The 57,671-nt window shown below is 31.3% G+C and carries 60 protein-coding genes (1 of these 60 running past the window's edge); 40 read left to right on the forward strand and 20 right to left on the reverse strand.

What is annotated here, in order from left to right; translation table 11 throughout:
- Positions 1–173 precede the first annotated feature (173 nt).
- From BFJ87_RS16335 to BFJ87_RS16450, 24 genes are all read left to right on the forward strand, one after another.
- Positions 174–974, forward strand: coding sequence for a helix-turn-helix domain-containing protein (locus BFJ87_RS16335; protein ID WP_077407168.1), 801 nt, complete (start codon positions 174–176; stop codon positions 972–974).
- A 73-nt stretch (positions 975–1,047) separates the two neighbouring features.
- Positions 1,048–2,736 carry a serine hydrolase domain-containing protein gene (locus BFJ87_RS16340; RefSeq protein WP_077407171.1) on the forward strand — a complete coding sequence of 563 codons (1,689 nt, stop codon included), beginning with the start codon at positions 1,048–1,050 and terminating at the stop codon, positions 2,734–2,736.
- Positions 2,737–2,847: 111 nt separating this feature from the next.
- The gene (locus tag BFJ87_RS16345; protein WP_077407174.1) at positions 2,848–3,399 is read left to right on the forward strand and encodes a hypothetical protein; all 552 of its coding nucleotides are present in this window, start codon (positions 2,848–2,850) and stop codon (positions 3,397–3,399) included.
- A gap of 111 nt (positions 3,400–3,510) precedes the next feature.
- The gene (locus BFJ87_RS16350) at positions 3,511–3,873 is read left to right on the forward strand and encodes a hypothetical protein (RefSeq protein ID WP_245799652.1); all 363 of its coding nucleotides are present in this window, start codon (positions 3,511–3,513) and stop codon (positions 3,871–3,873) included.
- A gap of 17 nt (positions 3,874–3,890) precedes the next feature.
- Positions 3,891–4,118 (forward strand): hypothetical protein, encoded by a 228-nt coding sequence (locus tag BFJ87_RS16355; protein ID WP_077407177.1) that lies wholly within the window; start codon positions 3,891–3,893, stop codon positions 4,116–4,118.
- A gap of 235 nt (positions 4,119–4,353) precedes the next feature.
- Complete coding sequence (locus BFJ87_RS16360; protein WP_077407180.1) at positions 4,354–5,610, forward strand: serine hydrolase domain-containing protein; 1,257 nt, start codon at positions 4,354–4,356, stop codon at positions 5,608–5,610.
- 163 nt (positions 5,611–5,773) lie between these two features.
- Positions 5,774–7,000: a S41 family peptidase gene (locus BFJ87_RS16365; protein WP_077407183.1), complete on the forward strand. Its 1,227-nt coding sequence runs from the start codon at positions 5,774–5,776 to the stop codon at positions 6,998–7,000.
- Positions 7,001–7,138: 138 nt separating this feature from the next.
- Complete coding sequence (locus BFJ87_RS16370) at positions 7,139–8,032, forward strand: carboxypeptidase-like regulatory domain-containing protein (RefSeq protein ID WP_077407186.1); 894 nt, start codon at positions 7,139–7,141, stop codon at positions 8,030–8,032.
- A 278-nt stretch (positions 8,033–8,310) separates the two neighbouring features.
- Positions 8,311–8,742, forward strand: coding sequence for a hypothetical protein (locus BFJ87_RS16375; RefSeq protein ID WP_077407188.1), 432 nt, complete (start codon positions 8,311–8,313; stop codon positions 8,740–8,742).
- Positions 8,743–8,967: 225 nt separating this feature from the next.
- Positions 8,968–10,176, forward strand: a complete 1,209-nt coding sequence (locus BFJ87_RS16380) for an NHL repeat-containing protein (protein WP_077407191.1) — start codon at positions 8,968–8,970, stop codon at positions 10,174–10,176.
- 194 nt (positions 10,177–10,370) lie between these two features.
- Positions 10,371–10,730, forward strand: a complete 360-nt coding sequence (locus BFJ87_RS16385) for a DUF7079 family protein (protein ID WP_077407194.1) — start codon at positions 10,371–10,373, stop codon at positions 10,728–10,730.
- A 168-nt stretch (positions 10,731–10,898) separates the two neighbouring features.
- Positions 10,899–11,609: a DUF3592 domain-containing protein gene (locus BFJ87_RS16390; protein WP_077407197.1), complete on the forward strand. Its 711-nt coding sequence runs from the start codon at positions 10,899–10,901 to the stop codon at positions 11,607–11,609.
- Between the two features lie 42 nt (positions 11,610–11,651).
- Positions 11,652–12,122 (forward strand): hypothetical protein, encoded by a 471-nt coding sequence (locus BFJ87_RS16395; protein WP_077407200.1) that lies wholly within the window; start codon positions 11,652–11,654, stop codon positions 12,120–12,122.
- A gap of 13 nt (positions 12,123–12,135) precedes the next feature.
- Positions 12,136–13,407, forward strand: a complete 1,272-nt coding sequence (locus BFJ87_RS16400) for a hypothetical protein (protein ID WP_077407203.1) — start codon at positions 12,136–12,138, stop codon at positions 13,405–13,407.
- On the forward strand, positions 13,407–15,146 hold the full coding sequence (locus BFJ87_RS16405; protein ID WP_077407206.1) for a WG repeat-containing protein: 1,740 nt from the start codon (positions 13,407–13,409) through the stop codon (positions 15,144–15,146). The genes BFJ87_RS16400 and BFJ87_RS16405 overlap by 1 nt, the downstream gene beginning before the upstream one ends.
- A 2-nt stretch (positions 15,147–15,148) precedes the next feature.
- A complete protein-coding gene (locus tag BFJ87_RS16410) occupies positions 15,149–15,997 on the forward strand; it encodes an SH3 domain-containing protein (protein ID WP_077407209.1) in 849 nt (282 codons plus the stop codon).
- Positions 15,998–16,045: 48 nt separating this feature from the next.
- Entirely contained in the window at positions 16,046–16,750 is a 705-nt protein-coding gene (locus BFJ87_RS16415) for a hypothetical protein (protein WP_077407212.1), read from the forward strand.
- 20 nt (positions 16,751–16,770) lie between these two features.
- Entirely contained in the window at positions 16,771–17,304 is a 534-nt protein-coding gene (locus BFJ87_RS16420) for a DUF6438 domain-containing protein (protein ID WP_077407215.1), read from the forward strand.
- Between the two features lie 22 nt (positions 17,305–17,326).
- Complete coding sequence (locus BFJ87_RS16425) at positions 17,327–17,689, forward strand: hypothetical protein (protein ID WP_077407218.1); 363 nt, start codon at positions 17,327–17,329, stop codon at positions 17,687–17,689.
- A gap of 18 nt (positions 17,690–17,707) precedes the next feature.
- On the forward strand, positions 17,708–18,319 hold the full coding sequence (locus BFJ87_RS16430) for a hypothetical protein (protein WP_077407221.1): 612 nt from the start codon (positions 17,708–17,710) through the stop codon (positions 18,317–18,319).
- A gap of 35 nt (positions 18,320–18,354) precedes the next feature.
- Positions 18,355–18,894, forward strand: a complete 540-nt coding sequence (locus tag BFJ87_RS16435; RefSeq protein WP_077407224.1) for a DinB family protein — start codon at positions 18,355–18,357, stop codon at positions 18,892–18,894.
- A gap of 133 nt (positions 18,895–19,027) precedes the next feature.
- Positions 19,028–19,591, forward strand: coding sequence for a TetR/AcrR family transcriptional regulator (locus tag BFJ87_RS16440; protein ID WP_077407227.1), 564 nt, complete (start codon positions 19,028–19,030; stop codon positions 19,589–19,591).
- A gap of 52 nt (positions 19,592–19,643) precedes the next feature.
- On the forward strand, positions 19,644–20,051 hold the full coding sequence (locus tag BFJ87_RS16445) for a nuclear transport factor 2 family protein (RefSeq protein ID WP_077407231.1): 408 nt from the start codon (positions 19,644–19,646) through the stop codon (positions 20,049–20,051).
- A gap of 115 nt (positions 20,052–20,166) precedes the next feature.
- On the forward strand, positions 20,167–21,030 hold the full coding sequence (locus tag BFJ87_RS16450) for an alpha/beta fold hydrolase (protein ID WP_171974525.1): 864 nt from the start codon (positions 20,167–20,169) through the stop codon (positions 21,028–21,030).
- A gap of 73 nt (positions 21,031–21,103) precedes the next feature.
- Here the strand turns inward: BFJ87_RS16450 and BFJ87_RS16455 are convergent, their stop codons facing one another.
- Together BFJ87_RS16455 and BFJ87_RS16460 are read right to left on the reverse strand one after the other, a co-directional pair.
- Complete coding sequence (locus tag BFJ87_RS16455; RefSeq protein WP_077407387.1) at positions 21,104–21,850, reverse strand: uroporphyrinogen-III synthase; 747 nt, start codon at positions 21,848–21,850, stop codon at positions 21,104–21,106.
- Between the two features lie 5 nt (positions 21,851–21,855).
- Complete coding sequence (locus BFJ87_RS16460) at positions 21,856–22,509, reverse strand: DUF4271 domain-containing protein (protein ID WP_077407237.1); 654 nt, start codon at positions 22,507–22,509, stop codon at positions 21,856–21,858.
- Positions 22,510–22,694: 185 nt separating this feature from the next.
- On the opposite strand from BFJ87_RS16460, the gene BFJ87_RS16465 reads away from it, so the two are divergent.
- Genes BFJ87_RS16465 through BFJ87_RS16475 form a run of 3 tightly spaced genes read left to right on the forward strand, consistent with a single transcriptional unit; the run spans position 22,695 to position 25,222 of the window.
- Entirely contained in the window at positions 22,695–23,423 is a 729-nt protein-coding gene (locus BFJ87_RS16465) for a polyprenol monophosphomannose synthase (protein WP_077407241.1), read from the forward strand.
- A gap of 1 nt (position 23,424) precedes the next feature.
- Positions 23,425–24,759: a dihydroorotase gene (locus tag BFJ87_RS16470; protein WP_077407244.1), complete on the forward strand. Its 1,335-nt coding sequence runs from the start codon at positions 23,425–23,427 to the stop codon at positions 24,757–24,759.
- 37 nt (positions 24,760–24,796) lie between these two features.
- Positions 24,797–25,222, forward strand: coding sequence for a DUF4296 domain-containing protein (locus tag BFJ87_RS16475; protein ID WP_077407247.1), 426 nt, complete (start codon positions 24,797–24,799; stop codon positions 25,220–25,222).
- Here the strand turns inward: BFJ87_RS16475 and BFJ87_RS16480 are convergent.
- Positions 25,188–26,195 carry an NAD-dependent epimerase/dehydratase family protein gene (locus BFJ87_RS16480; protein ID WP_077407250.1) on the reverse strand — a complete coding sequence of 336 codons (1,008 nt, stop codon included), beginning with the start codon at positions 26,193–26,195 and terminating at the stop codon, positions 25,188–25,190. The two genes, BFJ87_RS16475 and BFJ87_RS16480, sit on opposite strands and share 35 nt — an antisense overlap.
- A 94-nt stretch (positions 26,196–26,289) precedes the next feature.
- Between BFJ87_RS16480 and tyrS the strand changes: the two genes are divergently transcribed.
- The 4 genes from tyrS to BFJ87_RS16500 all read left to right on the forward strand — a co-directional run bounded on the left by tyrS (position 26,290) and on the right by BFJ87_RS16500 (position 32,306).
- Positions 26,290–27,585 (forward strand): tyrosine--tRNA ligase, encoded by a 1,296-nt coding sequence (gene tyrS, locus BFJ87_RS16485; protein ID WP_077407253.1) that lies wholly within the window; start codon positions 26,290–26,292, stop codon positions 27,583–27,585.
- Between the two features lie 255 nt (positions 27,586–27,840).
- A complete protein-coding gene (locus tag BFJ87_RS16490; protein ID WP_077407256.1) occupies positions 27,841–30,213 on the forward strand; it encodes a S9 family peptidase in 2,373 nt (790 codons plus the stop codon).
- 5 nt (positions 30,214–30,218) lie between these two features.
- The gene (locus BFJ87_RS16495; RefSeq protein WP_077407259.1) at positions 30,219–31,514 is read left to right on the forward strand and encodes a DUF885 domain-containing protein; all 1,296 of its coding nucleotides are present in this window, start codon (positions 30,219–30,221) and stop codon (positions 31,512–31,514) included.
- Between the two features lie 6 nt (positions 31,515–31,520).
- Positions 31,521–32,306 (forward strand): hypothetical protein, encoded by a 786-nt coding sequence (locus BFJ87_RS16500; protein ID WP_077407262.1) that lies wholly within the window; start codon positions 31,521–31,523, stop codon positions 32,304–32,306.
- Here the strand turns inward: BFJ87_RS16500 and aat are convergent.
- Genes aat through BFJ87_RS16515 form a run of 3 tightly spaced genes read right to left on the reverse strand, consistent with a single transcriptional unit; the run spans position 32,299 to position 34,268 of the window.
- The gene (gene aat / locus BFJ87_RS16505) at positions 32,299–32,943 is read right to left on the reverse strand and encodes a leucyl/phenylalanyl-tRNA--protein transferase (protein ID WP_077407265.1); all 645 of its coding nucleotides are present in this window, start codon (positions 32,941–32,943) and stop codon (positions 32,299–32,301) included. The two genes, BFJ87_RS16500 and aat, sit on opposite strands and share 8 nt — an antisense overlap.
- Positions 32,944–32,948: 5 nt before the next feature.
- On the reverse strand, positions 32,949–33,332 hold the full coding sequence (locus tag BFJ87_RS16510) for a DUF3127 domain-containing protein (protein WP_013620577.1): 384 nt from the start codon (positions 33,330–33,332) through the stop codon (positions 32,949–32,951).
- Between the two features lie 39 nt (positions 33,333–33,371).
- A complete protein-coding gene (locus BFJ87_RS16515) occupies positions 33,372–34,268 on the reverse strand; it encodes a flavin reductase family protein (protein ID WP_077407268.1) in 897 nt (298 codons plus the stop codon).
- Between the two features lie 106 nt (positions 34,269–34,374).
- On the opposite strand from BFJ87_RS16515, the gene BFJ87_RS16520 reads away from it, so the two are divergent.
- Together BFJ87_RS16520 and BFJ87_RS16525 are read left to right on the forward strand one after the other, a co-directional pair.
- Positions 34,375–35,523: a sensor histidine kinase gene (locus BFJ87_RS16520; protein ID WP_077407271.1), complete on the forward strand. Its 1,149-nt coding sequence runs from the start codon at positions 34,375–34,377 to the stop codon at positions 35,521–35,523.
- 2 nt (positions 35,524–35,525) lie between these two features.
- On the forward strand, positions 35,526–35,882 hold the full coding sequence (locus tag BFJ87_RS16525; protein WP_077407274.1) for a hypothetical protein: 357 nt from the start codon (positions 35,526–35,528) through the stop codon (positions 35,880–35,882).
- On the opposite strand, the gene BFJ87_RS16530 is transcribed toward BFJ87_RS16525, so the two are convergent.
- Both BFJ87_RS16530 and greA read right to left on the reverse strand, forming a co-directional pair.
- The gene (locus tag BFJ87_RS16530) at positions 35,869–36,261 is read right to left on the reverse strand and encodes an HIT family protein (protein WP_077407277.1); all 393 of its coding nucleotides are present in this window, start codon (positions 36,259–36,261) and stop codon (positions 35,869–35,871) included. The genes BFJ87_RS16525 and BFJ87_RS16530 overlap by 14 nt on opposite strands.
- Positions 36,261–36,737, reverse strand: coding sequence for a transcription elongation factor GreA (gene greA / locus BFJ87_RS16535; protein WP_013620582.1), 477 nt, complete (start codon positions 36,735–36,737; stop codon positions 36,261–36,263). The genes BFJ87_RS16530 and greA overlap by 1 nt, the downstream gene beginning before the upstream one ends.
- Positions 36,738–36,848: 111 nt before the next feature.
- Here greA and BFJ87_RS16540 point away from each other — a divergent pair, with 111 nt between their 5' ends.
- Positions 36,849–37,292 carry a Rieske (2Fe-2S) protein gene (locus BFJ87_RS16540; RefSeq protein ID WP_077407280.1) on the forward strand — a complete coding sequence of 148 codons (444 nt, stop codon included), beginning with the start codon at positions 36,849–36,851 and terminating at the stop codon, positions 37,290–37,292.
- Positions 37,293–37,350: 58 nt separating this feature from the next.
- Here the strand turns inward: BFJ87_RS16540 and BFJ87_RS16545 are convergent, their stop codons facing one another.
- Entirely contained in the window at positions 37,351–39,576 is a 2,226-nt protein-coding gene (locus BFJ87_RS16545) for a TonB-dependent receptor (RefSeq protein WP_077407283.1), read from the reverse strand.
- A gap of 286 nt (positions 39,577–39,862) precedes the next feature.
- Between BFJ87_RS16545 and BFJ87_RS16550 the strand changes: the two genes are divergently transcribed.
- Positions 39,863–40,234 carry a VOC family protein gene (locus BFJ87_RS16550; RefSeq protein ID WP_077407285.1) on the forward strand — a complete coding sequence of 124 codons (372 nt, stop codon included), beginning with the start codon at positions 39,863–39,865 and terminating at the stop codon, positions 40,232–40,234.
- On the opposite strand, the gene BFJ87_RS16555 is transcribed toward BFJ87_RS16550, so the two are convergent.
- From BFJ87_RS16555 to BFJ87_RS16575, 5 genes are read right to left on the reverse strand one after another with little or no spacing between them, the layout of a single operon-like run.
- Positions 40,235–41,773, reverse strand: coding sequence for a DUF4301 family protein (locus BFJ87_RS16555; protein WP_077407288.1), 1,539 nt, complete (start codon positions 41,771–41,773; stop codon positions 40,235–40,237).
- Entirely contained in the window at positions 41,770–42,336 is a 567-nt protein-coding gene (locus tag BFJ87_RS16560) for an AAA family ATPase (protein ID WP_077407292.1), read from the reverse strand. Before BFJ87_RS16560 ends, BFJ87_RS16555 begins: the two co-directional genes overlap by 4 nt.
- Positions 42,291–42,929 carry a nicotinamide riboside transporter PnuC gene (pnuC, locus tag BFJ87_RS16565; RefSeq protein WP_077407295.1) on the reverse strand — a complete coding sequence of 213 codons (639 nt, stop codon included), beginning with the start codon at positions 42,927–42,929 and terminating at the stop codon, positions 42,291–42,293. Before pnuC ends, BFJ87_RS16560 begins: the two co-directional genes overlap by 46 nt.
- A complete protein-coding gene (locus BFJ87_RS16570; protein WP_077407298.1) occupies positions 42,913–43,173 on the reverse strand; it encodes a thiamine-binding protein in 261 nt (86 codons plus the stop codon). Before BFJ87_RS16570 ends, pnuC begins: the two co-directional genes overlap by 17 nt.
- A gap of 29 nt (positions 43,174–43,202) precedes the next feature.
- The gene (locus BFJ87_RS16575) at positions 43,203–43,838 is read right to left on the reverse strand and encodes a 4'-phosphopantetheinyl transferase family protein (RefSeq protein WP_077407302.1); all 636 of its coding nucleotides are present in this window, start codon (positions 43,836–43,838) and stop codon (positions 43,203–43,205) included.
- A gap of 130 nt (positions 43,839–43,968) precedes the next feature.
- Between BFJ87_RS16575 and ahcY the strand changes: the two genes are divergently transcribed.
- Together ahcY and BFJ87_RS16585 are read left to right on the forward strand one after the other, a co-directional pair.
- The gene (gene ahcY, locus BFJ87_RS16580; protein WP_077407305.1) at positions 43,969–45,285 is read left to right on the forward strand and encodes an adenosylhomocysteinase; all 1,317 of its coding nucleotides are present in this window, start codon (positions 43,969–43,971) and stop codon (positions 45,283–45,285) included.
- Between the two features lie 102 nt (positions 45,286–45,387).
- The gene (locus tag BFJ87_RS16585; protein WP_077407307.1) at positions 45,388–46,491 is read left to right on the forward strand and encodes an SDR family oxidoreductase; all 1,104 of its coding nucleotides are present in this window, start codon (positions 45,388–45,390) and stop codon (positions 46,489–46,491) included.
- Positions 46,492–46,567: 76 nt separating this feature from the next.
- Here the strand turns inward: BFJ87_RS16585 and BFJ87_RS16590 are convergent, their stop codons facing one another.
- The 5 genes from BFJ87_RS16590 to rplU form a co-directional block, all read right to left on the reverse strand.
- Complete coding sequence (locus BFJ87_RS16590; protein WP_077407393.1) at positions 46,568–47,587, reverse strand: phytase; 1,020 nt, start codon at positions 47,585–47,587, stop codon at positions 46,568–46,570.
- Positions 47,588–47,597: 10 nt separating this feature from the next.
- Positions 47,598–50,456, reverse strand: a complete 2,859-nt coding sequence (locus BFJ87_RS16595) for a TonB-dependent receptor (protein WP_171974526.1) — start codon at positions 50,454–50,456, stop codon at positions 47,598–47,600.
- Between the two features lie 173 nt (positions 50,457–50,629).
- Positions 50,630–52,210 carry a tetratricopeptide repeat protein gene (locus BFJ87_RS16600; protein ID WP_077407310.1) on the reverse strand — a complete coding sequence of 527 codons (1,581 nt, stop codon included), beginning with the start codon at positions 52,208–52,210 and terminating at the stop codon, positions 50,630–50,632.
- A gap of 139 nt (positions 52,211–52,349) precedes the next feature.
- The gene (rpmA, locus tag BFJ87_RS16605) at positions 52,350–52,610 is read right to left on the reverse strand and encodes a 50S ribosomal protein L27 (protein WP_077407313.1); all 261 of its coding nucleotides are present in this window, start codon (positions 52,608–52,610) and stop codon (positions 52,350–52,352) included.
- Positions 52,611–52,652: 42 nt separating this feature from the next.
- The gene (gene rplU, locus BFJ87_RS16610) at positions 52,653–53,291 is read right to left on the reverse strand and encodes a 50S ribosomal protein L21 (protein WP_013620597.1); all 639 of its coding nucleotides are present in this window, start codon (positions 53,289–53,291) and stop codon (positions 52,653–52,655) included.
- A gap of 291 nt (positions 53,292–53,582) precedes the next feature.
- Here rplU and BFJ87_RS16615 point away from each other — a divergent pair, with 291 nt between their 5' ends.
- The 3 genes from BFJ87_RS16615 to BFJ87_RS16625 all read left to right on the forward strand — a co-directional run bounded on the left by BFJ87_RS16615 (position 53,583) and on the right by BFJ87_RS16625 (position 57,501).
- The gene (locus BFJ87_RS16615) at positions 53,583–54,905 is read left to right on the forward strand and encodes a M16 family metallopeptidase (RefSeq protein WP_077407316.1); all 1,323 of its coding nucleotides are present in this window, start codon (positions 53,583–53,585) and stop codon (positions 54,903–54,905) included.
- A 4-nt stretch (positions 54,906–54,909) separates the two neighbouring features.
- Positions 54,910–56,967: a M16 family metallopeptidase gene (locus tag BFJ87_RS16620; RefSeq protein ID WP_077407319.1), complete on the forward strand. Its 2,058-nt coding sequence runs from the start codon at positions 54,910–54,912 to the stop codon at positions 56,965–56,967.
- 144 nt (positions 56,968–57,111) lie between these two features.
- Positions 57,112–57,501 (forward strand): heavy-metal-associated domain-containing protein, encoded by a 390-nt coding sequence (locus BFJ87_RS16625; RefSeq protein ID WP_139344270.1) that lies wholly within the window; start codon positions 57,112–57,114, stop codon positions 57,499–57,501.
- A gap of 84 nt (positions 57,502–57,585) precedes the next feature.
- Here the strand turns inward: BFJ87_RS16625 and gldD are convergent, their stop codons facing one another.
- On the reverse strand, positions 57,586–57,671 hold the 3' end of the coding sequence (gldD, locus tag BFJ87_RS16630; RefSeq protein ID WP_077407321.1) for a gliding motility lipoprotein GldD. It continues 472 nt past the right edge of the window; 86 of the gene's 558 nt are visible here — the last part of the coding sequence; its start codon lies beyond the right edge, outside the window — the gene reads right to left on this strand; its stop codon occupies positions 57,586–57,588.

Consider the following 57,671-nt stretch of genomic DNA (forward strand, 5'->3'; position numbering starts at 1 on the left):
TGCTAACTTAAGATGTATAAAAATAATTGCTACTTTAGTTCTTAATCAAAGGTCGTTGCGTGTTTGTAACGTCTAATTTTTTTTCGGAAAATCCTCGCATACAAACCCGCAACTATTCTTATACAATCACGCTGGCAAGAGGCTATGTACCTTAACGAACATCTAAAAAAATAATGAATAAACTAAAAACAGGAGAATTTTACGGAAGTCATTATCAAAAATCAACTTTTAAAAATCTAATCATTACCGATACAGCATACACACATAGTAAGGTAGATTGGCATTATCACGAAAACCCATACTTTACTTATTTACTTCAAGGTAAATTATTTGAATCTAATAAAAAAGAATCATACTATTTGGAGCCTGGAAATCTACTATTTCATAATTGGCAAGACTCACATTACAATATAAAACCACCTGAATATACCAGAGGCTTTCACATTGAACTGAATGAAGATTGGTTTTCAGATTTTGATATTCAAATAACCGATTTTGAAGGAAGCATCAACCTAAAGAATCCAATTATAAAGAACTTAATGAATCAGATATTTAATGAGACTAAAATTAATGACCAGTATTCAAACTTAAGTATTGAGAGTAATTTGATTGACATATTTAACACTATAAAAGAATCAAAAAAAGGTAATCAAAAAAAACCAATTTGGGTAAGTCAACTAAAAGAATTATTGATTGAGGAAAAAACAGACCATTCTTTAAAAAGTTTAAGTTTAAAATTAGGGGTTCATCCGGTTCATTTGTCAAGAGAATTCAATCGGTATTTTGGAACTAGTCTTGGTAATTACATCCGATTGATTAAATTAAATAAAGCGTTTTATTTACTTCTCTCTAAAAAGTTTTCTATGACTGAAATTTGTTATCAGTGTGGTTTTTATGACCAAAGCCACTTTATTTCAAACTTTAAAAAAACATATAGTTTAACGCCAACAAAATTTTTAAAAAATATTTACTAATGTTAATTATATACAATTTTGGTAAATAGAATAGTACCACCTTTGCAATTCATCTAAAATCAATCAAAAAAAAATGAAAATCAAAGACTTAATATTATTGCTTTCCATTCTTTATTCATATTCTGCTTATACGCAGAATATGGTAGAATATACAGCTGGTTGGGAAGGAAAAATAGAAAATTCAAAGACATTTAACCTAAAAATAGAAATAGAAAATTTAGGACTTGAAAAAGCTAGATTTAAAATTTCTAACGGAACAAATATTATTAATTATTCTTTTAATATAAAAAGTACTTCTTTAATAGAAATACCTTTTTCTGAAAATTATTCTTTTAAAGGTATTTTGTCTAAAAACGGCAAAGAAATTAACGGATTTATTAAGTCTGGAATACTTTTTTATCACTTAAAACTTACACAATCAACCAAAAATACTTTTGTAGGTATTTGGAATATATTAATGGTAGATGAGTTAAAATCGTTAAATTTTTATTTAAGTGTTGAAAATGGAGCAGGAAATAAATATGAAGCTTATCCAATTTTTGGAGATAACCGATTTACAGGAACTTGGTGTAACAATTTTCAAAAAGAAAATGACTCGATTATGTTTTCAGATTTTAAAACTGGCTTACAGTTTAAAGGAAAGTTAGCCAAAAATAAAATACTATTAGATATCTATTTAGGAAACAATTTACTTACACAGATAGGTTTAACCAAATCTACAACAGATTGGGAAATTGGTGGTTTTAAAAATGACAATAAAACTTCTATTCTTAAACTTACCGAAATGGAAAAACTTATTTCAAAGGATTCATTACCTAATACACATTCCGTTTTAGTTTCAAAAAAAGGAAAAATTATTTATGAAAATTATTTTGATGGATACAATGCAAATATTCCTCACGATATGCGTTCCGCATCTAAAAGTATTTCATCTGCAATAGTTGGAGTAGCAAACGACAAATTATTATTTAAAAATGTTGAGCAATCTATTTTTGATTTTCTGCCTGTAAAATATCAAATACATAAAGATAATTTAAAAATTAAAATTGATATTCAAAGCCTATTAACAATGAGCTCTGGTATTGATGCTATTGATTATGGAATTAATGCAAATCCAAAATCTTCTGCAACAGAGCAAAATTATCAAAGAACACCAGATTGGATTGAAGCAATTTTAAAAGCGCCAATGATACATAAACCAAACACTAAAGCAAATTATGGTTCTGCAAACCCTGCTTTACTTGGTTTTGCTATGGATTCTGTTGTTTCTGAACCTTTGGAATTGTTTATTGATAAGTTTTTATTTCAAAAACTAGGAATTTCAAATTACATTATTCAATCTGACTTAAAAGATAAACCATATTTTGGAGGAGGAATGTATCTTACCCCTAAAAATATGTTGAAATTTGGAGAACTTTATCTAAATAAAGGAAAGATAAAATCAACACGTGTGATATCTAAAAAATGGGTTAAAAACTCATTTAAAAACTATCGTGATTTAGAGAATGTACTTGATAAAAATGGTTATGGATATTTATGGTGGCATAATACTTATTTAGTTAACGGAAAGAGCATAAAATCTATTGAAGCAAGAGGAGCTGGCGGCCAGTATATTTTTGTTGTTCCTGGTCTAAAAGTTGTTGTTGTTATTACATCAGGAAATTATAGAAATGGTAAAACACAACAACCTGAAGAAATTTTTGAGAAACACATTTTACCACACATTAAAAACCGAATAAAGCCAGTTGCAAACAAGGTATAAAAAACATAGGGCATTTTTGCTAAACCAAAACGAAACTACTCATCATATGCCCTAAATTTCTTATACTAACCAATGTACCCAATTTGATGAGCTACCAACTAAAAATTAAAAATGGAATTATATAAAAGGATTATTGAAATAGTTGATGCTAATCTGATTCACTGTTTGATTCCTGTAATTCTGACACTAATGCTTATCCAACTAATTTTTAAAAACCGATTTGAAACGAAAAGAATTTTGAATTTAATTTGTTGGATAATCATTATTTATACAATAATTACATTTACTTTTTATGTGATAGGAATGACAATAAACCCAGATGAACACGCATTTATTAATAGAGCAAATGGGCCCTATTGGTGGGCTTATTGGGTAATGTTATTATCTGCTTTAATTTTACCCCTAACCTTATTCATTAAAAAATTAGCATCAAAATTTTGGTATGTTCTTTTAGTTGCTTTTGGAATGAAAAGTGGAATGTATTTTGAACGTTTTGTAATAATTACAACAAGCTTCCATAGAGACTATCAAACTGAAAATGGAAACGTTGGACTTATGGAATCAATATTGTACGAAATTGGAATATTCTTTATACAAGGAATAATAATTGCGATGCTGACTTTAGGAGTATTTGAAATAATAAAAAAGAAAAAGCTAAAATAAAATATAAAAATTTTTGGTCTGTGTTAATCCAAAAATAATTCTCTAATTTACACGCTACGTTTCATACACAAACCGTTGGCGAGCATTTAACAAACCGCAATCTATGAAAGAATGACAAAAGGAATTTTAATAACTTCAATAACTCTTATGAGCATATTTAATGTATTTGGACAAGGGAAAAGCGACAAAAATAAAACTGAATTTAAATTTAGTGATGCAGAAAATAAAGCTGTTTTTACTTGTAATCACGTAACTGATGAGAAAAGTCCGATTTTGTATGCGACACACGACAGCGACGGAGATTGGCAATTCTTATGCGGACAAAATGACCACACAGAAGAAAACACAAAAATCATTTCTTTGAAAAATGCGGTTGAATTAGATAATACTCTTAATGAATTATTTGAAATGCCAAATGGAGTTGGAGCGGAACGCTATGAAATTGGTAAAAAATGGTATCCTTTTAAACTCTAATCAGAAAATAGGTTTTTATGAGCAAATCGGAAAAGAAAACTAAAATTCGTGGAATTACAACTGCGAAATCGGAGAAAGAAAACAAGCAAGATGCTAATAGAAAATATCGCAGGATAGTAAAACAGAAAGTTAAATCTAACGAGTCTGAATTACCTAAAATTCGTGAAATCTCAAATGTTTGGAGTTTTAATAAAGACGGAAAGAAATACGATTCTGAAATGACCCATAAAGATTTGCGAAAATAAAAACGGCACGCCAATACCCTGTATAATTAATTGCTAGTGCTAGCCTACTTACAAATCTCTAATTGTTAGGACTCGCAGATTTTATTAGTCGGTAATTATTTATTAATTTGAGGTGCTTAAAGCACATAAAAAATGCCTACAAATAGGATATGTAAATTTTAGAGAAACCTTAAAATTAGCAGAAAAAATATACCGTTCTTTTTAAATACAAATTAGGACCTAAAAACAAAAACTTATGAAAAAAATTATAGTATTAATTGTAGTCCTAAGCATATGTATATCTTGTAGTCAAAAAAAAAGTAAAACCAATAATGAGCTGCAAAACCCTACACAAACAGCTAAAGATTCTTTAACAGCAGCACTAGATAGTATTTATAAGCAAGGACTAACAAACGGTTTTGGAGTTGCTATAGTTAATGATAAAGGAACCCTGTATAAAAATGGTTTTGGGTGGGCAGATAAAGCAAACAAAATAGCTTATACAGAAAATACAGTACAACACATAGCTTCTATATCTAAAACCTTAATTGGAGTAGCATTAATGAAAGCGCATGAATTGGGTAAATTAAACTTAGATGATCCTATAGATAAATACATTGCATTTGATGTTTTAAATCCTAATTACCCCAATAAAAAAATTACCATACAACATTTAGCTACGCATACATCATCAATTGTAGACACAAAACATTACATGCAAAATGCTTGGATATTAACACCTAACCAAGACTTATCAAAAGTTTATAAAAATTATCCTTACCAGCGCTTAAATCCTTCAACAAGTGCAATGCAAATGGAGGCTTTTTTAAAAGAGGTACTTACAACTAAAGGCAAATATTATGATAAAGAAAATGGCTTTTTAAAGCACAAACCAGGAGAAAAGTTTGAGTATTCTAATATTGGAGCTACACTAACAGCCTTAATTATTGAAAAATCTACAGGAATACCGTTTAATGAATTTACTAAAAAATACATTCTTAAACCTCTAAAAATGAACTCCGCAGGATGGTCATTAGATGAAGTGGATGCTACAAAACACTCTAGATTATATTATGATTTAGATATACCATTACCATTTTATACCGCCATAACTTATCCAGACGGGATGTTAATTGCTTCATGTGATGATATGGCTAAATATTTAACAGAACTAATTAAAGGTTATACTGGCAATGGTACACTGCTGAACAAAAAAAATTACGAAACACTATTTACACAGTATTTAAGTGAAGATAACTTTGATAAACGTAATGCCAAAAACCCGTACAATGATGAATATAACACTGGTATTTTTATGGGCTTTAGCGCTAAAGGTTACATTGGCCACACAGGAGGAGATGCCGGAGTGGTATCGTTTATGTTTTTTGACAAAGAAACTAAAACAGGACGATATTTAATACGAAATACAAATAGTGATGATGATAATGGTCCGGTTCAATTTTATAACATTTGGAAAAAATTAGGTGAATATTCTCCTAAACTTCATCAATAATTATAATTAATAGTACAAACACAAAACTATATTTTACCATTTACGTTTTTTTATTTGAGTGTAGCTTTAAAGTATTACTGTATTTTTATATAAAATATTTGTTATATTAGTTACGTAAACACCTAACAAACAGCTCATAAAACGTTTGTTATAATTAACCAAAATGAAAAAAGTAACATTACTATTTGTACTAATTAGTAGCTTAATTACAACTGTTTATTCACAAAATAAGGGTTGTAGCTGTAAAACCGATTTAACTTTTTTGGACAGCAAAATAAGAAAAACACCGGCTTATAAAATTAACAAAAAGGCATACCACACTTCCTATTCAAAAATTGCAAAAGAGGTAACCTCCATAAATTCAATTTTTGATTGCCATTTACTACTTAATAAACTTTTAATTTCTTTAAACGATAACCATAGTAGAGTTTATAGCGCTAACCCTGGAACAGATAAAGTAAAATTAAATTCTGAAAAGTTATTAGAATTTAAAAAAACAGCGCTCTATAATAGCTACCCACAACCAAATATAAATTTAGACAGTTTGCAAGTAGCATTAAGCAGCAAAACAAAAATGAATGTAGAAGGTGTATATACCAGAGAAAATTATATGACTATTGGTGTCTACAAAAATAATGGACACTATAACGCCATTATTTTAAATTCGGAATCTGATGTTTGGCAAAAAGGTGAGGTTATTTATACGCTAATACCCTTTGGAAATAATTATTTATTAAACATTGGCGGAAGCATTTCATCTAAACGACTAATTGCATATACAGAAAGAATAGAAGATGGTTTTTTTTATTTTATGGGCTTCAAAAAAAATATTGCAGAAAAAAGTTATTACCAAAAAACGCTCTCTGAAGATACCTACTACCGTGAAGAACTATCAGATAAAATTACGTATTTAAGAGTTGGGAGTTTTAGCTCTTGGAACAAAACCCTTATTGATGCAGAAAAATTTTACAAATCTTTAGAAGGAAATTTAAACAAAAAACACTTAATTATTGATTTAAGAAACAATGGCGGTGGCGGCAACAGAAATTCTAACATTTTATATGAGTTAGTAAAAGACTATGCTAAGCAAAACAAAGTTTATATACTTATTAATCATAAAACTGTGAGTAATGCAGAGCAATTTGCCCATAAACTTAGTAAGTTAGAAAATTGCCTATTATTTGGCCAAAGAACTAATGGAACACTAGCTTATGAAATAAAAGATAGTAATTACACCTTACCTTGTACCAATTTTATAGTTTCATTAACCTCCAAAAAACATTCAAAATATATAGAGTATGAATCTGTAGGAATTAAACCAAATGTTTTACTAGACATTAAAACAGATTGGATTGAACAATTAAAAACCTACATTAACAAAAATAGCTAGGGCTAAAAAAATTATGGGTTACCATAATTATAGTACAGAATTTTTAAAAAAAATAAATAAAACGAAAAATATGCGTTTATCCATCTATATTGGAGAAATAAACGCAATTAATTACGTTTATATATAGTTGCCCACAATATGAAAAACCAGCTTCTGATAATAGTTTTCTTTATTTCTAACTTCTGTTTTAGTCAAATAAAGGCAGTGATATTTGACAAGGAAACTAAAGAAAAAATATCCTATGTTAACATTTGGATTGAAAATGAAAATATCGGAACTACTTCAAATGAAAACGGCGAGTTTCTTATTGACAATTCTAAAGGAGAAATTTTAATTCTGTCGAGTTTAGGATATGAGACTATGAAAATCAATCTAAAAGAAGTGCCTTCTAAAATATTCCTAATTCCAAAATCTTATGAATTAGATGAAGTAATTGTTTCAACAAAAAAAGAAAGTAAAGAAAAAATAATAGGAAAATTTCAAGATTCTGAAATTGGATTTTACTACGCTACAGAAAAAAATCCTGAAATAAAAGCTAGGTTATTTGATTATGATACATCTTATTTAGAAACACCTTTTCTAAAAAGTATAAAATTTAGAATTTTTAGTGACATTAAAAATGCGAAATTCAATATCAGGTTTTATTCAGTTGGAGACAATGGGCAACCTGATAAACCTATTTTCGAAAAAAATATAATTGGAATTTCTAAAAAGGGAACGAAAAATTTGGAAATTGATTTATCGGACTTAAATATTTACTTTCCTGATGACGGACTTTTTGTAAGCTACGAATGGTTAATAATTGAAGAAAATGAATTTAATATTTCGATTCCAACGCAAGATTCTAATGAAAGAATTAAGAAAACACTTTATGAACCGAAAGTTGGACTTTTACCTGTTTCAAAAAACACAAATAGTTGGTTATATAAAAATGGGAAATGGGAAAAAGTAGATAAATTTAAAGGAAATAGCCCAAAACCGTATTTAGATAATTATGGGATTTTAGCAATTGAATTAACACTTACGAATTAAAAAATATTGTGGGCAACACCGTATATAATTTATTGCTAGTTCTAGCCTACTTACGAAAATCCTCGCTGATTTTCTATCTGTGATTTATTTGCTAAATTAGTTGATTAAACACCTGGTATACAATATTAATAATCGTTAATAAACATAATTATTAATACAGTAATAAGTTTTTTAGTAGAAGTAATCTTTAATAGAATATTACTTAAATTATGGCAGTTTATTGGTAACAGCCTAAATTACTTAGACAGCTTTTTTAATACAAAAAAGAAGAAAAAATAATGCCTAATAACCTTAAAAAAATATCTCTTGGTGTCTCTGTTGTAATTTTTATGATTTTTACATTTGTAATTGGCCCAACCAATGTTTTTGGTCTTGAAAAATACTTACAAAACAACACCAACTATTTTTTTGGAGTAAGTACTTACTACTTAGATTATGCCTTGCTAGCTTTTATACCCTTTTTTGGAATATTTTTAAATTACAAGCGTAATAGCCTTAACTATTTTTGGCTTCTAATACATATTGCAATACTACTTTTCTCTGCAATATTATCATTTATTATAGGACTTTACATTTTAACTTTTATTGGTAAACCAACAAGCCCATTAGTACCTAAGTACATAGTTACAGAACCTATATTTTTATACTCAACCATATGTATAGGAATAGGAATATTAATTCCGTTTATTTTAGTTAAAGCAAAAAAATAAATATGCTCCTTTGCTACAATCTACAAAGTATAATTGTAGTTGCCAACATACTTATAATAACATAGTTTACTACCGTTAATTGCTTTAAACTACTTAAAGCAGTAGCCTGTAAGATTTATCATATACATCTCCTACAAATTAAAGTGTAATACAATGCAACAAACAAAACGCTACAACGTTTAAAAATACAACATAAACAAACTAATTTAACCTTAACCAAAATCTATGAAATCTAAAATCATATGTTTATTAGTATCAACATTTGTATTATTATCTTGTTCCAATGATGATTCGGACACAGAGCTTAACCCCAAAGACGATTTTCCTACCACTGCTGAAATTGCAGATACACCTTTAGAAAAAGGGAGTATTTTAACAATAACCGGCAACTTTAACCCTGAAAAGACTTATACTGTAACTTTTTTTGAAAACATTATTGCCGAAAACATTGAAGTTAATACAGATAAATTAATGGTAGAAATACCTAGTGATGCAAAATCTGGAGAAGTTACTTTAACTTTTGAAGGAGAAACCAAAACAATAGGTAAAGTTGAGATAATTGAAAACAGCACAAAAGACATATTCATTTTTCAGTATGACGATGATGTTAAAAAATTAGCTAAAATAGACACTAATACTGGTGACTTAGAATACATTACATCTAAAATAGAGTACGGAACAAATACCAGAGGTATGGTATACAACCCTAATAATAAAACTTTTGTAGGGTTTGATTTTGATGCGGATTACAAACCTTTTGTTATTACTATTAACCCAGACGGCACTACTACATCTACCAAAATAAAAGAAGAATTTTTAGCTGGTGGTGGCAATTTTGATGATTTAGTTATTGATGACCAAGGAAACTATTTTATTTTTCAGTATGATGAAGATGTAAAAAAACTAGCCAAATTAAACACAACTACAGGTGATTTAGAATATGTTACACCTAAAATAGAATACGGAACAAATACCAGAGGTATGGTATACAACCCTAATAATAAAACTTTTGTAGGTTTTGATTTTGATGCGGATTACAAACCTTTTGTTATTACTATTAACCCAGACGGTACTACTACATCTACCAAAATAAAAGAAGAATTTTTAGCTGGTGGTGGCAATTTTGATGATTTAGTTATTGATGACCAAGGAAACTGCTATATTTTTCAGTACGATGAGGATGTTAAAAAACTAGCCAAAATAAATACTGCTACTGGTAGTTTAGAATACGTTACTTCTAAACTAGAATACGGAACAAATACCAGAGGTATGGTATACAACCCTAGTAATAAAACTTTTGTAGGTTTTGATTTTGATAGCGATTTTAAACCTTTTGTAATAACTATAAACCTAAACGGTACAACAACTACTACCTATATAAAAGAAGAGTTTTTAGCTTCTGAAGGTAACTTTACAGATTTAGTTATTAATTAACAATTTACAACAATGTATAGGCGATATAGCTCTTCGCTTATACATTGTTTATTTTAGTTGCCAAATGCATATTTTTACAAGTATTACCTAGTACCTAAAATTTAGGTTTAACTGGTAATCTATATGTAGAGCTGTTAAAATTTGAACACAAACTTTCTAAATAATTTAAGTGTAATTAAAGGCTATAAAAAATTATGAAAGAAAGACTGCCTGTTTGGAAAGCTTTATCTGAAATGTACTTAGATACAGAACTTCATGATTATGATTATGACCAAATTGCTAAAACACTAGCTGCCTCTGGTTTTACTAGTAAAGAACTAAAAGAAATTGATTTGTACGAGGTATTTCCTGTTTGCGCAAAAAACCTATTAAGTACTGCTGGTATCTGGAATGGCTTTAATGATGATTACTTATACAAGGCCTGTAAAAAAGCTTACCTCCATAAAAACAATATTTTTTTTAAAAGAAAAATAAAACTATTAAGCTACCTATTTTCATCAACAAGAAAAAAAAATTGGGCAGCATTAGATAACAGATTAAAACGCTCTAGTTAAAAAACAATAGCAACAGCTCCAAACAAATATATACTAAACCCACACGAATATATATTTACATAGTAAAGCACTCATATTAAGTACTAAGTTTGCTTTAGTTAGCAGCAATTTAGTGTTGCAATTACACTTGCTGCAACTAAACAGTAATAAATAACTAAACCACAAAAAATGAAAGCAATAAACATTGTTAAGTATGTATTTACAGTAATAGGTATTGGTATGCTAGTAGGAGCATTTTTTGCGTTCCAAAGTACCAACAGTTTTTTACAAAACGCTACAGAAACACAAGGCATAGTAATACAAATGCTAGAGTCGAGTTCTAGTAGTTCTTCAGACAATTCTATAACATACAAACCTCTAGTAGAATTTACAGATAAAAATGGAGAACAGTTTCAGTTTACGTCAACTGTAAGCAGCAACCCTCCTAGTTACAGCATTAATGAAAAAGTAGACGTACTTTACAATGCAGACACACCTAACAAAGCTAAAATTAAAGGATTCTTTTCTCTTTGGGGCTTAAGTACTATACTTGGTGGTATAGGATTAATTTTTACATTAATTGGTGTTGGTATAATAGCATCAGGGCTAAAAAAGAAAAAATTACATAACTATCTTAAGCAGCACGGAACTAAAATAGAGTCAGACTTTCAGAATGTAACTTTAAATACTTCGTTAGCAGTAAATGGTAGAAACCCTTTTGTTGTAGTATCACAATGGTTAAACCCAAAAACATCTGAACTACATATTTTTACTAGCGACAATATTTGGTTTGATCCTACAGACTTTATAAAAACAGAAAAAATAAATGTTTTAATAGACCGCGATAATCCTAAAAAATATGTAGTAGACTTATCATTTTTACCAAAAGTAGCTGATTAAAAAAGAATACTGATAAGATAAGCCTACAGAAGAAAAAAATTAATGAATAATGAAACTAATATGAAAAAATTAACCTTACTACTACTTCTTGTTAGCCTATTTGGATACGCACAAGTAGATTATAAAGGACTTGTAAAAAATATAGAAGATATTACAATCGAGACCGATATAGAAACTCACTTTAAAGGCGTACCATTTACTGAAGAATATGGTGAAATTAAATTTAGTGATGAACGTTTTTTACGTTTTTATGGGGTTTTTGTAGATAAAGTAAAAATAAACACCAGCTATGGAGGTAAAAGAATAACTATGCATTTTTTTGATGAAATATCTGATTACAACAAACTTAAAACTAAACTAACAGAATTGTATGGTAATCCAGACGTTAACGAACGTAGTAGCTCTACTTATTACGAGTGGAAAACGGAAAGCAAAAGTTTAATGCTTAGAGTTAGTACCGAAGAAAGCTTATTTACAGAATTTGATGAACTGGTAGTAACATTATTCCATTAAAAAATTACACGTAATGAAAAACATAATAACAATTCTAGTTTTATCAATTTATACCACATTTGTTTCTTGTGATAGCGTTGCTACTAATAGGTACAACTTTGCAGAAGTTAAATCTAGCTCACAAACAAAGGCGTTAATTGCTAAAATGATATTAGAAAACAAAGAAGAGGATATAGACAGCACATCTAGTTATATAGAGCTTAACTTAAAAGGAATGCACTACGCAGACGTTCCTATAAAAAGTGCTTTAATTACAGACAATTATACTTTACTTACAACTGATACTGTTAATTTTTCTGCTAAAAAATTACTTGAAGTTTTGGAAGCCGAAAAAGGGCTAACAAACCTAAATAACAGCTATAGTGATGATGTTGAGTTTGAATGGAAAGATGAAATTGAAACTAAAAAACTGGAAGTTAATTTTGTAAATGGCAAGCATTTAGCTGCTTTTGGCAATAAAGATTACGGCAAGTTAACTATTACATACAACCCTGTATACACCATACCGTTAGCTAAAATACACAGTAAGGTTAAGGTTTTTGACGCAGCGCCTAAATACCTATTATATATTAAATCTTACAACAGTGTTTTTGATATTAGTATAAATGATGTTCGTATTGCAGAAGATACAGACTCAGATTCTTTTAATTTAAACAATTACATTACAGGTCCAAACTCTACAATAAAATTAACTGCTAAAACAGAAGATAAAACCATAAAAAAAGAACCAAATACGTATTATAGAGATCCATCTTTTTCAATAGAAATTATAGATAACAGCACCAAAAAAGTTGTTAAAAAAATAGAAGAAATAAGTATTAAAAATAATATCCCAGTAAACCTTAAATTAGACTTTAACTCCACATTACCATACTACCCAAAAGCTTGGACAAATGGCGCCGATTTAAGAAACAGCAAGGATTTAAAAGAAAAAGTAATTGCATTATACACCAAATTAGGAAATGCCATTTTAGCAAATGATGAGCAAGCTATTAACGACTTATTTTATCAAAAAGATTTTGAAGTACAACAGTTAGATTTTGATACTAATTTTGAAACCGCACGTACCAAGTGGGAAGCCTACTTAACCATTTTACTAAATACCTATAAGTACACGTTAGCAAAGGATTTTGATATTGAGTTTAATGCTGGCGGTAAATTAATTTACACTTATGCTAAAGACAAATCTGATATGCTCATTTTAACCGGCAAAAATTACGATGATTCTTTTAATCATTTTTTATACCAACCTAAAGGGTCTAACGAGCTAAAAATAATACGATAATGAAAAAAATACTATATATAATTACGGCACTTTTAGCTATTGTTAGTTGTAACAAAACACAACCAAAAAACAAGACAGAGTTAAATGAGTTTTTATCTGCTTTAGACAATAAACCGTTAGAGGAAATTAAAGAAGAAGTAAACTCCAATATTAAACAATTTGAGTCTATGGCTAAATTCTTTGATGGCTCGTTTGCTAATAATATTAAAACAATTAACAAAGAAGATGAAAAGTATGAAGAACCTTTTAAAGTAGATACTACAGGGGTACACAAAGCTCTTAATCAGTTTAAAAATGTGACGTTTTCACAAACTTATAGCGACTATAAGACTGATTTGCAATTTATAGGTACTAATGATGATAATGAAAAACCTATAAAGCTTGGCCAAGGTGTTACACAAACATTCACTCCTAAAAAAATATACTACCATGATGGCGAGGTACGCACAGATAGTATTGAAGGTTATGGGTTAGATTTTCATTTTGATGAAGATTGGGGGAAAGCCAAAGCTATAGACAGCATAGATATTTCTTTTAAAGTAGATTATATTAAAGATTATGATGTTGTTGAAATTTCATCGGACAACCCAACAGTAAAATATAAAGGAGGAGAAATTAACTTTGTAAAAGCAGAAGGCAATTACGTTTATTTTACATTAAGTGATACAATTGCTGATCCTATAAAAGTACAAGGTCATAATGAAGAAGGTAAAGTCTTGGACCGCAGCGGCTACTCTAACAATGGCGTATCTCCTGATGATCAAGAAGATATACTTACAGAAATGTTAGGGTTCTTTAAAAAAATACAAAAAAAATTAAACGATGATGATTTTAAAGATACTCCGGAGCTTCAAGAGTATTTAAAAGACAACCTATCTAATTTAGATTTTTTTAATGATAATGATGGTATCTTTCACAAGGAATATTACTATTATGGTACTGTAAAAAGTATAAGATTATTTTTTAAAAAAGATACCAAAACCGAGGAAACATCATTTACAGCATATAATTACCAACCAACTAAAGACAATGATGCACTAATTGCTATGCAAACAGATGATGCAATTGTTTTTATAAATAACATAGGAGAACCAAAAATAACAATACCTGGAGCTGGTGGTTTAGAAAATATTGGAGGTAATTTTTATGAAGATTACAATCACTTTTATCACTTAAATAAAGCCGAAGAAAAGTTAGACACACTTTTAGTTTACAGTGTAGAGGCTTTTAGTAATGGCATTGTTGGTATACTACCAGAGCAAGAAAGTGACAATTACACACTTGTTAACCAAGATAACAAACCAATAGGCTCAAAATTATACTGGAAAGTTAAAGAAGTTGGCAATGTGTTATTTGGAATTACTTATGATAACAAATACTACATATTAGATGAAAATGCTAACGCCACTCTACTACCTGGTATACATAATGTCTATAATACCTTGGCTGATGATAGAATTATGGTTAGTAACACTAGCTCTAAAATAGGATTTATAAATAGCAAAGGTAGGTTGGTAATTCCTTTTAAATATAATGATGCTAAAGACTTTGAAAATGGAATTACTGTAGTAGAATTTAATGATACTTATAAGTTTATTGACACAAATGGAAAAGTATTGCTAGATATTAAAGAAGATCATTTGGACTTTTTAAAAGAGGACGAAAACAAAAAAAGAATTTATAGTTTTGATTACGGTAAAGTAAAATACAATTACAAAGGAGAATTAATAGAAGAATAAATATGAAAAAAATTGCCTTATTTTTTATACTTTTTATACAAATTATACCTCTTTGTGCTCAAAACAATTTGTTTGTTACTGCCAAGAGTGGCTTAAACGTTAGGGAAAATTCTAGCTTAGACGCTAAAAAAATAGGGAAATTTAATTATGCCGAAAAAGTAGCTGTATTACATAAAACAGATCTATTTTTTGAAGTAACTGACAACGGAAAAAAAATAGAAGGACAATGGTACAAAGTTACCGGTAAGTCTGACAGTAACTTAGAGCTTACCGGCTATGTTTTTAGTGGTTTTTTATCCAAACCAAAACAAAAAGACACGTTTATTTTTCTTAATTATAACGACAATTTTGATTACCCAGTAATAGGAGCCTCAAAAGGAAAATCTTTCTACGGCTTTATTAATACTGAAGAAGGCCGTAGCTATTTAAAAGGAGATAGTATTGAAATTGAATGGGAAACTGGTGTTGTTTATATTGCTGGTGACAATGACAGAAAACAACTAGCTGATTTTATTGTTACTACTAAAAAAGTTAAAAATGGTAAAATTGCTAACTTTAGAGAGGCTTATAAAAAAGAAATAGAATACACTTATACAAATAATTACACGCAAGATTATTTAGATAAGCTTTATCTAGAGGTTGAAAACTACATAGCCAATTCTGATAATGAATTGATTAAAAAAATAATAAAAGACAAAGAACAGTTAGGCTATACCATAGAAGAAAAAACAGTAAATGGTGAAGATTTAGTAGTAATAGGAATTTACAAATCTTTTGAAGAAAAAACAACAACAGTGCTATGGTTATCTTATTACCCTGAGTTTCCAAAGTTGTATGAGATAGACTTATAAAACTATTAATAATACAACTTACTAAGCTCTATCAATAAATTTAGTATTATGAAAAACAAAATTGCAATTGTATTTTTTTTAAGTTCACTAAGTTTATTTAGTCAAGATTTTAGTGACATTAAAACTAGAGTTAGTTTACTAAAAAATACTGCTACTTTTAAGGTAGACTCTACAGGTATTTCCAAAATCTTAGTACCTACATATTATTGTAATACTAATGAAACAAACAATAACTGGCACGTACAAGATTTAAATAATGATGGTTTAAAAGATCTAATATATTCAGGATCCTGCCAACCATACCATCAAACAGCAATATTTTTAAATAGTAAAAAAGGGTTTCAGTTAGTATATGATGCTCCCGGCAAAATACTATCAATAACAAGCACTACAAATGCCACAGAAATAAATAGTTATAATCCTAGCTGCTGTTGCAGCTATTATTCTAGTTTAGTTAAAATAACCATTAACAATACATCTGTTGTTGAGGAAAGTACAATATCGTTTCATGATAAAACAGTTATTACTCTATCAGATAAATTATACACTAAAACAGTATCCGGAATTTTAAGAAGTACACCAGTAATAGATGATGTTATAAAAAAAGATCCTTGTACAGGTGAAAAAATTGTAGGGAACACTATTGGCACTCTAAAAAACGAGTCCGCAATAGTTGTAAACCAAGAAAACAATTGGCTTTTGGTTTTTATAAAACAAAATGGCTCCTACGCTGTTGGCTGGGTAAAAAAGTAACGTTTATAAAACTATTAGAAATGAAACTACTTAAATTACTTTTTAGCTTATTGTTGTTATGCTTATTTGCTTGTAACTTAACTAGTAATAAAAACGCAGATAAAAGTAATGGTAATGTTGATACAGAGTTAGAACAACAATCTAAAATAGATTCTTCAAGCATAGAAATTACAGTAGAACGTGGTGCTTTTCATTATGATAAATTTGTGCTTAAAGACACTTTAATCACTTTTTATCCACCTAAAAAAAGTATAGGTATAGGTATAGATAACAGTAATTACAATCAAATTTCTGAACAAGTAATTAGCACGCAGACCAGAAATAATTTGGTAAAAAAGATTCTTAATGATGGTTTTTTCAAATTAAAAAACTTCTACGCTAGCAATACAACTTGCAATAGCCACTTAACGGTTACGGTTAAATTTAACAACCAATTAAAAAAAGTAATTTCTGAAGATTTTGATAGAGAATGTCCTGAGCTTTTAAAGTTTATAGAACAAGAGGTTATTAAAATGCACAATAAGGAGTTAAAACGAATTTTATTACCTGGTTAAAACAGAAAGCTATAATGTTAACATGAAATCAAAAACTATACATATATTACTTTCAATTTTAATTACGGTAGTAGTAACTTGGTTTCTTCTAAAACTAAATTATACTTATTACAAAACAGAAATAATTAAAGGCAAAAATTTACAGGTGGTTATTTATGTACAAAAAAACTTTAGTCATTTTGGTTTTTCTAGTCAAAACGGTCATAAATTAGCCTACATAGAACTACAAAACTTAAAAGGAAAAACTTTAGCTAAACAAAGCCTATTTAATAGGTGTGAGGTTCTAATAGAAGAAATAAATCCATCTGTAGAAAACAACAAACTATACTTTACCAAGTTTAGCTATATAAATTTGTTAGATTATAGTTATTATTGTTTTAAGTAAATATCTTAATTATTTAAAATGAAACCAATTACAGTTAACTGGACAATAAATTTGCCCAATAAAAGCCAAATACAAAAAATGTGGCGAGAGTTGGTTTTTGATGTTATTGATGAAGAATTTGAGTTTATAAACATAGTAAAAGCTAACCTTGGTGGCAATATTTATTTTAAGGGGTTTAAGTTTCATGAAAATGAAATATTTGATTGGTTTTGCTCTCGCGGAAGATTAGATGAAATTGACTTTTATAATAATTTTTTACTTTCTGATAAAGTTCTTAAAACCTTTAATAATGAGAATAACTCTGAAAAAAGGGCTTTTAAAATTGATAAAGAACCAAATTTTGATACTAAAGATGGTTTTGTAATTGATGGAGAACTTGCTGCTTTACTATTTAACGGTGGCGCGTACGGATCCAAGTACAAAAAGGAACCAAACCAAATTAAAGAAAAAGCACGGTTATTTTGCTCGCAGTTATTTCGTGAAAAATACAGTTATGATTATGTTAGGTATTACACATCTACCAATGCATGGAATACGTGGTTTATAGATTTTATTATAGATTATACGTATTTGATAGTTTGTATGGAAACAAGAACAATTTGGATATTAGCATTTACAGACACCGATTAATTTAGTAACTTGTTGCATATCATAAACAATATAATATGAGAAAAACTCTCACTCTTGTGCTTATAATCTCTTGTTTTGTAAAACCTTTATTTGCTCAAACCAACAAAACTTTTATTAATGAATATTTAGAACGTTTAGAAACTTCTAAAAAGTATTTAATTCTTGTTGCAGAATCTATGCCTGAGGATAAATATACTTTTAAACCAACACCAGAATCTATGAGTTTTGCAGAGCATTTAATGCACATTGCTTGGGCTATGGATTGGCATAGCCAATCTTTAATGGGTGGTAGAGATGCCAGAAATTGGGATACAGATACAGAGCTTAAAATAGGCAACAAATCTAAAGAAGAAATGATTGCCACAATTAGCAATACTTTTGATGTTACTCGTGCTTTTATTTCTGAGTTTGACACAAAAAAGCTAGATGAAAGACTTGACTATTTTGGAGCCAACAGAACCAAAAGACAAATTTTATTATTGCTCACAGACCATATAACACACCACAGAGCCCAAATGCTTGTTTATATGCGCTTAAACGGATTAAAACCCCCAAGGTATGTATTATATCAATAAAATTAATTTTAGCTCTTATTAATTAGTACAATACATAAATAGAAAGACAAAAATACAAAATGGTAATATTTAAAATTAAGTTAATTATTTTACCAATCGTTCGGTAATTAAAAAAATATATTACATTTGCCCTATGAGACCACAAAAAGTATTAGACAAAGAAATATTAAACGGCTTAACTAAAATTTTTAGATCTAGAGGTTATGAAGGCGCTAGCTTAAAAGAATTATCTGATGCTACTGGCTTAAAAAAAGCAAGTCTTTACCATAGGTTTCCTAACGGTAAACAAGAGATGGCAGACGCTGTTTTAATACATTTAGAAGATTGGATTAACACCAATGTGTTTCATACGCTTTTAGACACCAACTTAACACCTAGCGTCCGTTTAAAAAAAGGATTATTGGCTATACGTGAATTGTATGATGGCGGAGAAGCCATTTGTATATTTAGAGCACTATCTATGCAAGCTGGTATAGAGTTGTTTGAAGAGCAAATAAATAAAGGAATGACACAGTGGTTATCTGCTTTTAAAGAAATAGGTATTGCCCTGAGTTTTACACCAGAAGAAGCAGAAAAAAAAGCTTTACAGGTATTAATACAAGTACAAGGATGCTTAATTGTAGCAAAAGGCCTGAGTGATTTGTCTGTTTTTGAAAACACAATGCAAAACATAGAAAACAGTTACTTAAAAGCATAAAAAAAATTAAATATACATTTTACCGAATGTTCGGTAACAAAGAACAAAAAGTATGAAAAAATACCCATTACCTCCCTTTACAAAAGAAACTGCAACACAAAAAGTACAATTGGCAGAAGATGCTTGGAACACTAAAGATCCTATTAAAGTATCTATGGCATATAGTCTTAATACAGAATGGCGCAATAGAACCAGCTTTATTAATGGTAGAAAAGAGGTGCAAGAGTTTTTAAAAAATAAGTGGATAAAAGAGCATAACTATAAATTAAAGAAAGAACTCTGGAGCTTTAATGAAAATAAAATTGCCGTTAGATTTATTTACGAATATCAAAATGATAGTGGACAATGGTACAGAGCTTATGGAAATGAAAATTGGGAATTTGATGATAACGGATTAATGGAAAAACGCTATGCAAGTATTAACGATTTGAAAATAAATAAAAACGAAAGAATAGTATAAAATGAGAAAATTACAACTAGTGCCCTTGCTATTATTAGCTTTTATAACTGCTTGTAAGCATAATACACAAACAATAAGCAGCAAAAAAAATATAGAAACAATAAAAATTAAAAAAATGAATAATGTAAAATACAAAACGGAAAATGTAAATGGTGTAAAAATTGCTTACCGAGAAGCAGGAGACAGCAACAACCCAACAGTAGTACTATTACACGGCTTTCCGTCTTCATCCCATCAATACAGAAAAGTGTTAAACCAGCTATCAAATGAGTTTTATTTAATAGCTCCAGATTATCCTGGTTTTGGAAATAGTGATTTTCCTTCTGAAAAAGATTATGAGTATACTTTTGACAATATTGCTAAAACTATAAATTCATTTTTAGAGCAAAAAGCTATTACAAGTTATGCCATTATGATACAAGACTATGGCGCACCTATAGGATTTAGAATTGCTACTGCACACCCAGATAGAATAACGGCAATAATTAACCAAAATGGTAATGCTTATGAAGAAGGTTTAGGCGAAGCTTGGAAGTCTACAAAAGAGTTTTGGGCTAATAGAAATGAAACTACAGAAAAAGCTCTATTACCTTCTTTTTCTTTAGAAGGTTTGGAGTGGCAATACACGCACGGTACTAGAAATTCAGAAAATATAAATCCAGATACTTGGCATTTAGATTACCTTAGGTTATCTAGACCAAATGCACATGCTGTAAACTTAGATTTGTTTTACGATTATCAAAATAATATAAAATTATACCCTAAGTGGCAACAATATTTAAAAGACAACCAACCTCCATTATTAATTGTTTGGGGTAAAAATGATGCATTTTTTCCTGAAAGTGGAGCAGAAGCATTTAAAAAAGATGTAAAAAATACAGATTACAACATCTACAATACTGGTCACTTTGCACTAGAAGAAGATGCAGATAAAATTATACCAAAAATGAGATCTTTTTTACATACTTTAAAAAAGTAACGATTTAGTATTGAATTAACTAAAATAAAAAAGCCTCATTTAACAATGAGGCTTTTACGTATAACGTACTATATTATTTTTTATTAGCAGTAGTAATGTACTTCTGTAATGCCATTGTCATAGATGGCGTTTCTGGTGTTGGCGCAAGTATATCTATACGCAACCCAGCATCTGTAGCAGCATTAACTGTTGTATTTCCGTAAACAGCTATTTTAGTATCATTCTGTTCAAAGTCAGGGAAATTCTTTAATAAAGATTCAATTCCAGACGGACTAAAGAAAACAAGTATATCATAATACACATCTCTTAAATCTGACAAATCACTAATTACTGTTTTGTAAAAAATAGCTCTCTTCCAATCTAAACCAAGACCATCCAATGTTTCAGGCACAATTGGCTTTAATACATCTGAAGAAGGTAAAAGAAATTTTTCTGTTTTATACTTTTTTAACAACGGAGCTAAGTCTGCAAACATTCTTTTACCAACATATATTTTACGTTTACGGTAAACTACATATTTCTGAAGATAGTATGCCACAGCCTCAGACTGGCAAAAATACTTCATAGAATCTGGCACTTTAAAACGCATTTCTTCTGCAATTCTAAAAAAGTGATCTACAGAGTTTCTACTTGTAAGTACTATTGCTGTAAAGTTGTTTAAATCTACTTTTTGCTGACGCACTGTTTTTGCATCAACGCCCTCTACATGTATAAACGGTCTAAAATCTACTTTTAACTTCTCCTTTTCAATAAGTCTTGAATAGGGAGAGTTCTCCATTTTAGGTTCTGGTTGAGAAACCAAAATCGTTTTTATCTTCATAGACATCAATATTTTAGGTAACTACCTATTATCACAAAAGGTGAAATTTCGAGTGCGCAAAGGTACAAAATAAAATAGAAAAAATTAATTGTTATAAAATTTCGATGAATTCTTAACAGATTAACCCATCCTATGCACATTACAACGACAAACAAAACCACCGCCAAATAAGCAACTAGCTCAGAATATGGTGTAATATATGTAAGAAAAATATTAGCAGCAAATAACACCAAACCACTGTAATTTTGGTATGAAATTTTATTAAAAACAATATGAACAATGGCAGTTTCTGCGTTAAAAATAAAACTATTAATAAATTGCAATACTAATTTTACTACAACAAATAAACTTAAAATACCAAAAATAAAAAGGTAGTTTATAGGAGTAAGTGTATCTTTAAATTTAAAAATACTTAGCAAATAGTAAATAAATAACGCCGCATTTAACCACAAAAAAACACTCCATAATACGTTAAACCAATTAAACAATATATGTTTTTTACTGTGTAAAAAAATGTATTTGTTATTAAATGGTAACGCCACAAAATTTATAAACTTATTGTAAAAAAAGGTTTTACTTAAAACCATAACAAAAAGACTAACCACAAATATGGTGGTAACCCAATCTACATTATTAAAAACCCTAGTAATAGATTCCATTTTTCTTTTTGTATGCGTATAAGTGGTGCAAAACTACAAATTAATACTTAGACCAACTTTATTAATTAATACGTGTTATTGCATAAAAAAGACGCTATGCAATTGTAAAAAAATCATAAAAAGCACTTTGGGTTTTACCACTAAAATTTAAATAGTACTTTTGTGCATTCAATACTAAAAAAAGAATGACAGATAGCTTAGTTATAATTCCTACTTTTAATGAGATAGAAAATATAGAGGCTATTATTAATGCCGTTTTTACATTAAAAAAAGAATTTCATATTCTTATTGTAGATGACAATTCTCCTGACGGTACTTCACAAAAAGTAACAGAACTACAAGCCCTGTTTAGCGGTAAACTGTTTTTAGAAGTACGTAAAGAAAAAGCGGGTTTAGGAACTGCTTATATTCACGGTTTTAAATGGGCTATTGCAAATAAATACGACTATATTTTTGAGATGGATGCAGATTTTTCTCATTCTCCAAATGATTTAATTAACCTATACAATGCTTGTATTGCTGGTGCAGACTTAGCCATTGGCTCTAGGTATGTTAAAGGTATTAATGTTGTAAATTGGCCTTTGTTTAGAATATTATTGTCTTACGGCGCATCATTTTATGTAAAAATGATAACAGGTATGCGTGTAGATGACCCTACCGCTGGTTTTATTTGTTACAAAAGAAAAGTGCTAGAAAACCTAAGTTTAGATACGGTCCGTTTTATCGGGTACGCTTTTCAAATAGAAATGAAATTTAGAGCACATTTAAAAGGCTTTAAAATACAAGAAGTACCTATTGTTTTTACAGATAGAGTACGCGGAAAATCTAAAATGAGTTCTTCAATTATTGGCGAAGCTGTTTTTGGAGTAATAAAAATGAAATACATAAGCTTGTTTCAAAAAAACAAATTTTAAAATGAAGAAAACGCTAATAAAAAACGCTAAGGTTGTAAATGAAGGCACAATTACCAATTGTGATATTCTTTTAAACGGTAATTATATAGAAAAAATAAGTAGTTCTATTAGTGATGCCAACGCTACAATTATAGACGCTAAAGGCAATTACGTATTACCTGGCATTATAGATGACCAAGTACATTTTAGAGAACCAGGACTTACGCACAAAGGAAATATTGCTACAGAAAGTAAAGCTGCTGTTGCTGGTGGTGTTACTACTTTTATGGAGCAACCAAATACAAATCCGCAGACAACAACAATAGAAAAGTTAGAAGAAAAATTTGCTGTAGCAAAAGAAAGCTCTTATGCTAACTACTCCTTTTTGTTTGGTGGTACTAATGACAATTTAGAGGAATTAAAAAAACTAGATAAAAACGCTTGTTCTGGTGTAAAATTATTTTTAGGTTCTTCTACCGGAAATATGTTGGTAGATAACGAAGAGGTAATTGAAAAAATATTTAGCAATACAGAAATGGTAATCTCGGCTCATTGTGAAGACGAAACTACTATTCGCAAAAATATGGCTACGTATAAAGAAAAGTACGGAGACAACATTCCTATAGAATATCACCCAATTATTAGAAGTACAGAGGCGTGCTATTTATCTTCTTCTAAGGCTATAGCTCTGGCAGAAAAAACTGGTGCCAGACTACACGTTTTTCATTTATCTACAGGAAAAGAAACAAGTCTTTTTAGAAACGATATTCCTTTAAAAGACAAAAAAATTACAGCAGAGGTTTGTGTTCATCATTTGTGGTTTTCTGATGAAGATTACAAAGAAAGAGGTACACTTATAAAATGGAATCCTGCTGTTAAAACTGCAGAAGATAGGTCTATGCTTTGGGACGCTCTTTTAGATAACCGTATAGATGTTATTGCAACAGACCACGCACCACATACCTTTGAAGAAAAAGATAACGTTTACACGAAAGCTCCATCTGGCGGACCGTTAGTACAACACGTTTTACCTGCTATGCTAGAGAAAGTTTTAGATGGCACAATTACTATAGAACGTATGGTAGAAAAAATGTGTCACAACCCTGCTATTTTATTTCAAATTGAAAAAAGAGGATATATTAAAGAAGGGTACTTTGCAGATTTAGTTATTGTAGACACCAATAGTCCTTGGCAAGTAAGCAAGTCTAACATTTTATACAAATGTGGTTGGTCTCCGTTTGAAGATTACACATTTAAATCTAAAATTTCTCATACCTTTGTAAATGGACATTTAGCGTATGCAAATGGTGTTGTTTCTGAGCAAAAAAATGCACATAGACTAACCTTTAACAGGTAACTTTAACAGCAAGATTACACCACCAAAAATAAAAAAGATGAAAAAGCTTATATCCTTACTACTAGTAATTTTAGCTATAGTTTCTTGTTCGCAAAAAGCTATTAAAGAGCCAGACAATCTTATACCTGAATCTAAAATGATTGACATTTTATATGATTTAGCACTTATTACTGCTGCAAAAAATACCAATTCTAATGTTTTAGTAGAAAACAATGTAAAAACAATGCCCTATATCTATAAAAAATACAATATAGATAGCACACAGTTTGCAGACAGTGATGTTTATTATGCGTCTTACCCAACAGTTTACGAGGGTTTTTATAAAGAAATACAACGTAAATTAGACACCATTAAAACCCAATTAAACCGTAAAAGAGAATTAAAAGCAGATAGTATTGCCAATAGCCGAAAAAAGAATCCAGAAAAACTTAAAGTTGCTCCTGTAAAAGCAGGGAAGAAGTAGTTTTAATAACGGTATCTAAATCTGTAAAATTAAAGTTTATAGCCTCTTTAATTTTTGCATTTTGGTACATATCCTGACTTTTTAAGCCGTGTACTTGCATTTTAGACAACTTACGACCTCTTCTGGTAAATAAATGCACTAACCAGTCTAACTTATACAAAATATTTAACTGCCATATTTTTAAAACTTTAGTTGGTTTAGGCTTATTAATGGCTACGGCTATTTTATCTAAAACCTCCTTAAATGTAGCATTTTCTGCCACAGCAATATACCGTTGGTTTACTAAGTTAGCATTCATTAGTTTTATACACATATCAACAACATCAAAAACACCTATAAATCCGCTACCACTTGGTGGATAGTATTTTAAACCATTTGCTATTTTACTAAAAAATTGTCCACTTCCGGAGTCCCAATATCCAGGTCCTAAAATAACACCTGGGTTTACAATAACAGCATCTAAACCTTCTTGTGTACCACGCCAAACTTCCATTTCTGCTGCATATTTTGTAAGTGCATAAACATTTACATCTGCATCATTCCATTCTGTTTCTTCGGTAACAATTGGTGTTGCTTCATTTTTACCCAAAGTAGCAATAGAACTTACGTAAGTTAACTTTTGCACATTGTTAGACAAGCAAAAATTTACAATATTGGCTGTACCTTTTGCATTAATTTGTCTTAATTTAACATAGTCATTAGGATCAAAAGAAATTAAAGCTGCACAATGGAATACGCGTGTAACATCTTTAAAAGCATTTTCTAATGAAGGTATGTCTGTAATATCTGCAACCACCCAAGTTATTTTAGAAAACAACTCCTCTGCATTATCTACATAATAAGAAAATACTTTTTTTACCTGCCCTAAATTACTACTTGCCCTGCGTGTAGCTTTTACCGCTTTTTCTGTTTTAAGCAGCTGCAATAAAAGATGCGCACCTACTAATCCTGTGCCTCCTGTTACCAATATCATAGTTCAAATTTAGCAATTTAATTTACTATAGACTACTGCCAAAGCTCTCTATTTCTTTTATATTTGCAACTACTATTACAAAACATAAAATACAATGGCTTCTAATTTTGTCGCAGAATTAAAATGGAGGGGTATGATACACGATGTTATGCCCGAAACAGAGGAACACTTACTAGAACAAATGCGCGCTGCCTATGTGGGTATAGACCCAACAGCAGACTCGTTACACATTGGCCACTTGGTTAGTGTAATGATGTTACGTCATTTTCAGTTAGCTGGCCACAAACCTTATGCGTTAGTTGGTGGAGCCACTGGTATGATTGGTGATCCGTCTGGAAAATCTGCTGAACGTAACTTATTAGACGAAAAAACACTTAGACACAACCAAAATGCCATAAAAAACCAGTTGTCTCGTTTTTTAGATTTTAAAAGCAATGAAGATAATGCTGCCGTTTTAGTTAATAATTACGATTGGATGAAAGAATTTTCATTCCTAGATTTTATTCGTGATGTTGGTAAACACATTACCGTTAACTATATGATGGCTAAAGACTCAGTAAAAAAGCGTTTAACTTCTGAAGCCAAAGAAGGAATGTCTTTTACGGAGTTTACATACCAATTGGTGCAAGGGTACGATTTTTACCACTTATTTAAAGAACACAACTGTACGCTGCAAATGGGTGGTAGTGACCAATGGGGCAATATTACCACTGGTACAGAAATGATACGTAGAATTGGTGGTGGTAAAGGTTATGCTCTTACTTGCCCATTAATTACTAAGGCAGATGGTACCAAATTTGGAAAAACTGAAGGTGGTAATATTTGGTTAGATGCAGAACGTACTTCTCCTTACAAGTTTTACCAGTACTGGTTAAACACATCAGATCAAGATGCAGAAAAGTTTATAAAAATCTTTACTTTTTTAGGTAAAGAAGAAATTAACTCGCTAATTGCAGAACACAACGAAGCTCCTCATATGCGTGCTTTACAGAAAAAATTAGCCGAAGAAATTACTATTAGCGTACACTCTAAAGAAGATTTAGACAACGCTATAAAAGCTAGTAATATTTTATTTGGAAAATCTACTTCTGATGATTTAAAAACGTTAGACGAAAAAACTTTTTTAGATATTTTTGAAGGTGTACCCCAAGCAGAAGTTACTGCTTTAGATATTGAAGAAGGCTTGGATATGATTGGCGCATTAGCTGCAAAAACTCAGTTTTTAGACTCTAACGGTGCAGCCCGTAGAGAACTTAAACAAAATTCTATTTCTGTAAATAAAGAAAAAGTAAAAGAAGATTACGTTATTACAAGCAAAGACCTAATTAACAATAAGTTTGTTTTATTACAACGTGGTAAAAAGAACTATTTTGTATTGGTTGTAAATTAATTATACAAGACTCATAATATTAGTAAGGCTGGTTTTTACCAGCCTTTTTTTATTCCTTTTTTTAAATTGAGAATCCATTTTTGTTATTTAAGTTTTTACTTAAATTAAGTTTCATATTCCGCAACGCTACATTTACAGACCAAACAGATACTTGTAATATATTATTATGTAATTGGAAATAATGCTAACTTTAGTGCATTAAAAAAATTACTGACACTGACTTAGCCAAAAATCATCAGAAAGAACCAAAATAAAATGAAAAAAAAGTTCCTTTTTAGCATAAGCATTTTGCTTTGCTCACTATCAATCTACGCTCAAGAAAACAACGCGTCTACCTTAACTATTAAAGAAATTATGCAGGGTGATGCCTTTGTTGGCCACTTACCTTCTAGTCCTAAATGGTCTCAAGACAGTAAAAGCATTTATTTTAATTGGAACACAGAAAATGCATTTAGCGACTCACTATACATATACAATTTAAACACAAAAAAAACTGCTAAAGTAGATTTTGAAACCGAATACAACCTACCTTCTACTCCAACTTTTAATTCTAAACGAACAAAAAAGGTATATGTAAAACGAGGAGACATTTTTTATACTGATGTTACTACTAACAAAACCATACAAATTACACAGACAGAAGACCGTGAAAGAAATGCCAAATTTATAGAGAACGATAGTAAAATTGCATACCAAAAAGGGCAGAATATTTATACTTGGAACACTACAACTGGCGCAACTGTACAAATCACAAATTTTACCGATAAAAAAGATAAAGAAGAGCATTTAAGTGATAAAGATGAATGGCTACGTAATGACCAACTTGCCCTTTTTGATGTTTTAAAAGAACGCAAAGCCAAAAAAGACGCTCGTAAAAAAGCAATGGAACGCTACAAAGAAAAAGAGTTATTTTCTATATACACAAAAGGCAAATCTATTAGCAGCCAAAGTATTAGTACAGATGGTAGTTATGTAACCTATATTGCAGCCACTTACGCAAGCAACAAACGTACTACAATGCCACACTTTGTAACAGAATCTGGTTATGTAGAAAATGAAAATACACGCTCTAAGGTTGGTGACAAACCAAGCAGTTACGAGCTTCATATTTACGACATTAAAAACAAAAAAACATACCCTGTTTCTTTAGATAATTTAGAAGGTTTAGATTACATACCAGAATATACTAAAGACTACCCAAACAAAACGTACAAAAACGAAAATAGAATTGGCTACATTGTTGGCCCTATTTGGAGTGCAGATGGCAAAAAAGCTGTTTTAGATATAAGCTCTAACGATTACAAAGACCGTTGGATAGTTCTTTTAAATCTTGCTGATGGTACCGTTACCAATTTAGACCACCAGCACGATAAAGCTTGGATTGCTGGCCCAGGTATTGGCTGGGGTAATTTAGGGTGGCTACCAGATGACAATAGTATTTGGTACCAGTCTGAAAAAACAGGCTATTCTCATTTATATAGCACTAATGTGTTAACTAAAAAAACAAAAACACTAACATCTGGTAATTTTGAAATTTACGAGCCAACTATCTCTATAGATAAAAAACGTTGGTATTTTACGGCTAATAAAAATCATCCTGGAGACAGACAATTTTACACTATGCCATTAAAAGGTGGTAAATTAACTCAACTAACTACAATGGTTGGTAATAACGAGGTTACTTTATCTCCAGATGAACGCCAAATGGCTATTTTATACTCATACAGCAATAAACCAACAGAATTATATTTACAGCCTAACCCAATAAAAAATAGAGCTAAAACTGCTCCAAAACAAATTACAAATTCACTTACAGACAGCTTTAAAAACTACAATTGGAAAGATCCTGAAGTTATTACTTTTAATGCGGAAGATGGTGCAGAGGTTTACGCAAGGTTATATCAACCTAAAACAGCAACAAAAAATAAAGCCGCTGTAATTTTTGTACACGGAGCAGGTTATTTACAAAATGCACACAAATGGTGGAGCTCTTACTACAGAGAATATATGTTTCATAACATATTGGTAGATAATGGGTATACTGTGTTAGATATAGATTATAGAGGTAGTGCTGGTTACGGCAGTAAATGGCGTACAGGCATTTACCGTCATATGGGTGGTAAAGATTTATCGGACCAAGTAGATGGCGCTAAATTACTAGTAGAAAAATACGGAATTGACAAAGATAAAATTGGAATTTACGGAGGTTCTTATGGTGGCTTTATAACATTAATGGGAATGTTTAACGCTCCAGATACTTTTAAAGCTGGTGCTGCAATACGTTCGGTTGGCGATTGGGCTGCTTACAACCACGGCTATACTGCACGTATTTTAAATACTCCGGTTACAGATAGCATTGCTTACAGAAAAAGCTCTCCTATTTATTTTGCAGATGGTTTAAAAGGAGATTTATTAATTCTACACGGTATGGTAGATGACAACGTGCATTTTCAAGATATGGTACGTTTATCTCAGCGTCTAATAGAGTTAGAAAAAAAGAATTGGGAAATGGCTGTGTATCCTGTAGAGCGACACGGTTTTGTAGAGCCTAGTAGCTGGACAGATGAATATACACGTATTTTTAATTTGTTTAATGAGAGTCTTTTAAACATTACCACTAAAGAATAACACTTATGAAAAATAAAATAGTAGCCTTATTTGCTGTAATAGCATTAGGATCTTGTAGTAAACCACCAGAAAAACCTAAAATGAATGCTTTAGCAGAAGATTACGTAAAACTGGTTTTAGAAGTGGGACAATATAATAGCGATTTTGTTGATGCTTATTACGGTCCAGAAGAATGGAAACCAACCTCAGCTAAATTAGACACCATACCTGCTTCAGATTTTATTGCCAGAGCCAATATATTAATAGAAAGCGCTAATTTGGTAGATACAACTGCTTTTTCTAGTATTGAAACCGCAAGACATACGATGTTTAAAAAGCAACTAACTGCAGTTAAAACCAAGTTAGAGATGCTGGCAGGTAAAACCTATAGTTTTGATGAAGAAGCTAAACTTTTGTATGATGCAGAACCACCACATTTTACAGAAGAACACTTTAACAAACTTATTGCCGCACTTGAAGAAGAGTTGCCTGGGGATAAAGATTTAGCCACAAGGTATGCTGCTTTTGAACAGCAATTTATAATACCAAAAGATAAGTTAGATACTGTTTTTAGAGTAGCGATAACAGAAGCAAGAAAAAGAACAAATCACCATTTTAAATTACCGCAGAATGAAGATTTTGTGCTAGAATATGTAAACAACAAAAGCTGGTCTGGTTACAATTATTACCAAGGAAAAAGTAAAAGTTTAATACAGATAAATACCGATTTTCCAATTTTTATTCAGCGTGCAATAGACTTAGCTTGCCACGAAGGTTATCCTGGTCACCACGTATTTAATGCGCTATTAGAACAAAATTTAGTTGATGCCAAAGGATGGAAAGAATTTTCGGTATACCCATTGTTCTCTCCACAATCTTTAATAGCAGAAGGTAGTGCAAACTATGGTATAGATGTAGCATTCCCCGGTGAAGAACGTGTTGCTTTTGAAAAAGAAGTACTTTTCCCTATTGCAGGTTTAGATGCAAGCAAGGCCGATAAATACTATAAAATTCTAGGATTAATAGGTAAGCTGAATTACGCAGGTAATGAAGCTGCCAGAAAATATTTAAACGGAGAAATTTCTAGAGAAGAAGCTGCTAAATGGCTAGAAAAATATTTATTTTACGCGCCAGACAGAGCATTGCAACGCACACGTTTTATAGACCAATACCGTAGCTATGTTATAAACTATAATTTAGGTAAAGACCTAGTTGCAGACTATGTAAAAGCTAAAGGTGGTACTGTAGACCAACCAGAAAAACGCTGGGCTGTTTTTAAAGAGCTATTAAGCAACCCACATACAGCAAGTAGTTTGAAGTAGAGTTAAATGGAAAATCCTTATAAGAAACATCTAGATATTTTATATGATAGATTATTAGTTTATAGACAAATATCTTTAAGAATAAATGACGTTCTAAAATCAGATGTTGAAAAATATAATAAAGAAAAAGCTTCACTTAGTCTTAGCTCTTCTTTATTAATAGTTGATTGGAGTGACAAAAAAAGGGCTGCCCGAATTCCAACAAACTCTTTTAAAAAAATAACCAGAGAAACTTATAGTGATGAAATAGAAAAAATATTATCACTAAAATTTTGTCTTCTATATTCTCAATCTTTCGAGGCTTTAGAAACTTTTCTCAAGGATTTTATTTATATTAAATCCAATAAAGATAAAGTCTTTAAACAGAAAGTAATCAAAAAGCTAAAAAAAGGGCTTATTTTCAATCGAGAAAATATTCCGACTGGAAAAGACCTATATAGTTTACTAAAAGAAGCAGGTAAAGATACATTTAAAGAATACTCAAAAAGTAATATTGTAAAGACTGGATATAATGAATTTTGGACTATACTTTCAGAAACCAGACACGCTATAACACATACTCAATGCCAAATAAAAAAGAGTAAAATTAACAAATCACAAACTCATTTTAAAGTTTTTGAAATGTTGTTTAATTACTCCTATATTAACGAAGAAGAAATATTAATACAACTAGATTATTTAAAGTTCTTTAAAACAATAGAATATATTTCTAGTTATGCCTTTCAAATTTTCAAAACTATTTCAATAGAAGAAAAAATTGATTGGAAAATATATGAACAAAACGCTACTTAATAAACTCCATAAAATCATCCCTATCTATTTCTCTGGCACCTAAACTTTCTAGGTGCTGGGTATAGACTTGGCAATCTATAAGTTTGTAATTGTTGGCTTCCATTTCTTGTACCATTGTTATAAAACCATATTTAGATGCATTGCTAACATCACTAAACATACTTTCTCCACAAAACACAGTACCTAAATCTATGCCGTACAAACCACCTACCAACTGGTTGTTTAACCAAACCTCGTAAGAGTGCGCAAATTTTTTTTCATGTAGTTCTATATATGCGTTTTGCATATTTTGGGTAATCCACGTGCCTGGCTGCCCGTCTCTTGTTACAGTAGCACAACGGCGAATTACTTCTTCAAATTTTTTATTTTTTGTAACAGTAAAAGCTTCATTGCGTAAAAGCTTACGCATACTTTTGGAAACTTTTAATTCTTGCGGAAACAATACCATTCTTGGGTCTGGACTCCACCAAAGTGGCAATCTATCATCATCAAACCAAGGAAAAATTCCGCTTTTATAGGCAAGTTGTAATCGTTCTACAGATAAATCTCCTCCAGCCGCTAACAAACCTTCTTCATTAGCTGTATGTACTGGAGGAAACTCTAACTTATCTGTTAAATAATATATTGGATTTACCATTTAACCTAGAAAGGCAAATCATCGTGATCTTCTTCATTTAAATTATCAGCAGGCTCAAAAGCTTGTGCTGGCGCAGCTGGTGGTATTCCTGCATCTCCGCTTGGAGCAGCTTGTTGTAAGTTTTCTATTCTCCAACCTTGTATAGAGTTAAAATATTTTGTTTCTCCTTGTGGGTTAACCCATTCTCTACCTCTTAAGTTAATGCTAATTTTTACTGGCTGTCCAACACTATACCCGTTTAACAAATCGCATTTATCCTGAACAAACTCTACCATTATATGTTGTGGATACTGCTCCTCTGTTGTAACAACTATTTCTCTTTTTCTAAATCCGTTACTTCCAAAAGTCTGAGTTTCCCCAACCATTTTTACTTTTCCTTGTACTTCCATCTTAAATTAGTTTCTTATGCGTGTTTATTAATTGAGTTCTTATTCTATTATATCTATACCTGCTAATAATAATTTTAATGCGCCCAATGGGTTGTTATTAAAAATATATTCTTTAGCTTTTAATTGCAGCTGTACACTATCATTAGTTGCTAGTGTTGCTTGTGCATCTTCATTTTCATTAACAAATTGTTGTGCACTTTTAGTTGTTGGTAAAACTTCTATATTACCTAACAAACCTAAATCATTACCAGATAACAACTTACTGTTTTTAATTTTATCTGGCAAACTATCTATACCTATTCCTAAGGTAGATAACGGTTTAGGCACTTCAAACATACCTTCTTTTGCTCTGCTGTACCAATTACCTCCCATACGGGCAACCAAATCTATTTTATGTTGGTCTATGCTACCGTTTTTATCTAATATTGTACTATCTACGTGTACTTTTACAACCTCACAAAACACTAAATTACCTGCACCACCTTCTGTACCTAAAGCTTCTACTTTAGTAACTTTACACTCAAACTGCACCGGAGATTCTGCCACTCTAAATGGTGTAACAATATCAGACTTTAACATTGTTAAACCAGCTTTTTTAAACTCGTTTACCCCAACTGCATATTCTGTACTAGACAAAGACATTTGTTGTACAATAGCATAATTAACAATATTTACTACAACTTCTTTGGTCTCTAAAACATTCTCTAATGTGTGTTTTGTTGTATTATTTCTAACACGCCTAGCAGGAGAAAAAATTAGTATTGGCGGGTTTGCACTAAATACATTAAAAAAGCTAAAAGGAGATAAGTTAGGATTACCATCTTTATCTACCGTGCTAGCAAATGCAATAGGTCTAGGGCCAACAGCGCCTAAAAGATAGCCGTGCAATTTAGCCGTTGTAACCTCGTTTGGTACTATAGAAATTGTTTTTTTCATAGAATGCAAAGGTACATAATTTGTCCGCTATTTAAAACAAGATGGCAAGATAGAAATACCAAATGTGCATTATATTACGTTATCTTTAAACCCAAGAATTGGAACAATGAATTTTAATCCAAAAAACAAAACTATAAACATTTCCTTAATGGTGGGCGCTTTCTTTATTGTGAGCCTAATTTTATGGAATACAAATAGTTTTTTTGAGCAATTTAAGAAAGAAGAACGCCACAAAATGGAAATATGGGCCACAGCCCAAACCGAGTTTCGTAACTCTTCACAAACGGAAGATTTAGGAGATTTACATTTAAAAATTTTTCAGAACAATACCTCTACACCAATGATTTTAGTAAACAAGAGTGGCACTTTTAACGCCAAAAACATAGAAGGCAAAAAAATAAAAGATACTGCTTTTATAAAGCAAAAAATAGAAGATTTTAAAAAAGAAAACTCTCCTATTTTAATGACCCATAAAGGAGAATTAATTGCTACCCTTTATTATGGCAATTCTGAAGTTTTAAATAATTTAAAATATTACCCTTTAGCGTTATTGCTAATTATATTTTTATTTGGTGCTGTAATTTTCTTTTTCTTTAAAACCAATAAAGCATCTGAACAAAGTAAACTTTGGGCAGGTATGGCTAAGGAAACAGCACACCAAATTGGTACTCCGCTTACCTCTCTTTTGGGGTGGAATGAACTTTTAAAAGATGAAAACATAAATCCAGAAATATCTGTAGAGATAGAAAAAGACATTTCTAGATTACAAACTATAACAGACAGGTTTTCTAATATTGGATCTTTACCAAAGCTTGAAGAAAAAGATATTGTTGCAGAAACCAAAAGTGCTTTTGACTATTTAAAAAGAAGAAGCTCAAAACTAATTCAGTTTTCTTTTGATAGTAAGGTAGATAAGTTACCTGTTATGCTTAATAAACCCCTGTATAACTGGACTATTGAAAACTTGGTTAAAAACGGTATTGATGCAATGCGGGGTAAAGGACATATTGCTATAGAAATTATTCCAGCAGGTAATTTTGTAAATATTTTAGTATCAGATACAGGACACGGAATACCTAAAGGAAACTATGCTTCTATATTTAATCCAGGACACACATCTAAGCGACGTGGTTGGGGTTTAGGGCTGTCTTTAGTTAAAAGAATTGTAGAAGAATACCACAACGGTAAAGTAAAAGTGTTATCTTCGGGTAAAGATGGCACTGTAATGCAGATTTCGTTAAAAATTAAAGTTTAACTATGTCTAAGGAGAAATTAGTAGTACTTAAAGAAGCTAATATAAAAAATAACTGTCCAGAATGTTTTCATAATGAGCTTACAGTTACTTTTTATCAAAAGCAAAAGTTTGGTAAATTTATACACAAAACCACTAACGAGGTAAGCAATGATATAAAATGTGATAGATGCCACTGTACCATTTACCCTATAAATTGGACAGACGATATAGAGCGATCTTTTAATTACTACCAAAAACTAGCCGTACCACACAAAACAAGTGTAAAATTTACTTCTTTATTTTATATAGTAGCACTTACACTAATTGCCTTAGTTGGTATAGCCGTTTATGTATTTACCCAAAAAATTATTGAATTTTAGCCGCTATTGCTGCTGCCAGATCTGTAAACTCTTCTTTAGTTACCATTGCTTTAGTTTTAAAGGATGCATCTGCCATAGAATTTAATGGTATTAAATGTACGTGCACGTGTGGCACCTCTAACCCAATAACAGACAGACCAACACGGTTACAAGGTATTACCGCCTCTATAGCTTTGCCTACTTTTCTAGAAAAAGCCATTAAGCCCATATAAGTTTCTTCGTCTAAATCTAAAATTTTATCAACCTCTTTTTTGGGCACACATAGCGTATGCCCTTTGGCATTAGGGTTAATATCTAAAAAAGCAAAATAATTAGCATCTTCTGCCACCTTGTAACAAGGGATTTCACCATTTATTATTTTAGTAAAAATAGATGCCATTATGCTCTAGTTATTTCTAAAATTGTAAGTTTAATTTTTCCATTAGGCACTGCAATTTCTGCTTCATCACCCACACTTTTACCCAATAAACCCTTACCAATTGGAGAATTTACAGATATTTTACCTGTTTTTAAGTCGGCTTCACTTTCTGCAACTAAGGTATATTTCATTTCCATACCGTTAGATTGATTTTTCAATTTAACTGTAGATAAAACTAGCACCTTAGATGTATCTAACTGAGACTCATCAATAATTCTGGCTCCAGCCACAATTTCTTCTAATTTAGAAATTTTAAGCTCTAATAAACCTTGTGCCTCTTTGGCTGCATCATACTCAGCATTCTCAGATAAATCTCCTTTATCTCTAGCCTCTGCAATTGCTTGTGACGCCTTTGGGCGCTCTATGTCCTTAAGCTGATTAAGCTCGTCTTTTAACTTTTTTAAACCTTCTGCGGTATAATAAGATACGTTACTCATAACATGATCGTTTTATAAATAAGAAAATCCTCTTATTTCTAGAGGATTTTATACAAATATACATAATTTTTGTTCACATTTGCTGTTGTATTAGTACTAAGAAAACATATTATGAAAACACTTTTTACACTTTTAGCCATTTTTCTATTACTTTCTTGTGATAGTGGAAGAACTAACAGAAATCCTTACCTGCAAGAGATTGGTTTTAGAGTAGACTTAAATTTAAATTTGCCATCATATAGCGCCCTTAAAAATACAGGAAATGCTGTATATGTTGGTAGCCAAGGTGTTGGCACTAAAGGTATTTTTGTTATAAACACAGGTTTTGATAATTTTATGGCTTTTGAAGCAAGTTGCCCAAACCACGAGCCTAGTGCGTGCTCTACAATGATTTTAGATGAAGATAAACAAAATGTAACTTGCCCTTGTGAAGAATATAAGTACAACCTATTTACAGGCCAGTTTTTAAACAGACCCGAAGACGACAAAAGATATCATGACATGCTTTTTTACAGCTCGTCTGTAAACGGAAATATTGTTACCGTAAGAAATTAAAAAAAGGGCAAACCTAAAATAAGGCCCACCCTTTGTAAACATGGTTAGTGTTCAAATCTTAAAAATTAAATGTTGCACCCACTAAAAAGTTAGTACCTGCTTGTGGGTAATAACCTTGTACTTCAAAAGTAGTGCCAGGAGTGTCCCAACTATTTAAATACGTGTATCCGTTAGATACATATTTTTTATTAAAAACATTATTTACTAGTCCGGTTAAGACAACGGACTTAAATATTTTATTAAATTTTATCTCGTAAGCCACATTAAAATCGTTTACAAAATAGCTATCCAATTTAGAGTCTTCTGTATCTGTGTTACTTAAGTATTGTTCGCCTACAAATTTAGATAAAAAAGATAATTTTATGTTCTCTTTTGGTGCATAAGTAAAAATGTTTCCCGCAACTACACTAGGAGAATAGGCAATATTTGTATCTCCTAAGTCTTGCACACCACCATCTCTATCTGTAAAAAAATCTTTATTTTTATTACTACTTATAGCAATGTTTGGTCTAGCAGAAAACTGATCACTAAAAACAATATTAGCATCTACCTCTATACCCAAACGGTAACTATCTCCAACATTTTCTCTGAGCGGAGCTCCTACATCATTTAACTCACCCGTAACAACTAACTGATCTTTATAACCCATATAATATAAGTTTGTATTTACTTGCACATTAGAAGTTACGTAACGCCAACCTAACTCATAATCATTTAATTTTTCTGGTTTAGGGTTACCACTTTCATAATCATTTCTGTTAGGCTCTCTGTTTGCCACAGCATAAGAAGCATAGAAATTATTATTTTTATTTAAGTTAAATGTTACACCAGCTTTTGGGTTAAAAAAGTTAAACGTATCATTAACCAAACCTGTATCTTCTCCGTTAGCCTTATAACCAACTCTTCTGTATTGTACATCTCCAAAAAGACTCCATTTCTCATCTACATTATAATTTAATTTAGTGTAGGTATTAAAATCTGTTTTAGTAGAAGTATCATCATAATAACGATCTTCAAAACCACCATTAACTGCAAATTGTTGAGCCCAAATTACTTCTCCAAAATGATCTCCTTCATACTTATTATAACCACCACCTACAATAAGGCTAAGGTTGCTTTCATTATAATTAATAGAAAAAGTGGTTCCATAAAAATCATTATCTAACCATCTTCTTCTAATTAAATCTGTAACATCTGTTCCGTTAAAACCAGCTACAATCCCATTATAATCTGCAGGGTCTTCATCTTCTTTATATTGTTCAAAAAAACCACGTCCTTTTGTATAATGCAATGCCAAGTTAGTAGACCAAGCATCAGAAATTTGCTCGTTCCACAATAACTGAAAATGATCTTGCTTGTAATCATCATTTTCATTGTCATAAAACTGAGTTACACCATTTTCATCTTGATAAGCACCAACTGGGTTGTATGTTCTGTCTTTTTTTAATGTTTCTCTATCTATACCATCCCAAGATTGATACGTAACCTCATGTCCACCAAAAAGTAATGCCTTTATTAAAGTGTTATCATCTACGTAAGCAGCCTGCAAAAAGTAAGATTCTAGGTTAGACGAAGCTCTGTCTACATAACCATCTGAAGCAATTCTAGATAACCTACCAGAAATTTCTACGTGATTATTTAATAAACCTGTGCTAAATTTAATATTGTTTTTTAACGTATTAAAACTACCAATAGATGTAGATACTTGTCCGTATGCATCTGTAGAAACAGCATCTGTTAAAATATTTAAACTGGCTCCAAAAGCACCAGAACCGTTAGTAGATGTACCAACACCTCTTTGTAATTGTAAATTTTCTGTAGAAGAGGCAAAATCTGGCATATTTACCCAAAAAGTACCGTGAGACTCAGAGTCGTTATAAGGTATACCATTTATGGTAACATTTACACGCGTAGCGTCTGTACCACGTACTCTAATACCTGTATAACCAACTCCTGCACCAGCATCTGATGTAGTAACTACTGCTGGTAAAAAGTTCATTAAAATTGGTATATCCTGACCTAAATTACGGGATTTAAATTGCTCTTTGGTTAAGTTAGTAAATGTAACTGGCGATTGCTTTGTTACACGTACTCCAGAGACTAAAACTTCATCCAAGACCACCTTTTTACCCTCTAGGGTATCTATTTCTTTTTCTTGTGCAATACCAGAAAAAGCTAATCCTAACACAGCAAAAGTTGTACTTAATGTTTTTAAGTAAAATTGCCTGTTGTTGCTTTGTTGCTTATGCGTAGTAGCATTGCATTTAACACAGTTTTTTTTCATTCGTAATAGTATTACAAATAAAAGGGGTTGTTATTTTTATTAAATTGTATAGATTTTTTTTTGAGTGGCAAACTCCATTTAATTATAATTGCCATTTAACCTAGTTAACATTTATAAAATGCTAACTATTACTTCCCTTAGCAGCATTACCCGCTCAGGTTCGTTGGGTATAATCTCAGCCTAAACTAATAAGCACCCCTTTGAGATGACAGCAAATGTAGGGCACACTTTCTTGTAATCATAAAAAAAAGTTAATTTTATTAACTACAACAACAAAATGTACATTATGAAATTAGGAGCTTTTTCTATAAGTTTAAGCGTAAAAGACATAAAAATATCTAAAGCTTTTTACGAAAAATTAGGTTTTAGTGTTTTTGCTGGTGAAATTGATAAAAAGTATCTAATACTTAAAAACGAAAACAGCATTATTGGTTTGTTTGAAGGAATGTTTGATAAAAATATGCTAACATTTAATCCTGGTTGGGACCAAAATGCAAATACAATTACAAATTATGATGATATTAGAGACATACAAAAACAGTTAATTGCAGCTGGACTTGAGCCGAGCTCAAAAGCAGATGAGAACACTACAGGACCTGCAAACTTAATTATTATAGACCCAGATGGCAATCCTATTCTACTAGACCAACACGTGTAATTACAATGGTTGGTGAGCAGATTTAAGCAAATCGTTTACTGTTTTTACTGGGTTAAAAGTAATACTTGGCACCTCTACAAAAATAGTGTTCCAATATGCCATTGCTCCGTTCCAAAGACCAGGCAACTCTAAAGCCTTTACAGGCCTTCCTTCTTTTGTTTTTTCTGTTATAAAACCTTGCTTTTCATTTACAAAGTCTAACAAATTATATTTTTCTCCCTTGTAATTTTTAACGCCACAAACTAAATCTACCGGATTAAAATGAGTTGCATTTTGCAATATTTTAGACTGATTGAAATTGGACGTATTTATTTGTGCTGACTCTACTATTTGTAAAGACACGTTTTCTTGATAATCCTTAATCCAAAATGGTCCACCACCTGGATCTCCTAGGTTTTTTACCATACCACAAACTCTAATTGGCCTGTTTATATGATTTTTTAAAAGTGCTATTTGATCTTCTTTTCCTAAGTGAATAAATCCATTTTTAAACCTGACATTTAACTCCTCCTTTAAAAACAATCTAATTTCATTTATTAAATCATCATCAACATCATTATTGTCTAAAATTGAAGCATATTTAAACGCTTTATTCTGAACTTTTAATAAAAAACCAGCTAGCATTTTTTTACTATTAGCTATGGTTTCTAAATGTTCCTCAACAATAACATTATCTATATTTTTTATAAAAATTACATCGGCATTTTTATCATTTAAATTTTCAATAAGTGCACCGTGACCTCCTGGTCTAAATAACAAACTTCCGTTTTTTAATCTAAAAGGAATGTTATCTATGTCTACAGCAATGGTATCTGTTTCTATTTTTTGAAAAGAATAATCTACATCAAAACTAACGCCAGTTTCTTCTTTTACTTTTTCTAACACCTCATTCTCTTTATTTAAAAACATCTGTTGGTGTTGCTCAGAAATTGTAAAGTGTAATTTTGCTTTTTTATTAGTAGCAGCATATAACGCTGCCTCCTTTAAATGCTCGTAAAACGGAGTTATAATTTGATTTTTATAGTTGTGAAAAGGCAATAATCCTTTAGGATAAAAACCATAATTTAATTTATCTTCTGCTAATAGTTCTTTTACAAAAGCATAAACCTCTTCTCCTGTAGAAGAAAAATTATTTCCTATGCGCGATTTTACATCTTTATAAAAAGGGAAGTTTTTTAATCCTTCTGTAAAAGCCTTGATAGCACCATCTTTTGATGTATTTATGTACTCTTGTAGCGTTTGTTTTTTAGGGTCATAAACTTCTAAAAAAGCAAACAAAGCTTTAAACATTCGAGTAGCCGCACCAGATGCAGGGGTAAACTTTAGCAATTCTTTTTCTTTACGCTCTTTTTCAAATAAAGAAATTAATTCTTCTTCTTCCTCTAAAGTAAACTTTAAAATACCATCACCAACAACGGCTGCCTTAGATAAATTTACAAAAGGTATCCCCTCTTTAAAGGTTTCTATTTGCGCTAAAACCTTTTCCTTCGTAATTCCTTTTGCTGCAAATTGCTTTAAATCTATATCTGTAAAATTCATCTATTTTCTAGTATTTTGTCTATTACTGCTACTGCTGTAGCTAGTCTTTCTGCTTTACCGCCCCTTAAAGTAATAAAATTCCTATTATACTTAAGCAATGTTTGTTTAAAAAAATTAAACATTTCTTGGCGCTCCCCTGGCTTGTCTCTTAAATCATCTGCCTCCCAAGGAACGTCTATATACGTTAAAAAGTATAAATCATAGGTATTTTCTAACGCATATTTTTCTAAAACCGGATCACAGCTTCCAATGTAATAAGCTTCTGAGTATACTTTAGTTTCTAACAAATCTGTATCACAAATAAGCACATCTGTAGCTTTTTCTGCCAGTTTGTTTTCTAATTTCATTTGTCCTTCTGCTATTGGCAGAAGGTCTTTAGGTTCACAGGTTTTACGCTCATTGTTCCATTTATCTTGCAAATATTCTCTAGCATATTCTGGCACCCAAACAGAGTGGTAATGTCTTGCTAATTGTTCAGAGAGTGTAGTTTTACCAGTAGACTCTGGCCCAAACAAAACTACTTTAACAATGTCTGTGGGCTTTTGCCTATACTTTTCTTCCATGCTAAATATCCTAAAATTGCTACTCCCATAAATACAAAATATTGTAATGCTGTAAAAACAAGACCTTTATACAAATATAGGGGAACAGAAATAACATCTCCTATAATCCAATATATCCAATTTTCTATCTTCTTTTTTGCCATTAACCACATACCTACAAAGAAAATTGCTGTAGTAAATGTATCTACATAAGCCGTCCAACTATTAAATTTATTAAAAAACAAATAAACTAACGTTACAAAAGCAATAGTAATAGTAAATAAAATAGCAGACCACATTTTGTCTTTAACCGTTGTTGTGGTTATTGGCACAAAATGATTAGCATCTACTTTCCTTGTCCAAACATACCAACCATAGATACTCATAGAAAAATAATATGCATTTATCATCATATCACCTAAAAGTTCATATACCAGTAAAATATATACAAAAATAGCGGTGCTAATAATACCTGTAGGAAAAACCAATATGTTTTCTCTTTTAGAGTAAATAACACTTAGCAACCCAAATAAAACACCTATAGATTCTAAAACTATTAAATGTGTTGGCACGCCATTATATTGCGCAAAAATCCAATCAAAAATGTGGCTCATAATCGCTTCTATCAGATTTTACAATTTTCATAAAAAGTAGCCCTTTGTCCATTAACTCAAATGCTTCTTTAATTTCCGTTTTTAAAATACGCATTACCTCATCATAATCTCCGTAAACTTGGGTACTTAACGGGTTCTCTAAGATTGTTAATCCGGATGCTCTTAGTTTTTTAATAAAATTAATTATGTGCTCCTCAAAAGTATCCTGAAGTGGTGAAAATGTAAGTTCAACAGATATATTCATTGTAAAATTTGTTTGATAAATTAGTAACTCTACGCCGTTTTTAACGCATATACACAAGTAAAGCCTTCAAATTCTAAAAACGCAACTTTATAAAATGTAGATACACCTTGGTATAATATCTCTGCTGTTGTTTGCTCATCTACAAACGTAAAATCTTTTACGTTTATATGGTGCAAAAAACTTAATCCTTTTTGCGCATAAATTTTATAGAGCGATTCTTTTGCTCCCCAAACTATAGTTAGTTTTTGGGTTAATGCAGATACATTTGCTATGGTTTTGTACTCTTCAATTGGAGTAAATTTATGTGCAATTTTTAAAATTTTATCTCTCTGCATTTCTATATCAACTCCAACCTCATCTGTCTTGCTAACAATAATTCCTGTAAAGTGATGTGAGTGTGTTATTGATATAAAATTACCATCATTTAAATGTGGTTTTCCTACCTCATCATACCTTAAATCAAAATCTGTATAACCAGCTTGTTTAAGCAAATGCCTTATGCTTAAAAACCCTTTTCTGTGCATGTCAGATTTCATTCCGCTTAATCTGTTTTGGCAATGATCTGTAAGTGCAATTGGCTCAGCTAATTCCGCCTCAGACTCTTCTATTTTCCAAATGTAGAGCTTTGTGGTATTGTTTACTGTTATAGTTTTGTAAAGAGGCATAGCATTATTTAAGATATTAGTATCTTTGCACTGCTTAAGGCAAATGAAATAGTATTGGTAAGCGAATTTAACTATTTAAAACGCTACACCAAAGTGTTTCTTTTTATTAAAAATACGAAAAAAAGAAAAAATGAGCTCAAATACAGTTGCTTACGTACCAAATAAGGTAAAAGATATTTCTCTAGCAGATTGGGGAAGAAAAGAAATTGAATTAGCTGAGGCAGAAATGCCAGGTTTAATGTCTTTAAGAGAAGAGTACAAAGATTCTCAGCCTCTTAAAGGTGCTAGAATTGCTGGTTGTTTGCATATGACTATACAAACTGCTGTTTTAATAGAAACTTTACAAGCTTTAGGTGCAGAGGTTACTTGGAGTTCATGTAACATTTTTTCTACGCAAGACCAAGCTGCTGCTGCAATTGCTGCAACAGGAACAGCTGTTTACGCTTGGAAAGATATGACAGAAGAAGAGTTTGACTGGTGCATAGAGCAAACTTTATTTTTTGGCGAAGAAAGAAAGCCATTAAATATGATTTTAGATGATGGTGGAGATTTAACCAATATGGTTTTAGATAAATACCCAGAACTTGCAGAAGGTATTAATGGCTTATCTGAAGAAACTACAACTGGTGTTCACAGACTTTACGAGCGTGTAAAAAACGGAACTTTACCAATGCCAGCTATTAACGTAAACGATTCTGTTACCAAATCTAAATTTGACAACAAATACGGCTGTAAAGAGTCTGCAGTAGATGCTATACGCAGAGCTACAGATGTTATGTTAGCTGGTAAACGTGTTGTAGTTTGTGGTTATGGTGATGTTGGTAAAGGTACTGCTGCTTCTTTTAAAGGTGCAGGTTCTATAGTAACTGTTACAGAAATAGATCCTATTTGCGCACTACAAGCTGCAATGGACGGTTTTGAAGTAAAAAAATTAGAGACTGTTGTTGGTAATGCAGATATTGTTATTACAACTACAGGTAACAAAGACATTGTACAAGGGCGTCATTTTGAAGCTATGAAAGACAAAACTATTGTTTGTAACATAGGTCATTTTGATAATGAAATAGATATGGCTTGGCTAAACAGTAATTTTGGCAACACTAAAAACACTATTAAACCACAGGTAGACAAGTACACGGTTAATGGCAAAGACATTATAATTCTTGCAGAAGGCCGTTTAGTTAACTTAGGTTGCGCTACGGGTCACCCTAGCTTTGTTATGAGTAACTCATTTACAAACCAAACTTTGGCACAAATAGAACTTTGGACCAATGCTGATGCTTATAAAAATGATGTTTATATGCTACCAAAAGCTTTAGATGAAAAAGTAGCTAAATTACACTTAGCTAAAATTGGCGTTGAGCTTACAGAATTACGTGAAGAGCAAGCCAGCTATATAGGTGTAACTGTAGAAGGACCGTTTAAACCAGAGCATTACAGATACTAATTCTTTTAGCATTATAAAATAACTTAGCTCTTTTCCTCATATATAAACCTATTTGGAAAAGAGCTTTTTTTATACACCAACCTCACTTATACAACTTTATAAATGAACATTATCTTAACAGGAGCAACGGGTACATTAGGCTCTAAAGTGCTACACACTCTTTTTGAAACTAAATACAACCAAATTAATACAGTGTATCTTTTGGTTCGTAAAAAAGGTTTAACTGCACCACTTGAAAGAGTTATAAATATGCTAAAAAGCGAATATGCTCCGCAGTTTATAAAAGATAATTTAGAAGCTGTTACCTCTAAAATTAAGGTTGTAGATGCAACAGATATCCTAAACCCCGCCACTTACCTAAACCAACAAGAAAAGTATTACTTTATACATTCTGCTGGCTTTGTAAACCTGTCGGTAGACCCTGCAAATAAAGATGAAATTTTTGAAGAAAATTTTAATTTCACCAAGTCTATTTACAACGCATATTTACCGTATTTAAAAAAGTTTATTTATATAAGCACTGCTTTTTCTATTGGTGATTTAGGCGGCATTATTGGCGATGATTATATAGAAATTGAAGGCGGAACTTACCGTAATTTTTATGAAGCATCTAAGCACGCTTCTGAAAAGTTTTTAACTCAAAAGAGTAAGGAAAATAACATACCACTACAAATACTAAGACCTAGTGTGTTAGGTGGTAATGCTATGGATAATCCTAGTTACTTTATTTCTAAGTATATGGTGTTTTACCTATTTGCAAAGTTCTTTTACAACACCCCATCAAAAGAGCATATAAGAATTACTGCAAATGCAGATAGTGGGTTAAACATTATACCAACAGATTATGCTGCCAAAGTTATTGTTAAGGTTTTTGACACCAATGTACAACAACTAAATATTGTACATAACAAAGCTACCAACATAACAAAAGGTATTTCTAAAATTTTAGATACGGTAGATTTTACCTCATACAATATAACACAAGATATTATTACTAAAGCAGCAGGCTTCGAATCTAAATTAGAACAATTTTATTACGAGACTATTGGCGTGCACTTAAACCCGTACTTAACGTCTAAACCATATGAATGGGACACCTCTTTGCTAGAAAGCATTTTACCTATACCTAAGTACGACTTAGAACAATATTTAGGCAACACAGTAGAGTTTGCAAAGCTTAAAAATTTTAGAAATCAGAAATGGTAGTATAACCACATTACAATAACAAAAGGGATAACATTCTATGTTATCCCTTTTGTTATTGTAACAACCTAGTATTTTTTTATAGCCCCAGTTTAGCTAAGTCATAAAAATAAAAGTCTTTAGCATCGTTCATTGCAACAAACAATCCGTTTTTAAATACGTTACTTAAAGGCACTGTTACAACATCACAACCATCAGTTTCTGTTGTAGACAAGTTAACAGCTTTTACAAACTTATTTGTATCTCTAGAAAAAATATTAAACTGCCCTTTTTGCTGATCAGATACTATTATATAACCCTTTCCTTTAGCTTGCTTTGCAATTGCAATACCTTCTATATCTGATAAAAACAACTCGCCTCCAAAACAGCTAATTTCTTTATCACCTTTTGTTGGCTCTGCATAATATTTGCGTATACCGTGTTGCTCATCAGAGTAATACACATAACCCTGTTCACTATCTACAGCTATTGCTTCTATTTCCTTTTTTCCGCTAAAAGCACCAAACTTACGTACCAAGGTAGACTGCACAACACCGGTTGTGTCTGTACTTAATTTATACTGATGTAAATAACCATTTTTAGGACCGTTTTTACGACCTACAATAGCATACAATGTATTATCTACAGAAGAGGTATACAAACCTACACCCATTGGAAGTGTGTATTCTACATTTTTTTCATTTTTAAAAACTGAAAAACCACCGTTATCCAAAGGCATCATATCTGGCACAGAAAACATCCTAATTTGTTGTTTTTCTCGTTCTGTAAAAACCAAAACATCTGTAAAGGTAGAATCGTTTATTTTAAAATTATAAGCCACATCTACGTTGTTTGGTCTTTTTACTCCGGTAATACTTTTGTTCTTAATTATTTTCCCATTTAAGTCAAAAGCATATACTCCGCCATCAGTTTCTTTATCTGTTCCAAAAACAATACTTTTTTCTGGATTTTTAGGATTAACCCAAATAGCGGGGTCATCTGTATCATTCTTAGTTTTTTCTGTGATAACATTTGGAGCTATTACAGGCAAACTATTTTCTTTACAAGCAAATGCAAGCACAACAACCATTACCCCTATATAGTTTATGTATTTATTCATTTTTAGGAATTTATTTTTTAAACAAATCATACTTTAAACCAAAAGTTAACCTTTGCCCATAGTACTCTACCTGTTGTGTTCTGTTTTTAACTCCTTGAAAATAACGTAATGGTTGATCTGTAATGTTATTTAAATCTGCATAAATACTTAAATTGCTATTTACCTTATATGTTGCATTAAAATCTAGAAAAAACTGTTTATCATAATACCTATCTTCAAACTCGTTACCGCCCAACTCATCAATATAACTATCTGAAAAATTAGAAGACAACCTTGCAGAAAAGCGTTTGGTATTATACGCCAAAGAAGCATTAAAAGTGTTAGGTGTTGTATTAGGCAAATCTACATTTTCTCGTTCATCACCATCTTCATTTATAATACCATCTGCAGAAGAAGATATGTAAGTATAATTTAAATAAACACTTAAATCTTTAGCAAAGCCAGGTAAAAAATCTAACTGACGCTGAAAAGCAAATTCTGCTCCAAAAATACGTGCTCCTTCTCCGTTTAATGGTTGGTAAACATCAAACCCACTTGTATCTGCTCCGTAAGTATCATCTATAGTTTCACCAACAAAAGTGTAAATAAAATTATCTATGTCTTTGTAAAAAACACCTCCAGAAAGCAACCCAACATTAGCAAAGTAATGTTCTGCCATTACATCAAAATTCATAGCTGTAGTTGCATCTAATTTAGGGTTACCAAGTACAATTGCCTCATCACCAGAAATAACATCTACAGACGGTACTAAATCTGCATAATTAGGTCTTGCCAAAGTATTTGTCCAGGCAAAACGCAGTATTGTAGCATTAGATATTGCATATTTAAAATGTACACCAGGCATAACATTTGTATATGAACTTTCTTCTGTAATTTCTCCTTCTAGATTTTCTTCATCAGCAATTCGGTTTCCTGTTGCCGTAATTTTAGTACTCTCTAAACGAAGCCCAACCAAAACATCTAATTTTTTAGATAATTTTTGATTTGTCATTACATAACCAGCAAATACATTTTCATCTACGTTATAATTTTCTCTTAAAAACTCATCTGGTACTGACTCACCATCTACTAAATTTAAATCTCCTAACCAATCTTGACTTGTAAAAGATCCAATTTGGTATTTACTGCCTGCTAAAAAATCTGTATCAGATAAATTATTAGTTCTTGTAGCGCTTAATGTAGGGTACGCATCTTCTAAATCAAACTCAAAAAAATTGTTATCTCTTAACTTTGTTTTTAAACGAGCTCTAGCTCCAAACTTTACAGCGCCATCTCCTTGGCCAAAGATATTTGAAGGCAATTGAAAATTAACAAATGCATTAAAATCTTCTTCTTTTGTAAATTGATTTTCTTCAGTAATTTCATCATACTCAAAATTATCTAATGCTGCATCATTTACATTTTCTGCAGTCATTATTGGAAATTTAGTATTAAAATTATCATTTAAAACTGAATATTCTGTGGCATAAACCAAATACCTTTCATTTAACCTTTCTTCAGATGCTTTTGCAAAAGAAGTTAACCAATCTACTTTTAAATCTCCCCACAAATGCTTGCCACCAAGTGAATAGTTTTGCATACGCTGATCCTCTAAACGTCTGTTTTTATTTCTACTGTTATTAATACCTCCTTTAGTTTCGCGTGCAACTTCTGCAGGAAAACGAGTAAGCATACCGTTAGTTACTGTAAAATCTTCAAGTTGTATATCTTCTGCATCTAAAATTTCTGAAGACAACCTAAATCTATTTTCTCTATCATCTCTCCAATTGTAAATAGTTTTAAGAAATACGGTGTTATTAACATCAAACTTATAGTCCATATTAGCCGAAAAACTACGCCTTATACGCTGCACAAGATATTCTCTTTGCTGAAATTCTTTGGTGTAAGGATCTACATCTACTTGGTTTAAAATAGGCTCTCCTTCTATATCATCTACGCCAGTGTAATACTCAAACTCATTTGTCCAATCTGCTTCTACATTGTCCGAACCAAAATCGCTGTTATTATAAGATGCAGATAACATGTAACCAAACTTACCATCTTTACTACGGTCACCAACCAAGAAAGAACCATTAATTATTGCTTTATCTGTAATAAAATTTAACCCCGATCCTGCAGTTGCAGATAACCTAAAACCTTGTGGAGATGTTCTAGTTATTAAATTTACAGAACCACCAAGTGCATCAGCATCCATATCTGGTGTAATTGCTTTACTTACTTCAATGGTTTGTATCATATCTGCAGGAATTAAATCCATTTGAACATTTCTATTATCTCCTTCTGCAGATGGAATACGACTACCATTTAATGTAACAGAGTTTAATTGTGGAGATAAGCCACGAATTATAATATTACGCGCCTCACCTTGGTCTACCTGCATTGTAATACCAGAAATACGCTTTACAGCATCTCCTATATTTGCATCAGGAAATTTCCCAATCTGATCTGTAGATACTACATTAGTAATGTTTAAATTATTTTTTTGTGTATTTAATGCTTTGGCTTGGCTACCTAAACCATAACCCATAACTTCTACACCATCTAACTCTACACTTTTTGGTTGTAAGTAGATAGAAACTGCTGTTGTATTATTTGCGCTTACCGTAACACTTTGCTTACTGTCTGCATAACCCAAATATGTAATTTTTAGCTCATAGGTACCAACAGGAATGTCTACCAAAGAAAAGTGCCCATCAAAATCTGTTACAGCTCCTTTTTTTAAAGACGTAATCATTACAGATGCACCAGGAACATAAATTCCGTTTTCATCAGAAATTGTTCCCGAAACATTTCCATTTTGAGCCATTGCAGCTGCGCTACACAGAGCAACAATTAGAAATAAAATCTTAGTTTTTAAATAGTTTTTCATTTTTATTTTAGTTGTTTATTTGTTCTCCAAAAATATGTTTATCAAATACATAGCACATTTTTTTAATGGAAACAAAAAGGCAACAAGACAAGAATAGTAAGGAAACAACAAGGCAACAATAAGGATTAATTTACATACCCATAACTAAAAAAAAATATTTGCATATATACACTCTAAAAAGTGGTTAAATAAGCACCCAATTCCTCTTTGGCATTAATAGGTAATTTTTTTCTTAACCTGTATCTAGACACTCGTACACTATCTGGTGTTAACCTTAATATTGAGGCAATTTCTTTAGAAGATAAATTCAGCTTTAGCAAAATACAGAGCCTTAACTCTGCCGGAGATAATTTACAGTGTGCAGCCGCACTAATTTTAGTTATAAAACTTGGGTGAATTTCTTTAAAAAACAACATAAACTCATCCCATTCTTTTTCTTGAGACAAATTAAAATCAATTTCTTTTATAAGTGTTTTTAATTTACGCTTTAAATCTATATTAGAACGCTGAAGACTATTTTTTAATGTTTGAGATAAGTTAGACAACATTTTATTTTTTTGAGACAAATGCAAACTATACCTGGATAAAGCAGCTGTTTTTATGTACACCTCTTTTTGCAAAGTTTCCTCTTCTGCTTGCTTTTTATCTAATTTTATTTTTAATAATTGCTGTTTATAATCTTGTTCCTTAAGAGTGTGTCTTCTTTTTTTCTGAACATACATAAACCAAGTTAAACTTAAAACAAACACCGTTACAACCAGTATAACCAATATTATATTTTGTGCCCTATTTACCTTATTTACTTGCAGCAAGTATGCTATTTGCGATTCCTTTTCTTTAGAATTGTAGATATGCTGTAGCGCACTAGCCTGATTTGTATTTTGCTGTTTACTATTTTTAGTGTCTAGCGCAACAAACAACTGTAAATAATTATGGGCTTTTTTATAATCTCCCTGTAAATTATAATTTTTAGACAAGTCTTTATATGCGCTTGCTATATCTGCACTACTATTAGTTTTTATGGCAGACTCTAAGGATTTTTTTGTAAACTCTAATCCCTTAGATAAATTATCTGTTTTTCTATAAACATCGCCTAAATTATTATATATGTTGGCTAGCCTAGCCTCTTTTCTTGTTTTTGCATAAGCTAATGCTTTTTCAAAAAAAAATTTGGCAAGCTTGTAGTCTTCTAAATCCTCATAAATACTACCAATATTTTCATTTACAATAGCCAGACCGCTACTGTTATTTAGTTGCTTATACAGCTTAAGACTCTTATTTTGATAATTTAAAGCCTCTACATAATTATGTTGCTTTTCATAACAACTACCTAAATTTGAGGTTGAAAAAGCAAGTGCTACCGAATCTTGTAACCTAGTTGCTTGTGTAATTGCTTTTGCAAAATAATCCTTAGCGTAATTGTAATTTTTAAGTTCTAAATGTAAAGCTCCTATTTGGTTTAAAACATTTACAACTAATGTATCTTTTTTACTTTGGAGCAATACCAGAGCTTCATTATTTTGATGCAAAGCCTCTGTATAAGCATTATTATTTTTACAAAAAACAGCTAATTTGTAGTGTGCTAATGCTATACCATAACTGTTATTTGTTTCCTTAGCTTTTTTTAGACTTTTATTTAGTTCTTTAAAAGCACCTCCTAAACTATCTAACTTTACAAACTCCGCAGAAACAACTTGTGCTTTTACTTGATAAACAAAAAAGAATATAACAACAGAAGAAAAAAAAAGTTTCATAATAATTAAACAAACCAGAAAGGTATTTTTTCTAAATTTCTTAATTATTAATTGGCTGTTATTTTTATGTAAATAACAAAACACAAAAAGCCCTTCCTTGTAAAAGGAAGAGCTAATTATATAATTTTAAGCTAATTTCTTAAGCCTCAAAAGGCTCTATAGAAACAAAAGACTTACCGCCTGCTTTTTTCTGAAACTTTACAATACCATCTACTTTGGCGTGTAAAGTATGGTCTTTACCAGCATAAACATTATCTCCTGGATTATGTTTAGTACCACGCTGTCTTACAAGAATGTTTCCTGCAATAGCTGCCTGACCACCAAAAATTTTAACTCCTAAACGTTTCGATTCTGATTCTCTACCGTTTTTCGAACTACCAACACCTTTCTTATGTGCCATAATTTCTAGGTTTTATTTTGTTATACTTAAATGATAATGCAATTATGCTTTACCACCGTCTAATTCATCTTGCCATTTCTTTAACTCATCCCATTTACCTTCAGCAGCTAATTTAGCTTGTGCTGGCCAAGTATCAGTTACGTGATTACCACGAACGTCAGCAATGATTTCAGAAATTTTAGCAGCATCTGTTTTTGCTAACTCAGCAAAAGTAGATATGCCTGCTGCAGCTAATGTTTCTGCAATTTTAGGTCCAATTCCTTCAACCTTTTTTAAGTCGTCTGCTTTTGCAGCTTTCTTTGGTGCAGCTTTTTTAGCTTCTGCTTTTTTAGGAGCAGCTTCTTTTTTTGGAGCAGCTTTTTTGGCTCCAGAGGCTAAAATGTTTTCAATAACAATCTCCGTTAAATACTGACGGTGACCATTTTTCACTTTATACCCTTTACGTCTTTTCTTTTTAAAGACAATAACTTTGTCACCTTTAAGGTGCTTCACGACTTTTGCCTCAACAGCGGCTCCGTCTATAGCTGGGGCGCCAATAGTAATGTCCTTTCCATTTTCTAACAAAAGAACGTTATCAAAAGTTACCTTTTGACCTTCTTCTGTTTGTAAACGGTGAACATACACTTTTTGATCTTTCGCAACTTTAAATTGCTGCCCTGCTATCTCTACAATTGCATACATAGCTTGTGTATTAATTAATTATGTTTAATTTAATGAACTTGCCTACCTAAATAAGCGGATGCAAATATACTGCTAATTCCTTAACATACAAGCTATTTTACAAAAAAAAGACAGTACACTTTTTACCACCATTAATAAGTATATTTTATTTCTGTTTTTACCTAATTTTTTAAAGGCTTTACCACTTAATACTGAAAGGGGTTTCTTAATTATTTATATTTTTTTAGCTAAAACTGTAACAAATCTATTAATTTTAGACCTATGAAGTAACTAAATAAAACACTATTAAAAATGAAAAGAAATTTATTCCTATCGGCAAGCCTATTTTGTGCCGCATTAACAATGCAAGCACAACAGGTTGCTTTTGAAGAATATGATCTTGATAACGGTATGCACGTTATTTTGCATCAAGACAACACTGCTCCTATTGTAACAACATCTGTTATGTATCATGTAGGCGCTAAAGATGAAAACCCAGAAAAAACAGGATTTGCTCACTTTTTTGAACACTTACTATTTGAAGGAACAAAAAATATTGAACGCGGAAAATGGATGGAAATAGTTTCTTCTAACGGAGGATCTAACAATGCCAATACAACTCAAGACCGTACTTATTACTACGAAGTTTTTCCGTCTAATAAATTAGAATTAGGTTTATGGTTAGAGTCCGAAAGACTTATGCACCCAGTTATTAACCAAATAGGTGTAGACACACAAAAAGAAGTTGTACAGGAAGAAAAGCGTATGCGTGTAGACAACTCGCCGTACGGAAAATTTAGAGAGCAAATTGGTATTAATCTATTTAAAAATCACCCTTACAGATGGCAAACTATTGGATCTTTAGAGCACTTAGCTAACGCTACACTAGAAGATTTTAAAGATTTCAATAAAATTTACTACGTGCCTAATAATGCCGTTTTAGTAGTTGCCGGTGATTTTGAGGTTGATAGCACTAAAAAAATGATTCAAGACTATTTTGGTCCAATTCCAAGAGGTAAAGAAATTAAAAGAAACAAATACACAGAAGAGCCTATTACTAGCACAATTAAAGCCTCTTATAACGATCCAAACATACAAATACCAGCTATTTTTACTGCTTACAGAACTCCTGCAAATACAGAAAAAGATGCTTATGTTTTAGATATGATATCTACATACTTAACTAGCGGAAAAAGTTCTAAACTATACAAGAGCTTGGTAGATGACAAAAAAATGGCTTTACAGGTTTTTGCTTTTAACAATTCTCAAGAAGATTATGGCTCTTATATCATTGGTGCATTACCATTAGGAAACACCTCTTTAAACGATTTAATTGCTGAATTTGATAAAGAAATTGCAAAATTGCAAACTGAATTAATTTCCGAGAAAGATTACCAAAAATTACAAAACAAGTTCGAGAACAACTTTGTTAACTCTAACAGTGGCGTAGAAGGTATTGCTAATTCTTTGGCAAGAAACTATATGTTGTTTGGTGACACAAATTTAATTAATACAGAAATAGAGATTTACAAAGCTATTACAAGAGAAGACATTAAAAATGTAGCCAATAAATACCTTAAGCCTAACCAACGCGTAGAATTAGAATATTTACCTGTTGCAAAACCTGAAAACTAAGAAAATGAAAAAAATATATTCGTTATTGGTTATAGCACTAATTGCTTTTAACCTACAAGCACAAGTAGACCGTAGTAAAATGCCAGAGGCTGGTCCACTACCAGAAATAAATTTATCTGAACCACAACGTTTTGAACTTAAAAATGGATTAAAAGTTCTAGTTGTTGAAAACCATAAATTACCAAGAGTTTCTATACAATTAATTATAGACAATCCTCCTGTTGCAGAAGGTAATAAAGCTGGTGTTAGCTCATTTGTATCTAGCTTACTAGGAAACGGCTCTAAATCTATCTCTAAAGACGATTTTAATGAAGAGCTAGACTTTATGGGAGCAAGTATGTCTTTTGGATCTGAAAGTGCTTCTGCATTTGCATTATCTAAATACTTTACTAGAATTGTAGAGCTAATGGCAGACGCAAGTATTAACCCTAACTTTACACAAGAAGAGTTTGACAAAGAAAAAGAAAAGATCTTAACTGGTTTAAAAGCAGATGAAAAAAACGTTTCTAGTATTGCTAGCAAAGTACAAAGCACTTTAGCTTACGGGCAAAAGCACCCTTATGGCGAGCAAGTAACAGAAGAAACTATTAACAACATTACCTTACAAGATGTAAAGCAATTTTATAACGATTATTTTGTACCTGCCAATGCATATATGGTTATAATTGGTGATGTAAATTTTAAAGAGGTTAAAAAGTTAATAAAAGAGAATTTTGTTGGCTGGACAAAAGCAACTCCTCCTTCTTTTTCTTTACCAACACCTAAAGATGTGCAGTACACACAAATTAACTTTGTTGATGCACCTAACGCAGTACAATCTGAAATAGCTGTAGAAAACTTAGTAAACCTTAAAAAGAACGACCCTGATTACCTTGCCGCATTAATGGCTAACCGTATATTAGGTGGCGGCGGATCTGGTAGATTGTTCTTAAACCTAAGAGAAGACAAAGCATACACATATGGGTCCTACTCTAGTATTGGAAACGATAAAAACTCGGTATCTAGATTTAGAGCTTTTGCTAGCGTACGTAATGCTGTTACAGATAGTGCCGTTGTAGAAATTTTATCTGAAATTGATAAAATAGCCTCTACACCAGTTTCTGAAGAAGAACTTAGCGCAGCTAAGGCAGCTTACATAGGAAACTTTATTATGGCTTTAGAAAAACCTAGCACTATGGCTAACTACGCCCTAAACATAGAAACCGAAGGTTTAGACAAAGATTACTATAAAACTTACTTAGAAAAAGTAAATGCCATAACTGTTGCAGACGTAGAAAATGCTGCTAAAAAATATTTTAAATCTTCTAACGCTCGTATAGTGGTTACTGGTAAAGGAAGTGAAGTTTTAGAAAACCTAGAAAAAGTTACTTTTAAAGGCCAATCTGTACCTGTTAAATATTTTGATAGATATGGAAACGCTGTTGAAAAACCTAAATATGATGTTGCTGTTCCTGAGGGTGTAGATGCAAACAAAGTATTAGCAGATTATATAGCTGCAATTGGCGGTAAAGCTAAATTAGAAAGCATAACATCTTATTACATAAAAGCTAAAGCAGCAGTACAAGGACAAGAGTTATTGTTAGAAATTAAAAAAACTACTAGCAATCAATTTATGCAAAATGTTAGTATGATGGGTAACTCTGTAAGTAAGCAAGTATTAGATGGTGACAGCGGATTTATGGTTATTCAAGGTCGTAAAATGGATATGCAAGAGGCTCAAATATCTGCCATTAAAGCAGAATCTGCTCCTTTTCCAGAACTTAATTTTTTAAATGGTGAAGCAACTTTAAAGGGTATTGAAGATTTTGATGGCACTAAAGCCTATGTTGTTAAGTTTAACGATACAAAATCTGCAGCTTACAACACCAAAACAGGATTAAAAATTGCAGATATTACAACAACTCCACAAGGTAGCGCTACTATTAGCTACACAGACTACAAAGAAGTCTCTGGAGTGCAATTCCCTTTTATTTGGAAACAAGCAATGGGACCACAGAAGTTTGACTTTAACGTAACTGAAATAAAAGTTAACGAAGGTGTTACTGCTGAAGATTTTAAATAATGCACTAGATATTAAATTTATAAAGCTGTCTAAATTATTTTAGACAGCTTTTTTTTATGATTTTATTTAGATTAACCGTTCAAATTTTAAGAACTAAAAAATTAAAAATTAGTACTTTTGTAACCTATTATAACACCTATTAATATGAAACTTATAAAAAATATTAGTCTGGCTCTTGTTGCTTTTTTAGCATTATTAGGATCTTGTAAAGAAAACAAGACAGAACCAGAAGTGGTTACGGTTAACAATACAGTTGCTAAAGAAAAAACTAAAGTATTTGCTGATAATGCTGAGTTTAGTAAAGCCGAATTTACAATTAAAGGTATGACGTGCCAAATTGGATGCGCCGCTACAATTGAAAAAAAATTAGCTAAAATGGAAGGTGTAAAATCTGCCACTGTTTCTTTTGATAAAGAGTTGGCTATTGTAGAGTACGACACTAATTCTGTTACGCCAGAAGATTTAACTAAAACGGTAACATCTGCCGCTTCTGGAGATATTTACACTGTTGAAAATATGCACACAGCAGAATAAAAAAATCTCTTATAACATATTAAAAAAGCCAATATCTATTAGTAGATATTGGCTTTTTTAAATTTAGTATTTAACAAAAACAATCTAGTTTATCCAACGCAGAGTTTCCATAATTTTTCTAATATCTTCCTGTAAATAAACGGCCGCAGGTAAAATAGAATCGTAATTGG

It is taken from the genome of Cellulophaga omnivescoria (assembly GCF_001999725.1).
Classification (GTDB): Bacteria; Bacteroidota; Bacteroidia; order Flavobacteriales; family Flavobacteriaceae; genus Cellulophaga; species Cellulophaga omnivescoria.

What these genes read in the sequence shown, in the direction of transcription:
- BFJ87_RS16430 (WP_077407221.1), top strand. Translation starts at nt 17,708, where the DNA reads ATGAAACCAATTACAGTTAACTGGACAATAAATTTGCCCAATAAAAGC.
- rpmA (WP_077407313.1), bottom strand. Translation starts at nt 52,610, where the DNA reads ATGGCACATAAGAAAGGTGTTGGTAGTTCGAAAAACGGTAGAGAATCA.
- BFJ87_RS16510 (WP_013620577.1), bottom strand. Translation starts at nt 33,332, where the DNA reads ATGGAAGTACAAGGAAAAGTAAAAATGGTTGGGGAAACTCAGACTTTT.
- BFJ87_RS16450 (WP_171974525.1), top strand. Translation starts at nt 20,167, where the DNA reads ATGAATAATGTAAAATACAAAACGGAAAATGTAAATGGTGTAAAAATT.
- ahcY (WP_077407305.1), top strand. Translation starts at nt 43,969, where the DNA reads ATGAGCTCAAATACAGTTGCTTACGTACCAAATAAGGTAAAAGATATT.
- BFJ87_RS16370 (WP_077407186.1), top strand. Translation starts at nt 7,139, where the DNA reads ATGAAAAACCAGCTTCTGATAATAGTTTTCTTTATTTCTAACTTCTGT.
- BFJ87_RS16530 (WP_077407277.1), bottom strand. Translation starts at nt 36,261, where the DNA reads ATGGCATCTATTTTTACTAAAATAATAAATGGTGAAATCCCTTGTTAC.
- BFJ87_RS16410 (WP_077407209.1), top strand. Translation starts at nt 15,149, where the DNA reads ATGAAAAAAATTGCCTTATTTTTTATACTTTTTATACAAATTATACCT.
- BFJ87_RS16420 (WP_077407215.1), top strand. Translation starts at nt 16,771, where the DNA reads ATGAAACTACTTAAATTACTTTTTAGCTTATTGTTGTTATGCTTATTT.
- BFJ87_RS16390 (WP_077407197.1), top strand. Translation starts at nt 10,899, where the DNA reads ATGAAAGCAATAAACATTGTTAAGTATGTATTTACAGTAATAGGTATT.
- BFJ87_RS16525 (WP_077407274.1), top strand. Translation starts at nt 35,526, where the DNA reads ATGTCTAAGGAGAAATTAGTAGTACTTAAAGAAGCTAATATAAAAAAT.
- BFJ87_RS16380 (WP_077407191.1), top strand. Translation starts at nt 8,968, where the DNA reads ATGAAATCTAAAATCATATGTTTATTAGTATCAACATTTGTATTATTA.
- BFJ87_RS16415 (WP_077407212.1), top strand. Translation starts at nt 16,046, where the DNA reads ATGAAAAACAAAATTGCAATTGTATTTTTTTTAAGTTCACTAAGTTTA.
- BFJ87_RS16575 (WP_077407302.1), bottom strand. Translation starts at nt 43,838, where the DNA reads ATGCCTCTTTACAAAACTATAACAGTAAACAATACCACAAAGCTCTAC.
- BFJ87_RS16620 (WP_077407319.1), top strand. Translation starts at nt 54,910, where the DNA reads ATGAAAAAAATATATTCGTTATTGGTTATAGCACTAATTGCTTTTAAC.
- BFJ87_RS16595 (WP_171974526.1), bottom strand. Translation starts at nt 50,456, where the DNA reads ATGAAAAACTATTTAAAAACTAAGATTTTATTTCTAATTGTTGCTCTG.
- BFJ87_RS16480 (WP_077407250.1), bottom strand. Translation starts at nt 26,195, where the DNA reads ATGATATTGGTAACAGGAGGCACAGGATTAGTAGGTGCGCATCTTTTA.
- BFJ87_RS16560 (WP_077407292.1), bottom strand. Translation starts at nt 42,336, where the DNA reads ATGGAAGAAAAGTATAGGCAAAAGCCCACAGACATTGTTAAAGTAGTT.
- BFJ87_RS16600 (WP_077407310.1), bottom strand. Translation starts at nt 52,210, where the DNA reads ATGAAACTTTTTTTTTCTTCTGTTGTTATATTCTTTTTTGTTTATCAA.
- pnuC (WP_077407295.1), bottom strand. Translation starts at nt 42,929, where the DNA reads ATGAGCCACATTTTTGATTGGATTTTTGCGCAATATAATGGCGTGCCA.
- BFJ87_RS16405 (WP_077407206.1), top strand. Translation starts at nt 13,407, where the DNA reads ATGAAAAAAATACTATATATAATTACGGCACTTTTAGCTATTGTTAGT.
- BFJ87_RS16395 (WP_077407200.1), top strand. Translation starts at nt 11,652, where the DNA reads ATGAATAATGAAACTAATATGAAAAAATTAACCTTACTACTACTTCTT.
- BFJ87_RS16470 (WP_077407244.1), top strand. Translation starts at nt 23,425, where the DNA reads ATGAAGAAAACGCTAATAAAAAACGCTAAGGTTGTAAATGAAGGCACA.
- BFJ87_RS16590 (WP_077407393.1), bottom strand. Translation starts at nt 47,587, where the DNA reads ATGAATAAATACATAAACTATATAGGGGTAATGGTTGTTGTGCTTGCA.
- BFJ87_RS16435 (WP_077407224.1), top strand. Translation starts at nt 18,355, where the DNA reads ATGAGAAAAACTCTCACTCTTGTGCTTATAATCTCTTGTTTTGTAAAA.
- BFJ87_RS16445 (WP_077407231.1), top strand. Translation starts at nt 19,644, where the DNA reads ATGAAAAAATACCCATTACCTCCCTTTACAAAAGAAACTGCAACACAA.
- BFJ87_RS16365 (WP_077407183.1), top strand. Translation starts at nt 5,774, where the DNA reads ATGAAAAAAGTAACATTACTATTTGTACTAATTAGTAGCTTAATTACA.
- BFJ87_RS16345 (WP_077407174.1), top strand. Translation starts at nt 2,848, where the DNA reads ATGGAATTATATAAAAGGATTATTGAAATAGTTGATGCTAATCTGATT.
- aat (WP_077407265.1), bottom strand. Translation starts at nt 32,943, where the DNA reads ATGGTAAATCCAATATATTATTTAACAGATAAGTTAGAGTTTCCTCCA.
- BFJ87_RS16515 (WP_077407268.1), bottom strand. Translation starts at nt 34,268, where the DNA reads ATGAAAAAAACAATTTCTATAGTACCAAACGAGGTTACAACGGCTAAA.
- greA (WP_013620582.1), bottom strand. Translation starts at nt 36,737, where the DNA reads ATGAGTAACGTATCTTATTATACCGCAGAAGGTTTAAAAAAGTTAAAA.
- BFJ87_RS16375 (WP_077407188.1), top strand. Translation starts at nt 8,311, where the DNA reads ATGCCTAATAACCTTAAAAAAATATCTCTTGGTGTCTCTGTTGTAATT.
- BFJ87_RS16570 (WP_077407298.1), bottom strand. Translation starts at nt 43,173, where the DNA reads ATGAATATATCTGTTGAACTTACATTTTCACCACTTCAGGATACTTTT.
- BFJ87_RS16355 (WP_077407177.1), top strand. Translation starts at nt 3,891, where the DNA reads ATGAGCAAATCGGAAAAGAAAACTAAAATTCGTGGAATTACAACTGCG.
- BFJ87_RS16350 (WP_245799652.1), top strand. Translation starts at nt 3,511, where the DNA reads ATGACAAAAGGAATTTTAATAACTTCAATAACTCTTATGAGCATATTT.
- BFJ87_RS16385 (WP_077407194.1), top strand. Translation starts at nt 10,371, where the DNA reads ATGAAAGAAAGACTGCCTGTTTGGAAAGCTTTATCTGAAATGTACTTA.
- BFJ87_RS16545 (WP_077407283.1), bottom strand. Translation starts at nt 39,576, where the DNA reads ATGAAAAAAAACTGTGTTAAATGCAATGCTACTACGCATAAGCAACAA.
- BFJ87_RS16465 (WP_077407241.1), top strand. Translation starts at nt 22,695, where the DNA reads ATGACAGATAGCTTAGTTATAATTCCTACTTTTAATGAGATAGAAAAT.
- BFJ87_RS16615 (WP_077407316.1), top strand. Translation starts at nt 53,583, where the DNA reads ATGAAAAGAAATTTATTCCTATCGGCAAGCCTATTTTGTGCCGCATTA.
- BFJ87_RS16340 (WP_077407171.1), top strand. Translation starts at nt 1,048, where the DNA reads ATGAAAATCAAAGACTTAATATTATTGCTTTCCATTCTTTATTCATAT.
- tyrS (WP_077407253.1), top strand. Translation starts at nt 26,290, where the DNA reads ATGGCTTCTAATTTTGTCGCAGAATTAAAATGGAGGGGTATGATACAC.
- BFJ87_RS16460 (WP_077407237.1), bottom strand. Translation starts at nt 22,509, where the DNA reads ATGGAATCTATTACTAGGGTTTTTAATAATGTAGATTGGGTTACCACC.
- rplU (WP_013620597.1), bottom strand. Translation starts at nt 53,291, where the DNA reads ATGTATGCAATTGTAGAGATAGCAGGGCAGCAATTTAAAGTTGCGAAA.
- BFJ87_RS16625 (WP_139344270.1), top strand. Translation starts at nt 57,112, where the DNA reads ATGAAACTTATAAAAAATATTAGTCTGGCTCTTGTTGCTTTTTTAGCA.
- BFJ87_RS16540 (WP_077407280.1), top strand. Translation starts at nt 36,849, where the DNA reads ATGAAAACACTTTTTACACTTTTAGCCATTTTTCTATTACTTTCTTGT.
- BFJ87_RS16360 (WP_077407180.1), top strand. Translation starts at nt 4,354, where the DNA reads ATGAAAAAAATTATAGTATTAATTGTAGTCCTAAGCATATGTATATCT.
- BFJ87_RS16495 (WP_077407259.1), top strand. Translation starts at nt 30,219, where the DNA reads ATGAAAAATAAAATAGTAGCCTTATTTGCTGTAATAGCATTAGGATCT.
- BFJ87_RS16550 (WP_077407285.1), top strand. Translation starts at nt 39,863, where the DNA reads ATGAAATTAGGAGCTTTTTCTATAAGTTTAAGCGTAAAAGACATAAAA.
- BFJ87_RS16475 (WP_077407247.1), top strand. Translation starts at nt 24,797, where the DNA reads ATGAAAAAGCTTATATCCTTACTACTAGTAATTTTAGCTATAGTTTCT.
- BFJ87_RS16455 (WP_077407387.1), bottom strand. Translation starts at nt 21,850, where the DNA reads ATGAAGATAAAAACGATTTTGGTTTCTCAACCAGAACCTAAAATGGAG.
- BFJ87_RS16440 (WP_077407227.1), top strand. Translation starts at nt 19,028, where the DNA reads ATGAGACCACAAAAAGTATTAGACAAAGAAATATTAAACGGCTTAACT.
- BFJ87_RS16585 (WP_077407307.1), top strand. Translation starts at nt 45,388, where the DNA reads ATGAACATTATCTTAACAGGAGCAACGGGTACATTAGGCTCTAAAGTG.
- BFJ87_RS16400 (WP_077407203.1), top strand. Translation starts at nt 12,136, where the DNA reads ATGAAAAACATAATAACAATTCTAGTTTTATCAATTTATACCACATTT.
- BFJ87_RS16500 (WP_077407262.1), top strand. Translation starts at nt 31,521, where the DNA reads ATGGAAAATCCTTATAAGAAACATCTAGATATTTTATATGATAGATTA.
- BFJ87_RS16555 (WP_077407288.1), bottom strand. Translation starts at nt 41,773, where the DNA reads ATGAATTTTACAGATATAGATTTAAAGCAATTTGCAGCAAAAGGAATT.
- BFJ87_RS16490 (WP_077407256.1), top strand. Translation starts at nt 27,841, where the DNA reads ATGAAAAAAAAGTTCCTTTTTAGCATAAGCATTTTGCTTTGCTCACTA.
- BFJ87_RS16425 (WP_077407218.1), top strand. Translation starts at nt 17,327, where the DNA reads ATGAAATCAAAAACTATACATATATTACTTTCAATTTTAATTACGGTA.
- BFJ87_RS16335 (WP_077407168.1), top strand. Translation starts at nt 174, where the DNA reads ATGAATAAACTAAAAACAGGAGAATTTTACGGAAGTCATTATCAAAAA.
- BFJ87_RS16520 (WP_077407271.1), top strand. Translation starts at nt 34,375, where the DNA reads ATGAATTTTAATCCAAAAAACAAAACTATAAACATTTCCTTAATGGTG.